Source organism: uncultured Cellulomonas sp. (assembly GCF_947494015.1).
GTDB lineage: Bacteria > Actinomycetota > Actinomycetes > Actinomycetales > Cellulomonadaceae > Pengzhenrongella.
The window spans coordinates 1-57671 of the sequence record NZ_CANLTL010000015.1 but is presented as its reverse complement, the minus strand read 5'-3'; the positions used below and the strand labels follow the sequence as shown (position 1 = coordinate 57671).

General features: G+C 76.8%; 42 protein-coding genes and 1 pseudogene (1 of these 43 running past the window's edge). 29 read left to right on the top strand and 14 right to left on the bottom strand.

The window, feature by feature from the left end; genetic code table 11:
• The 3 genes from Q0840_RS15625 to Q0840_RS15615 form a co-directional block, all read left to right on the top strand.
• Positions 1 to 36, top strand: partial view of a response regulator transcription factor gene (locus tag Q0840_RS15625; protein WP_298460992.1) — the final stretch only. 654 nt of this gene lie to the left of the window's left edge; 36 of the gene's 690 nt are visible here — the last part of the coding sequence; the start codon falls outside the window, past its left edge; the stop codon is at positions 34 to 36.
• Positions 37 to 129: 93 nt separating this feature from the next.
• Positions 130 to 465, top strand: coding sequence for an SHOCT domain-containing protein (locus tag Q0840_RS15620; RefSeq protein ID WP_298460990.1), 336 nt, complete (start codon positions 130 to 132; stop codon positions 463 to 465).
• 333 nt (positions 466 to 798) lie between these two features.
• Positions 799 to 1743, top strand: a complete 945-nt coding sequence (locus Q0840_RS15615) for a hypothetical protein (protein WP_298460988.1) — start codon at positions 799 to 801, stop codon at positions 1741 to 1743.
• Between the two features lie 39 nt (positions 1744 to 1782).
• On the opposite strand, the gene Q0840_RS15610 is transcribed toward Q0840_RS15615, so the two are convergent.
• Genes Q0840_RS15610 through Q0840_RS15600 form a run of 3 tightly spaced genes read right to left on the bottom strand, consistent with a single transcriptional unit; the run spans position 1783 to position 3738 of the window.
• Positions 1783 to 2349 carry a dihydrofolate reductase family protein gene (locus Q0840_RS15610; protein WP_298460986.1) on the bottom strand — a complete coding sequence of 189 codons (567 nt, stop codon included), beginning with the start codon at positions 2347 to 2349 and terminating at the stop codon, positions 1783 to 1785.
• A gap of 22 nt (positions 2350 to 2371) precedes the next feature.
• Positions 2372 to 3163 carry an SRPBCC domain-containing protein gene (locus Q0840_RS15605; protein ID WP_298460984.1) on the bottom strand — a complete coding sequence of 264 codons (792 nt, stop codon included), beginning with the start codon at positions 3161 to 3163 and terminating at the stop codon, positions 2372 to 2374.
• The gene (locus Q0840_RS15600; protein ID WP_298460982.1) at positions 3160 to 3738 is read right to left on the bottom strand and encodes a helix-turn-helix domain-containing protein; all 579 of its coding nucleotides are present in this window, start codon (positions 3736 to 3738) and stop codon (positions 3160 to 3162) included. The genes Q0840_RS15605 and Q0840_RS15600 overlap by 4 nt, the downstream gene beginning before the upstream one ends.
• 199 nt (positions 3739 to 3937) lie before the next feature.
• Here Q0840_RS15600 and fdhA point away from each other — a divergent pair, with 199 nt between their 5' ends.
• Positions 3938 to 5158, top strand: a complete 1221-nt coding sequence (fdhA, locus tag Q0840_RS15595) for a formaldehyde dehydrogenase, glutathione-independent (RefSeq protein WP_298460981.1) — start codon at positions 3938 to 3940, stop codon at positions 5156 to 5158.
• Between the two features lie 99 nt (positions 5159 to 5257).
• Here fdhA and dhaK read toward each other — a convergent pair whose 3' ends face one another.
• From dhaK to Q0840_RS15570, 5 genes are all read right to left on the bottom strand, one after another.
• A complete protein-coding gene (dhaK, locus tag Q0840_RS15590) occupies positions 5258 to 6253 on the bottom strand; it encodes a dihydroxyacetone kinase subunit DhaK (RefSeq protein ID WP_298460979.1) in 996 nt (331 codons plus the stop codon).
• A complete protein-coding gene (gene dhaL, locus Q0840_RS15585) occupies positions 6250 to 6903 on the bottom strand; it encodes a dihydroxyacetone kinase subunit DhaL (RefSeq protein ID WP_298460978.1) in 654 nt (217 codons plus the stop codon). The genes dhaK and dhaL overlap by 4 nt, the downstream gene beginning before the upstream one ends.
• The gene (locus Q0840_RS15580) at positions 6900 to 7694 is read right to left on the bottom strand and encodes an HAD-IA family hydrolase (protein ID WP_298460976.1); all 795 of its coding nucleotides are present in this window, start codon (positions 7692 to 7694) and stop codon (positions 6900 to 6902) included. Before Q0840_RS15580 ends, dhaL begins: the two co-directional genes overlap by 4 nt.
• Complete coding sequence (locus Q0840_RS15575) at positions 7691 to 8551, bottom strand: class II fructose-bisphosphate aldolase (protein WP_298460974.1); 861 nt, start codon at positions 8549 to 8551, stop codon at positions 7691 to 7693. The genes Q0840_RS15580 and Q0840_RS15575 overlap by 4 nt, the downstream gene beginning before the upstream one ends.
• Before the next feature lie 141 nt (positions 8552 to 8692).
• A complete protein-coding gene (locus Q0840_RS15570; protein WP_298460972.1) occupies positions 8693 to 9547 on the bottom strand; it encodes a GAF domain-containing protein in 855 nt (284 codons plus the stop codon).
• 196 nt (positions 9548 to 9743) lie between these two features.
• Here Q0840_RS15570 and Q0840_RS15565 point away from each other — a divergent pair, with 196 nt between their 5' ends.
• Together Q0840_RS15565 and Q0840_RS15560 are read left to right on the top strand one after the other, a co-directional pair.
• Positions 9744 to 10754, top strand: coding sequence for a DMT family transporter (locus Q0840_RS15565; RefSeq protein ID WP_298460970.1), 1011 nt, complete (start codon positions 9744 to 9746; stop codon positions 10752 to 10754).
• A 76-nt stretch (positions 10755 to 10830) separates the two neighbouring features.
• Entirely contained in the window at positions 10831 to 12279 is a 1449-nt protein-coding gene (locus Q0840_RS15560) for a DUF2252 domain-containing protein (protein WP_298460968.1), read from the top strand.
• An 18-nt stretch (positions 12280 to 12297) separates the two neighbouring features.
• Here Q0840_RS15560 and Q0840_RS15555 read toward each other — a convergent pair whose 3' ends face one another.
• Both Q0840_RS15555 and Q0840_RS15550 read right to left on the bottom strand, forming a co-directional pair.
• Complete coding sequence (locus Q0840_RS15555) at positions 12298 to 13413, bottom strand: Gfo/Idh/MocA family protein (protein WP_298460966.1); 1116 nt, start codon at positions 13411 to 13413, stop codon at positions 12298 to 12300.
• The gene (locus Q0840_RS15550) at positions 13398 to 14099 is read right to left on the bottom strand and encodes a ThuA domain-containing protein (protein ID WP_298460964.1); all 702 of its coding nucleotides are present in this window, start codon (positions 14097 to 14099) and stop codon (positions 13398 to 13400) included. Before Q0840_RS15550 ends, Q0840_RS15555 begins: the two co-directional genes overlap by 16 nt.
• A gap of 278 nt (positions 14100 to 14377) precedes the next feature.
• Here Q0840_RS15550 and Q0840_RS15545 point away from each other — a divergent pair, with 278 nt between their 5' ends.
• A complete protein-coding gene (locus Q0840_RS15545; protein WP_298461130.1) occupies positions 14378 to 15523 on the top strand; it encodes a Gfo/Idh/MocA family protein in 1146 nt (381 codons plus the stop codon).
• Between the two features lie 37 nt (positions 15524 to 15560).
• Here the strand turns inward: Q0840_RS15545 and Q0840_RS15540 are convergent, their stop codons facing one another.
• The 3 genes from Q0840_RS15540 to Q0840_RS15530 all read right to left on the bottom strand — a co-directional run bounded on the left by Q0840_RS15540 (position 15561) and on the right by Q0840_RS15530 (position 18083).
• On the bottom strand, positions 15561 to 16484 hold the full coding sequence (locus Q0840_RS15540; protein WP_298460962.1) for a pseudouridine synthase: 924 nt from the start codon (positions 16482 to 16484) through the stop codon (positions 15561 to 15563).
• A gap of 35 nt (positions 16485 to 16519) precedes the next feature.
• Positions 16520 to 17215 (bottom strand): GAF and ANTAR domain-containing protein, encoded by a 696-nt coding sequence (locus Q0840_RS15535; RefSeq protein ID WP_298460960.1) that lies wholly within the window; start codon positions 17213 to 17215, stop codon positions 16520 to 16522.
• A gap of 142 nt (positions 17216 to 17357) precedes the next feature.
• Entirely contained in the window at positions 17358 to 18083 is a 726-nt protein-coding gene (locus Q0840_RS15530) for a GAF domain-containing protein (RefSeq protein WP_298460958.1), read from the bottom strand.
• A 169-nt stretch (positions 18084 to 18252) separates the two neighbouring features.
• Between Q0840_RS15530 and Q0840_RS15525 the strand changes: the two genes are divergently transcribed.
• Complete coding sequence (locus Q0840_RS15525; RefSeq protein ID WP_298460956.1) at positions 18253 to 18678, top strand: ATP-binding protein; 426 nt, start codon at positions 18253 to 18255, stop codon at positions 18676 to 18678.
• Positions 18679 to 18917: 239 nt separating this feature from the next.
• On the opposite strand, the gene Q0840_RS15520 is transcribed toward Q0840_RS15525, so the two are convergent.
• Positions 18918 to 23198: a hypothetical protein gene (locus tag Q0840_RS15520; protein WP_298460954.1), complete on the bottom strand. Its 4281-nt coding sequence runs from the start codon at positions 23196 to 23198 to the stop codon at positions 18918 to 18920.
• A 403-nt stretch (positions 23199 to 23601) separates the two neighbouring features.
• Between Q0840_RS15520 and Q0840_RS15515 the strand changes: the two genes are divergently transcribed.
• The 21 genes and pseudogenes from Q0840_RS15515 to Q0840_RS15415 form a co-directional block, all read left to right on the top strand.
• On the top strand, positions 23602 to 25626 hold the full coding sequence (locus Q0840_RS15515; RefSeq protein ID WP_298460952.1) for a hypothetical protein: 2025 nt from the start codon (positions 23602 to 23604) through the stop codon (positions 25624 to 25626).
• Between the two features lie 45 nt (positions 25627 to 25671).
• Entirely contained in the window at positions 25672 to 28014 is a 2343-nt protein-coding gene (locus Q0840_RS15510; RefSeq protein WP_298460950.1) for a phage tail sheath C-terminal domain-containing protein, read from the top strand.
• Entirely contained in the window at positions 28011 to 28595 is a 585-nt protein-coding gene (locus Q0840_RS15505; RefSeq protein ID WP_298460948.1) for a phage tail protein, read from the top strand. The genes Q0840_RS15510 and Q0840_RS15505 overlap by 4 nt, the downstream gene beginning before the upstream one ends.
• A gap of 34 nt (positions 28596 to 28629) precedes the next feature.
• Complete coding sequence (locus Q0840_RS15500; RefSeq protein ID WP_298460946.1) at positions 28630 to 29142, top strand: phage tail protein; 513 nt, start codon at positions 28630 to 28632, stop codon at positions 29140 to 29142.
• Complete coding sequence (locus tag Q0840_RS15495) at positions 29139 to 30050, top strand: hypothetical protein (protein ID WP_298460944.1); 912 nt, start codon at positions 29139 to 29141, stop codon at positions 30048 to 30050. Before Q0840_RS15500 ends, Q0840_RS15495 begins: the two co-directional genes overlap by 4 nt.
• Entirely contained in the window at positions 30043 to 30243 is a 201-nt protein-coding gene (locus tag Q0840_RS15490; protein ID WP_298460941.1) for a hypothetical protein, read from the top strand. The genes Q0840_RS15495 and Q0840_RS15490 overlap by 8 nt, the downstream gene beginning before the upstream one ends.
• Positions 30243 to 31118, top strand: a complete 876-nt coding sequence (locus tag Q0840_RS15485; RefSeq protein ID WP_298460939.1) for a hypothetical protein — start codon at positions 30243 to 30245, stop codon at positions 31116 to 31118. Before Q0840_RS15490 ends, Q0840_RS15485 begins: the two co-directional genes overlap by 1 nt.
• A complete protein-coding gene (locus Q0840_RS15480; RefSeq protein WP_298460937.1) occupies positions 31115 to 31396 on the top strand; it encodes a hypothetical protein in 282 nt (93 codons plus the stop codon). The genes Q0840_RS15485 and Q0840_RS15480 overlap by 4 nt, the downstream gene beginning before the upstream one ends.
• Positions 31393 to 32691, top strand: a complete 1299-nt coding sequence (locus tag Q0840_RS15475) for a hypothetical protein (RefSeq protein WP_298460935.1) — start codon at positions 31393 to 31395, stop codon at positions 32689 to 32691. Before Q0840_RS15480 ends, Q0840_RS15475 begins: the two co-directional genes overlap by 4 nt.
• A 17-nt stretch (positions 32692 to 32708) precedes the next feature.
• The gene (locus Q0840_RS15470) at positions 32709 to 33110 is read left to right on the top strand and encodes a GPW/gp25 family protein (RefSeq protein WP_298460933.1); all 402 of its coding nucleotides are present in this window, start codon (positions 32709 to 32711) and stop codon (positions 33108 to 33110) included.
• Positions 33107 to 36790 (top strand): hypothetical protein, encoded by a 3684-nt coding sequence (locus Q0840_RS15465; RefSeq protein ID WP_298460931.1) that lies wholly within the window; start codon positions 33107 to 33109, stop codon positions 36788 to 36790. The genes Q0840_RS15470 and Q0840_RS15465 overlap by 4 nt, the downstream gene beginning before the upstream one ends.
• Positions 36787 to 39243 (top strand): baseplate J/gp47 family protein, encoded by a 2457-nt coding sequence (locus Q0840_RS15460; protein WP_298460929.1) that lies wholly within the window; start codon positions 36787 to 36789, stop codon positions 39241 to 39243. Before Q0840_RS15465 ends, Q0840_RS15460 begins: the two co-directional genes overlap by 4 nt.
• Positions 39240 to 43052 carry a phage tail protein gene (locus tag Q0840_RS15455; RefSeq protein WP_298460927.1) on the top strand — a complete coding sequence of 1271 codons (3813 nt, stop codon included), beginning with the start codon at positions 39240 to 39242 and terminating at the stop codon, positions 43050 to 43052. Before Q0840_RS15460 ends, Q0840_RS15455 begins: the two co-directional genes overlap by 4 nt.
• The gene (locus tag Q0840_RS15450) at positions 43049 to 51166 is read left to right on the top strand and encodes a hypothetical protein (protein ID WP_298460925.1); all 8118 of its coding nucleotides are present in this window, start codon (positions 43049 to 43051) and stop codon (positions 51164 to 51166) included. Before Q0840_RS15455 ends, Q0840_RS15450 begins: the two co-directional genes overlap by 4 nt.
• 59 nt (positions 51167 to 51225) lie before the next feature.
• Complete coding sequence (locus Q0840_RS15445; protein ID WP_298460923.1) at positions 51226 to 51549, top strand: hypothetical protein; 324 nt, start codon at positions 51226 to 51228, stop codon at positions 51547 to 51549.
• A complete protein-coding gene (locus tag Q0840_RS15440) occupies positions 51546 to 51752 on the top strand; it encodes a hypothetical protein (protein WP_298460921.1) in 207 nt (68 codons plus the stop codon). Before Q0840_RS15445 ends, Q0840_RS15440 begins: the two co-directional genes overlap by 4 nt.
• Positions 51749 to 52969 (top strand): phage baseplate assembly protein V, encoded by a 1221-nt coding sequence (locus tag Q0840_RS15435; protein WP_298460920.1) that lies wholly within the window; start codon positions 51749 to 51751, stop codon positions 52967 to 52969. Before Q0840_RS15440 ends, Q0840_RS15435 begins: the two co-directional genes overlap by 4 nt.
• A 5-nt stretch (positions 52970 to 52974) precedes the next feature.
• A complete protein-coding gene (locus Q0840_RS15430; RefSeq protein WP_298460919.1) occupies positions 52975 to 53268 on the top strand; it encodes a hypothetical protein in 294 nt (97 codons plus the stop codon).
• Positions 53237 to 54868: a hypothetical protein gene (locus tag Q0840_RS15425; RefSeq protein ID WP_298460918.1), complete on the top strand. Its 1632-nt coding sequence runs from the start codon at positions 53237 to 53239 to the stop codon at positions 54866 to 54868. Before Q0840_RS15430 ends, Q0840_RS15425 begins: the two co-directional genes overlap by 32 nt.
• Positions 54865 to 57339: a hypothetical protein gene (locus Q0840_RS15420; RefSeq protein WP_298460917.1), complete on the top strand. Its 2475-nt coding sequence runs from the start codon at positions 54865 to 54867 to the stop codon at positions 57337 to 57339. The genes Q0840_RS15425 and Q0840_RS15420 overlap by 4 nt, the downstream gene beginning before the upstream one ends.
• A pseudogene (locus Q0840_RS15415) lies at positions 57336 to 57671 on the top strand (hypothetical protein); the annotation flags it as partial. The gene Q0840_RS15420 and the pseudogene Q0840_RS15415, both read left to right, overlap by 4 nt.

Below are 57671 nucleotides of genomic sequence, written 5' to 3'. Positions count from 1 at the left end.
TGGTCGGAGGAGGACGGCGTGCACCCGTCGCAGTAGCCGGCCGCCTCCCCGTGGTGGACGACGGCGCGCTCGGCCGCGAGGAGCGTGGACGCCGTGGCCGAGGGTCGGCCACGACGAGGGAGGTGGACGATGTCCACGATGACAGCGGTGTCGGTGCTCGGGCCCGTGGTGGCCCTGGGCGCCCACCCGGGCGGCCCGTGGGACGGCCGGTGGGACGGCGGGGGCCCCGGGTGGTGGGTGGTGTTCCCGATCCTGTGGTTCCTGCTCGTCGCGACGGTGGTCGTCGTGGTCGCGCGCCGGTGGCGTCGCGCACCGTGGGGAGCGGGCGCCGCGGGCGCCGGGTCGGGGCGGACCGGCTCGGCACGCGCGGTCCTGTCCGAGCGGTTCGCCCGCGGCGAGATCGACGAGGCGGAGTACCGCACGCGGCTGGAGGTGCTGCTGGCCACCGAGGACCGACCGACCTGACGGTCGGCGGGCCAGACGGCGCAGACGTGGGTCCGCCACGGCGGACCCGACGCGCCACCGGCCGTGACCGATGCCCCCCCCCCCGGGACCGGCGACCTCGTCGCCGGTGGTCCCTCCTCGCCGTCGACTCCGAAGCGCGCGGCCGAGCTGTCCGCCGACGTCTGGTCCGAGCCGGGTCCGGGCGGGACCCCGCTCTCGGAGTGGATCCACGTCCGTGAGGTCGTGCGGGCGGGCGACCGGCCGCCGGGCGCTGACGGCGACGAGGCGGCTGCCGACGGCGCCGCTGCGGGCGGTGGACGACCGACGTACGGTACCGACGACCGAAGGGGTGACATGGGCAGCGTGCGGGCTGACAGGGCTCCCGGTGGCGACGCGTCCGCGGCCGCGCTGGCCGCGGACGACACCACCCGGGTGTCCTACCGGTACCTGCGGGTGTCGGTCGTCGCTCTGGCCCTCCTGCTGACGACGTCGCTCGTGCTGGAGATCGCGCGGAGCGGCGGCCGGACGCTGGACTCGATCAGCGCGTACTACTACTCCCCCGCCCGCAGCATCCTGGTCGGCTCGCTCGTCGCGATCGGGCTCGCGCTCGTCGCGATCAAGGGACGCCGCGGGTGGGAGGACGTGCTGCTGGACCTCGCCGGCATGGTGGTGCCCGTGGTGGCGCTGGTCCCGGCGTCCCTGGACCTGGGCGCCGACGTCTGCGGTCGCGCGGTCGAGCGGTGCGTCCCGGCGGACCTGGTGCCGGCGGTGCAGAGCAACGTGAGCGCCCTGCTGGTGCTCGGCGCGGCCGGCCTCGGGTTCGCCTGGTGGGCGACCCGGCACGACCGCGACGTCGCGACGTCGGTCGGCCTGCTGGCCGCCGTGGCCCTGTGGTTCGGCACGACGCTGTGGTTCTGGCTCGGACCGGTCAGCTTCCTCGCCCGGGCGCACTACGTCGCCGCGGTGGTGTTCTTCGGGCTCATCGCGGTGGTGGCGTTCCTCAACGGCCGGCTCGCGCCGCGGCGCCGCAACGTGCCGCTGCTGGCCCCACGGCGGTACGGCCAGGCCTACCGGGCGATCGGGGGCCTGATGGTGGCGACGATCCTGGTCGCGCTCGTGCTGCTCACCGGCAGCGCGCTCGGCGGGCTGAGCCTGTGGCCGTCGACGACCTTCGCCGTCGAGACCGTGCTGATGGTGCTGTTCGTCGCGTTCTGGATCGTGCAGACGGTGGAGAGCTGGGACGAGGAGGCCGACGAGGAGGCGCGGGCGCTGCTCCGACCGCCCGGACCCGTCCGGTGAGCCCGACCGGCGGCGACCGCGGACGACGCCACGGCCGGGTCAGGCGCCGCTCCGGACCGCGTGGCGGACGTAGATCACGCCGTTGCGGAAGCGCCGGTGGTCGAGCAGCTCCAGGTCGAGCCGGACGCCCCGGGGCAGCGCCGGCGTGCCGCCGCCCACCACGACGGGGCACAGCAGCAGCACGCACTCGTCGACCAGCCCGTGCAGGAACGCCTCCGCCCCGATGGTCGCGCCGCCGATGCTCAGGTCCGCAGCGGAGGTCTGCTTGAGCCGCCGGACGGCCTCGGGGTCGAACTGCCGCTCGATCCGTGTCCGCGCCGTCGAGACGGTCTCGAGCGTCGAGGAGTAGACGACCTTGTCGGTGTCACGCCAGATCCCTGCGTACTCGCGGACGACCGCCGGCTCACCCGTGAGCCAGTCGTCGTCCTCCCAGACGCGCATCGTCTCGTACATGCGGCGGCCGTACAGGGACGTGCCGATGCCCCGCTCGTGGTCGTTCCAGAACGCGTGCACCTCGTCGTCGGGGACGGACCAGTCGAACGAGCCGCTCTCGTCCTCGAGGTAGCCGTCGAGCGAGGTGTTGGCGGCGTAGATCAGCGTGCCCACGAGAGCCTCCAGGGGTGCAGCATCAGGCCGGGACGGGCAGCGAGCTCAGCCACGCCTGCCAGGCCGGCCTCTCGCGCCGCACGTAGTCGGGCGCGTCGTCCGAGAACAGGTACGCCCGCACGCCCGCCGTCGCTGCGCCGTCGCCCTCGTCGAACGTGAAGACGCTGAGCATCCCGGGGACCGGCGCCGTGAGCCGGACCAACGCCTGGTGCTCGCCGACCCGCTCCACGGTGCCGGTGGAGCCGCGCACGTCGACCGTCGCGCCCTCCTCCCCCAGCGCGAGCGCGCCGCGCAGGGTGGCCCAGAGCGGCTGCGCCTCGGCGGGGTGGGAGGCGGTGGCCTCCAGGTGGGTGGCGCGCTGGCCGGGGAAGTGCGCCAGGTACAGCCGCAGGTGGTCGAAGAACGGCATCCACCCCGGGCCCAGGTCGTCCCAGAACTCCGACTCCCAGTCGGCGCCGGTGCCGAAGCCGCTGCTCGTGACGTGCACGACGCAGGTGCCGCCGGACCGGGCCTCCACGACGAACTCCGACGTCAGCGGGCTGAGCGTGTCCGGGTCCTTGCCCATGAGGGCGGCCCAGTCCTCCTCGTAGACGAGGCGGCGCGGTGGGTCCCAGCCGGTGACCCGGCCGTCCGAGCCCATGTCCGGGCCCATGGTGAAGTGCAGGGACCCGCCCTCGCGCTCCTCCATCTCGGTCGGTGCGAACCAGGCGCTCATGCCCCGGGCGGTGGCGATGGCCTGCCAGACCTGGTCCGGGGTGCCCGGCACCTCGACGCTGAACTCCAGGCGGTACGGGACGTCCGGTGCCGTGCTCATGCGCTCTCCTCGGGAAGGGGGTGGGCCGCGACGACGAGCCGGTGCGGCCGGCCGTCGTCGTGGTGGTAGCGGGCGGCCAGGTCCAGCACCGCGGCGGTGAGGTCGTCGGCGAAGGCGGCGCGGTCGGCGGCCGAGCGGAAGCCGATCCGGGTGTCGATCGTCAGCGTCGGCAGGCGCGTGCCGGACGCGCCGGCCCGGCGCGCCAGGGTGCCGACCTCGCGCACCAGTCGCCCGGCCAGCGCGACGAGGTAGCCCGCGGACATGCGGTCGTCGTTGGCCTCCGGCTCCGCCGCGGACGCGGTGACCGCGGCCGGCGACACGACGTACGACGCCGCGGACGCCTGCAGCACGCGCTCGGTGATGCCGCCGTGGCGCCGCTCCTCGGACAGCGTCACCAGGCCGTGCGACTCGAGCGCCCGCAGGTGGTAGTTGACCTTCTGGCGCCCGATGCCGACCCGCTCGGCCAGCCCGGCCGCGGAGGCGGGGACCGCGAGCTCCCCGAGCAGCCGCGAGCGGACCGGGTCCAGCGCGGCGGCCGCCGCCGGCGCGCTCTCGATCACCTCGACGTCCCGCATGACGCCACCGTCCTCTTGACAAGAATGTCTGTCAAGGGTGCCGGCCCGGGCGGGGCCACCGCCGTCGGCCGGCTGAACCGGGGGCGGGAGTGGGGAGATTCCCCAGGCGGGGTCCATGTCCCCCCGCCGCGCCCGTCCCTACAGTGACAAGCACGAGGTCGCCCCGCCTCGGGCGGCCCGTTGATCAAGGGAGATCGACGTGTCAGGGAACAAGGCTGTGGCGTACAAGGCCCCGGGAGTCGTGGAGGTCATCGACATCGACTACCCCACCTTCGAGCTCAAGGACGGCCCGGGGGTCAACCCGGCGAACGTGGGCCGCAAGGTCAACCACGGGGCGATCCTGCGCACCGTCGCGACCAACATCTGCGGGTCGGACCAGCACATGGTCCGCGGGCGGACCACCGCACCGCCCAACCTCGTGCTCGGCCACGAGATCACCGGCGAGGTCGTGGAGGTCGGGTCGGACGTCGAGGTGATCAAGGTCGGCGACATCGTCTCGGTGCCGTTCAACATCGCCTGCGGACGGTGTCGCAACTGCAAGGAACGCAAGACCGGCATCTGCCTCAACGTCAACCCCGACCGTCCGGGCAGTGCCTACGGCTACGTGGACATGGGCGGCTGGGTGGGCGGCCAGGCCGAGTACGTCCTGGTGCCGTACGCCGACTGGAACCTGCTGCGGTTCCCGGACCGCGACCAGGCCCTGGAGAAGATCCTGGACCTGGCGATGCTCTCGGACATCTTCCCCACCGGCTTCCACGGCGCGGTCACCGCCGGGGTCGGCGTCGGCTCCACCGTCTACATCGCCGGCGCCGGACCGGTCGGGCTGGCCGCGGCGACGGGGGCGCTGCTGCTGGGCGCGGCCGTGGTGATCGTCGGGGACATGAACGCCGATCGCCTCGCCCAGGCCCGCAGCTTCGGCTGCGAGACCGTGGACCTCACCCAGGGCGGGCCGGCCGAGCAGATCGAGCAGATCCTCGGGGTGCCCGAGGTCGACTGCGGGGTCGACGCCGTCGGGTTCGAGGCCCGCGGTCACGGCAAGGACGCCTCGCACGAGGCGCCCGCGACCGTCCTGAACTCGCTCATGGACATCACGGCCGCCGGAGGCGCGCTGGGCATCCCGGGGCTGTACGTGACCGGCGACCCGGGCGGCATCGACGAGGCGGCCCAGAAGGGCGCCCTCTCGCTGAGCCTGGGGACCGGCTGGGCGAAGTCGTTGTCCTTCACCACCGGTCAGTGCCCGGTGATGCGGTACAACCGCGAGCTGATGATGGCGATCCTGCACGACCGGACCAGCATCGCGAAGAACGTCAACGCCAGGCCCATCCCGCTCGAGGACGCCCCGCGGGGCTACGCCGAGTTCGACGCCGGTGCGGCGCAGAAGTACGTGCTCAACCCCAACGGGTACATCACCGCGGCCTGAGCCCGGCCAGCACGCCGGCGCGACGGCGTGCTGGCACGCTCCACAGCGCGACGGCGGGCGGCCTCCCGGGGCCGCCCGCCGTCATGCCCTCACGCCGGGTCAGAAGACCCGGATCGCGACCTCCGCGGGTGCCTGCAGGAGCCTCTCGATCTCGTCGTCGAGCCGCACCAGGGTCAGCGACGCGCCCGCCATGTCCAGCGAGGTGCAGTACTCGCCCACGTAGCTGCGCCCGACCGTGATCCCCCGCTCCGCGAGCTGCCGGTGCGCGCGGCGGAACAGGACGTACAGCTCGCTGATCGGGGTGCCACCCAGCCCGTTGATCATCAGCGCCACCCGGTCCCCCGAGCTGTACGGCAGGTCGGTGACGACCGCCTCGAGCAGGTCGTCGACGATCTGGTCCGCGGGCACCAGCGGGCGGCGCTCGCGGCCGGGCTCCCCGTGGATGCCCACGCCGAACTCCATCTCGTCCTCGCCGAGCTCGAACAGCGGCGAGCCCTTGGCCGGCGGGGTGCACGCGGTCAGCGCGACCCCCATCGTCCGGGTCACGTCGTTGACCTTCTGGCCGAGGCGCACCAGCTCGTCCAGGTCGGCGCCCTGCTCGGATGCCGCCCCGACCGCCTTGATGACGAAGAAGTTCCCGGCGACCCCCCGCCGGCCGATCGTGTACAGCGAGTCCTTGACCGCGACGTCGTCGTTGATGGTGAGGATGCGCACGTCGATGCCGTCCGCCTCGGCCATCTCCCTGCCCATGTCGAAGGCCATCCGGTCACCGGTGTAGTTGTTGACCAGCAAGAGCACGCCCTTGGGCGACGCGACCCGCTTGGCGGTCTCGTACACGTAGTCCATCGGCGGGGCCGCGAAGACGTCGCCGGGGCAGGCGGCGTCGAGCATGCCCCGGCCGACGATCATCACGTGCGCCGGCTCGTGCCCCGAGCCGGAGCCCTGGACGATCGAGACCTTGTCCTCGCGGGGCGCGTCGCTGCGCATGATGAGGTTGTACTCGGGCACGTAGGTCAACGTGTCCGGGTTCGCCAGCGCGATGCCCTCGAGCATCTCGGGGACGAACTGCCTGGGGTCGTTCACGAACTTCTTCACGAGACTCCCTCCGTCTGCCACGCCTGCCACTGACTGCTGATCTGCTCGATGATCACGGCCAGCGCCATCGCCCCGGCGTCGACCGATCCCCTGCTCCGCTCGCCGGTGTACGACGCGCGGCCGCGCCTGGCGACGAGCCGGCTGGTCGCCTCGGCCGCCTCCCGGGCCGTGGTCGCCGCGGCCGCGAGCGCCGCGGCGGCGTCGGCCCCCGACGTCAGCTCCTGCTCGAGCCGGTCGGTGAGCGGGACCAGCGCGTCCAGCAGCGTCTTGTCCCCGACGTCGGACTGGCCGCGGGCCTTGATGCCCTCGGCCGCGCTGCGGAGCATGGCGACGACCCGCTCGCCGCTGACGCCCTGGGTCGCGCCCGCGGTCGCCCCGGCCCGCAGGAAGGCGGTGCCCCAGATCGGCCCGGAGGTGCCGCCGATCCGCGACGAGATGATCATCCCGACCCTCTTGAGGAAGGTGCCCGCGTCGGTGCGGTCGATGCCGTCCCACTCGTCGAGCACCTTCTCGAAGCCGCGCGCCAGGGAGTACCCGAAGTCCCCGTCGCCGACGACGGCGTCCAGCTCGCCGAAGTAGACCTCGTTGTCCACCGCGCACCGGGCGATCGTGCGGACCACGAGCTCGACGTTCTGCATGCTGCCGCTCATCGGGCACCTCCTGTCGACGGGGACGACATGCAGGCCCGCAGGTCGTCGAGGGTGAGGTGGTGGCCGGGCCGCGCGGCGCCGCGGTTGGCGAGCACCTCGATGGGCGGCCGGTCGGGGTCGCCCAGCTCGGAGACGACGAGGACCGCCTCGTCGAAGGCCTCCTGGCGGGTGTACCCGTTGACGGTGACCAGGCACGGCAGCCCGGCGCGGGTGGCGGCGAGCAGGCCGTTGCGCGAGTCCTCGACCACCAGGGTGTCCGCGGGGTCCAGGCCGAGCCGCTCGACCGCGAGCAGGTACACGGCCGGGTCCGGCTTCTTGGCCGGCACGACGTCGCCCGCGAACAGCGGGATCCGGTCGGCCGTCCGTGGTCCGACGGCGTGCTCGAGCACCGCACGCACCGACGGCTCGGCCGAGGTGGACGCGACCGCCACCGTCCACCCGGCGTCCAGCGCCGCGGTGATGATCCGGGCGACGCCGGGCCGCGCCGGGATCGCCCCGTCGGCGACGAGCGCCGTGAAGCGGGCGGTCTTGTCGCGGTGCCAGGTCGCGAGCAGGTCGGCGCGGGCGGCGTCGTCGTCGGGCACGCCGGCGGCACGCACGACGTCGGGATCGGCGAACAGGCTGGCCATCCGCTCCTTGCCGCCACCGATCCGCAGCTTCTCGGCGTAGTCGTCCTCGGTCCACCGGAGCGGCAGGCCGAACCGTTCGAAGGTCGCGTTGAACGCCGGCAGGTGGCCGTACCGCTCGGTGTCCCCGAGCACGCCGTCGCAGTCGAAGATCAGGGCCGTCACCAGGCACGTCCCGAGCCGCCGAAGAGCCGGATGTGCCGGCGGGCCATCTCCATGACGGCGGTGCGCTGGTGGGTGAACAGCGACGGCGGGTCCCACCGGTCGCGGGCCTCGGCGTCGCGCAGGAACTCCAGGCTCGAGCGCATGTACGTCTCCTTGAGCGCGGTGGAGATGTTGACCTTGGCGCAGCCCCGCGCGATGAGGTCGGTGAACTGCTCGTCGGACAGGCCCGTGCCGCCGTGCAGCGCCATCGGGACGCCGGTGGCCGCCACGAGGTCGCTCACCCGCTGGTGGTCCAACGTGGGTGCGGCCTTGTACCGGCCGTGCGCGTTGCCGATCGCGGGGGCGAAGCAGTCGACGCCGGTGCGCCGGATGAAGTCGACCGCGACCTCCAGGGACTGCACGACCGGGGCCGCGTCGGAGCCGAGCCCGTCCTCGACGCCCTGGATCCCCTCGATCTCCCCCTCGACGTGCGCCCCGTACCGCCGGGCCTCGGCCACGACCTCGACGGTCTGGCGCAGGTTCTCGGCCACGTCGAGCCTGTGCGCGTCGAACAGCACCGAGTTCCAGCCGCCGGCCAGGCAGTCGAAGATGACGGCCCGGTCGGGGCAGTGGTCCAGGTGGACGGCCACCGGCACCGGGACCGGCTCGGCGAGGCCCCGGATGAGGCCGATGAGCTGGTCGCGGCCGTACATCCGGACGGTCTTGACCGACGTCTGCAGGATGACCGGTGCCGCCTCCTCGACGGCGGCCGCGAGGACCGCCTCGGTGGTCAGGTCGTTGACGACGTTGATGGCCGCGACGGCGTAGCGACCGTCCAGCGCTCGGTCGAGGATCTCCTTGGTCGGCACGACGGGCACGCGGGCCTCCTGACGTCGTCGTGACGGTGACGGGGCGCACCCGGCACGCCGCGCACCGTCGCGCGGCGTGCCCAGTTGACCGCCGCCGGGCGCGGTGGCACATGGGGGAAGTCCCCCATCTCGCGGCCGGTGGGCGGGCGGTCAGATCCAGCCGTGCTCGCGCCCGCGGACCGCGGCGCCCGTCCGGCTCGCGGAGCCGGTCTTGCGGATGGCGGAGCCGACGTGCTTCTCCACCGTCTTGGGCGAGAGCACCAGACGGCGGGCGATCTCCCGGTCGCCCAGCCCGAGCGCGACCAGGGTGAGCACCTCGCTCTCGCGGCCTGTCAGCGGCGTCGGCGTCGCGGGCGGCGCGGGACGCACGGGCGGGTGCACGCGGGCTGCGGCGTGGGTGCCCGACGCGCCACCACCGGGAGCCGCGGCGGGCGCGGGCTCGCCGCGGCGGGAGGCACGCAGCAGTCGGGTCAGCGCGGGGTCACCGGCCCCGGCGGTGATGATGGCGCCGGCGGCGGTCTGGGTGAGCACCTCCAGACGGTCGACCTCCGCCGTCGTGAACCGCTCGCGGCGCCCGGCGAACGCGACGTTGACGCCGATCAGCTCGCCGCGCCACCAGATCGGGACCGCGGCCACCGCCCCCCGGTTGGCGGGGTGGTTCGCCGCCAGGTGACGGCCGGTGATGGCGGAGTAGTCCGCGATGACCACGGGGCTGCGGCGGGCGACGGCGTGGCCGGTCGCGCCCTCGTCCAGGGAGAACGTGCGCCCCAGCTGGCAGGAGATCCCGCGCTCGGCGACCTTGCTGTAGGTGCCCGCGTCCGGGTCGATCACCGAGATGCTGCCCGCGACGCCGCCCACCAGCTCGCGGGTGCGGGCGAGCAGCGTGTGCAGCATCGGGGTCAGCCGGAGGTCGGTGTACAGGCTCGCGACCGCCCGGTCCAGGCGGAAGGGCTCACCTGCGGGACCCGGCGCCCGGTCCAGGCCCCGGTCGTCGTCGACCGTCACGGGACGACGATAGCCGCGAGCCGACGGGGCGGTGCCGGGACGGCAGGCACCCGTTCGTGAGGGTGCGGGCCACGGTGCCCGGCCCGGCGCCCGTCGTGCACGCACCGGCCGGCGACCGTAGGGTCGAAACGATTCGTGATCGCCCGCGCGCCTCCTCACCGCCCGTCGCGCGGCCAGACCAGCGCCTGGGGGCGACGTGACCGACGACGACGCCGGCCCGGTCGGGCGCGCCGCGGTCCGCCGCCGCCCGGGATGGGTCGACGCCGTCGACGACCGCCCCGTCCTGCTGGTCGTGCTCGGCATGCTGCTGTTCAGCCTGGGACCCGTCCTGGTCGGGGTGTCCACCGGGTCCGGCGCGGTCCTGTCCTTCTACCGGCTGTGGATCGGGGCGGCGGTCCTCGGCGTCGCGGTGCTGTGGCGCCGGCGCTCGCACCCGCTCGTGGTCAGCCGGCGCGGCTGGCGATGGGCCGCCCTCGCCGGGGTCGCCTTCGGGACCCACCAGCTGCTGTTCATGGTCGCGATCAAGGCGACGTCCGTGGTGGACGTGACCCTCATGCAGGTGATCGCACCGGTGCTCGTGGGGGTGCTGGCCCGGGTGCTGTTCGGCGAGCGGCCCGGGGCCGCGTTCCGACTGTGGTCGGCGCTGGCGGTCGCGGGCGCCGGCGTCGTCGTCGTCGCCGGCACCGCCGGTCCCGACGGTGAGCCGGCCGGGATGGCGCTCGCCCTGGCCAACGTCGTGTTCGGCGCCTTCTACGTCGTGTGGTCCAAGCGCGCGATGAGCCACATCGGCGCACTGCCGTTCCTGTTCGGCGTCGGCGTGGTCGCCGCGTCGACGGTGTCGGTCTACGTGCTCCTCGCCGGCGAGCCGGTCGCCGCCGTCGCCGGGCGCGACGTCCTGATCGCCGCGGCGATCGCCGTCGTCCCCGGCGTGCTGGGGCACTTCCTGACCACCTACCCCTTGAGCCGGGTGCCGGCCAACATCCCCCCGGTGGTCCAGCTGGCCATGCCGTTCATCGCCGGTGGGCTCGCGTGGCTGCTGCTCGGCGAGCGCATCACGTGGCTGCACGTGCTCGGCGGGACGCTGTCGATCGCCGGCGTGGTGGGGGCGCTGCTGTCACCCGGCGGACGGCGGCTGCGGGAGGCGTCCCGGGCCGGCGCGCAGCAGCCGGTCGGGCGGTCGAGCGGGACCGGCCGCACCCGGACGTGACGCCGCGCGGTCCCGGCCGATCCCCACCCCGTGCGCTCTGGTACAACGAGACCCGGCGATGGGCGGAGGAGCACAGGTGACGACCGGATCAGGGCAGCACACGGTGCTCGCCACGGTGCCGAGCGACGCGTTCGGCTCGCTCCGCAAGCGGCCGACGTCGCGCACCGAGCGGTTCGCGATGGGCAAGGCGCTGCGCCGGCAGGTGCCCCGCAAGACGCTGGGCGAGTGGGAGCCGCCGGCCGGGCGGCCGGACCCGGTCGACCTCATCCGCCGGTCGCACGAGGGCCGGCTCGCCGAGCTCGTCCCGATCCGGGTCGCCCGCATGATGACGTCGCCGTACGGCTTCCTGCGCGGGACGGCGATCGTCATGGCGGTCGACGTCGCCGGGCTGCCGGCCACCGGGATCACGCCGGTCATCTGCGGCGACGCGCACCTGGGCAACTTCGGCTTCTACGCCTCGCCCGAGGGCGAGCTCGTGATCGACCTCAACGACTTCGACGAGGCCCACCCGGGCGCGTGGGAGTGGGACCTTCGGCGCCTGGTCGCCAGCATCTGGGTGGCCGGCCGGCAGAACTCCGCGACCGAGGAGCACTGCGCGGACGCCGTGCTGTCCTGCGTGGCGGCGTACCGGGCGGAGGTCGACTTCCTCGCCGAGCAGCCGCTGCTGATGCGGTCCTACAACCGGCTCGACGTCGAGCGGCTGCACGAGACCGCGACCGAGAAGAGCCTGCGCGCGGAGATCGAGCGGGCCGCCCGGCGGGCCCGGACCCGGACCAGCGACCGCGCGCTGCCGAAGTTCACGCACGAGCACGAGGGACGACGGCGGATCGTGGAGCAGCCGCCGCTCATCGCGCACGTGCCCGAGCAGGAGAGCGAGCACCTCGGGGCCGCGCTGGACGACTACCTGCAGACCCTCGCGCCGCACTGGCGGCGGGTGCTGGGCGGCTACACGCTGGTCGACATCGCGCACAAGGTGGTCGGCGTCGGCAGCGTGGGCCTGCGGGCGTACGTCGCGCTGCTCGAGGGCAGCGACCCCGACGACGTGCTGTTCCTCCAGCTCAAGCAGGCCCGCCGCTCGGTGCTCGCGCCGTTCGTGCACGGTGACTCGGCCTGGCACGCCCACCAGGGCCAGCGGGTCGTGGAGTATCAGCAGGCGCTGCAGACGGTCAGCGACCCGCTGCTGGGCTGGACCACCGTGGGCGACCGGCAGTACTACGTCCGGCAGTTCCGCAACATGAAGGGCACCGTCCCGCTCGACGCGATCGACGCCGTGGCGCTGGCCGACTACGCCGGCATCGTCGGGCACCTGCTGGCCAAGGGGCACGCCCGCACCAGCGGCGCGTCGATGATCGCCGGCTACGCCGGCCGCTCGGACAAGGTCGACCGGGCGATGGTCCGGTTCGCCCGGGCCTACGCCGACCAGACCGAGGCCGACCACGCCGGGCTGGTCGCCGCCGTGCGCCGCGGGGTGCTGCCGGCCACCGAGGGCGCGACGGACGCCGTCAGCAGTGCGTTCCGGCCCTGACGGCGCGGCGCGGGGACCTCAGGACCCGCTGCCTGGATCTTCCGCGAGCTCGACCCGGCCGACCACCGGGAGCGGCCGCGCGCACGACGTGGTGACCTCGACGCGGGCGCCGACGTCGGCGGCCTCCTGGACCGCCTCCATCACGTGGAGCACGTGCAGCGCCACGTCGTCGCTCGCCCGGTGCGCCACCCCCGCCTCCAGCGCGAGCGCGAGGTCGGCCACGCCGTACCCGCGCCCCGCGCCGAGGTAGCCGGCGGACACCGGGACGTCCACCCACTCGGGCCGCTCCCCGGTGAACAGGCGCACCGCGCCGTCGAAGTGGTTGGGGTCGGGGATCGACAGGGACCCGGCGGCGCCGTACACCTCGATGCGCGGCAGGGTCGCGGCCCAGGTGTCGAAGCTCATGATGAGGGTCGTCAGGGCGCCGCTCTCGTGCTCGAGGATGCCCGTGATGTGCGTGTCGATCTCGACGTCGAACTGCGTCCCCGCACGGGGTCCCTGCGCGATGGTGCGCGTCGCGTGCGCGCGGGACGAGGCGCCCACCACACGGCGGACCGGGCCGAGCAGGTGCACCAGGGACGTCAGGTAGTACGGGCCCATGTCCAGCAGGGGGCCGCCGCCGGGGCGGTAGTAGAACTCCGGGTCCCCGTGCCAGCGCTCGTGCCCGGGCGCCACCATGAACGCCGTCGCGGCGTGCGGCGCCCCGATCGCTCCGGCGTCCACCACGGCCCGGGCGGTCTGGATCCCCGTGCCGAGGACCGTGTCGGGCGCGCACGCCACCCGGACGCCGGCCTCCCCGGCGGCGCGGACGATCTCGCGCGCCTCCCCGGTGGTGGCCGCGAGCGGCTTCTCGCCGTAGACGTGCTTGCCCGCGGCGATGGCGGCCAGGGCCACCTCGGCGTGCGCCGCCGGGATGGTCAAGTTGAGCACGACGTCGACGTCGTCCGCGGCCAGGAGCGAGGCCAGGGAGGTGGCGCGGGCGCCGGCGTGCTGCGCGGCGAGCGCACCGGCGCGGGCGCCGTCCAGGTCCGCCACCGCGGTGACCTCGACCTGCGGCAGCCGCAGGAACGACTCGCTGTACTGGGCGCTGATCTTGCCGGCGCCGACGATGCCGACCCTCAGCGCGCGGCCCACAGCAGCCCCCGCTCGACGATGGTGCGGACGTTGCTGTCCTGCAGGACCTCCACGCGGTGCCCCGGCGTGCAGACGACGACGCGCCCGTGCCCCCACTGGCGGGTCCAGACGGCGGGGCAGGTGATCGGCCGGTTCCACGCACCCCAGGGGCGGACCGCTGTCGTCGTGGTCGCCAGGACGTCGACGTAGTCGTCCGTCAGCACCCAGTACTGCTCCGTGTCCAGGTCGAAGTCGGTCAGGCCCGCGGTGATCGGGTGCCCGGCGCCGGCCGGCGTCATCTCGATGCGGTGGGGGACGTAGTTGTCGGACTGCTCGCCGGTGCGGTCGGCGGGCGGCATGGCGGCCGCGTGGTGGGCGAACTGGCCGCCGACCAGCTGCAGGTAGTCGGCGCTGGCCCGGAAGGAGTCGGCGATCCCTCCGTGCCAGCCCGCCAGCCCCGTGCCCGCCTCGACCGCCGCGATGAGGCCCGCCAGCTCGTCCTTCTCGATCGTCGACATCGTCATGCACTGGACCACGAGGTCCACCCCGGCCATGTACTCGGCGTCGGCGTAGACCTTCGGGGACTCCTCCACCCGCACCGAGAAGCCGTGCTCCTCCAGGTACGGGATGAACAGCTCGGTGGCCTCGACGGGCTGGTGCCCGTCCCAGCCGCCACGGACGACCAACGCGTGTCTGGTGGGAGCCACCGGATTCCTCTCGACTGCGGCCGCCAGGCCGTCGGCTCGGCCGCCCGTGCCGGCGACCACCGCGTCAGCATGCCGCACGTCGGCTGGGACGGCTCGGCGCGCACACGCCCCGCCGGCCGCGCCGTCGCCACGTCCCGGTCGCACGTACGCTCGTCGACGACGCCGGACCGTCCCTCCCGGGACGGGTTCCGCGGCTCCCAGCAGGGAGATCACCAGCACCTGGCTTCGAGGAGGACGCCTTGACGACTGCACGAGCACCGAGACCGCTGCGGGTGGCGATGATCGGCTACGCGTTCATGGGTCGGGCGCACTCGCACGCCTGGCGCACGGCACCGCGGTTCTTCGGGCTCCCGTTGGCGCCCGAGATGTCGGTGCTCGTGGGCCGCACGCCCGACGCGACCGCCGAGGCCGCGCGGACCCTCGGCTGGGCCGAGGTGGAGACGGACTGGCGCGCGGTCCTGGAGCGCGACGACGTCGACCTGGTGGACATCTGCACCCCGGGTGACACGCACGCCGAGATGGCCGTGGCGGCCCTGGCCGCCGGCAAGCACGTGCTGGTGGAGAAGCCGATGGCCAACACCCTCGAGGAGGCGACGACGATGACGGTCGCCGCGCGGGAGGCCGCCGGGCGTGGCGTCCGGTCGATGGTCGGGTTCAGCTACCGCCGTGTTCCGGCCGTCGCCCTGGCCCGGCAGCTCGTCGCGGAGGGCCGGATCGGCGAGGTCCGCCAGGTTCGCGCGCAGTACCTGCAGGACTGGCTGGCCGACGCCGAGGCCCCGCTCTCCTGGCGGCTGGACAAGGACCGCGCCGGGTCCGGGGCGCTGGGTGACATCGGGGCCCACATCGTCGACCTCGCGCACTTCATCACCGGCCAGCCGCTGGCGGGGGTGTCGGCGATGCTGGACACCTTCGTGACCGAGCGCCCGGTGGCGCAGAGCTTCTCCGGGCTGCAGGGGACGGCCGGGACCGAGCGGGGACCGGTGACCGTGGACGACGCCGCGATCTGGTTCGGACGGCTCGCGGGTGGGGCGCCCGCGGTCTTCGAGGCGACCCGGTTCGCCTGGGGACGCAAGAACGCGATGCGCATCGAGGTCAGCGGCTCGGCCGGTGCGGTGGCGTTCGACTTCGAGGACATGAACGTCCTGCACCTGTACGACGCCGCCGACGACGCCCGCACCGCCGGCTTCCGGCGCATCGACGTGACGGAGCCGGACCACCCGTACACCGCCGCGTGGTGGCCGCCCGGTCACGGGCTCGGCTACGAGCACGCCTTCACCCACCAGGTCGTGGACCTGCTCGAGGCCATCGCCGCGGAGCGGCAGCCCGAGCCGTCCTTCGACGACGCCCTCGCCGTCCAGCGGGTGCTGGACGCCGTCGAGCGCTCGTCGGCGGCGAGCAGCGTCTACACCGAGACCGGGAACTGACCCGTCGAGGGAACCCCCCCGAGGGGCACCTCGGCGCTCAGCCCAGCGTCGTCAGGGGCAGCGACCGGACGCTCTGGAACCGCCGGGCCTGCCCGTCGACCGGGTCGGTGAACGCAAGCTCGGCCGCGAGGAGCTGCAGCGGGCGGCTGAAGTCGTCGACCGGGACGTCCCGCACGACCGGGTACAGCGGGTCGTCGACGATCGGGATGCCGAGCCCGTGCAGGTGCACCCGCAGCTGGTGGGTGCGGCCGGTGCGCGGCGTCAGCCGGTAGATGCCGTGCTCGCCGACCACGGACTCCAGCTCCACGCGGGTCTCGGCGTTGACGGGCGCCCCGGGGACGACCTCCGCGCACCACGTGCCGCGCTCCTTGCGCAGGTGGTTGCGCACGACGGCGGGCAGCTCCAGGTCGGGGCGGACCGGCGCGAGCGCGCGGTAGGTCTTGTCGACCGCGCGCCGCTCGAACGCCGTCTGGTACGGCCCGCGCCACCGGCTCTCGGTGGCGAGCAGGAGCAGGCCGGACGTGACCCGGTCCAGACGGTGCAGCGGCGACAGCTCCGGCAGGCCGAGCTCGGCGCGCAGCCGGACCACGACGCTCTGCCGCACGTGGCCACCGCGCGGGATCGTGGACAGGAACGGCGGCTTGTCGACGACGACCAGCCGCTCGTCGCGGTGCACCACGTGGACCTGCCCGGGCACCTCGGGCTCCTCGCGCAGGTCACGGTGGAACCACACGGTGCGCTGCTGGGCGTACGGGTCGGCGTCCCGCACCGGTCGGCCGTCGTCGTCCACGAAGCGGCCCTGGGCCAGCATGCCCGGGACGTCGACGCGGTCCGGCAGCCGGTGCCGCAGCCACGCCCCCATCGTCGGCCAGGGGTCCGGGACGCCGCGGCGACGGTCGGGGGTGCGCAGGCGGGCTGCCGCGAGGCCGTGGCGCGCCGGGAGCGGTGACGTGGACGGCACCGGTCGATGGTACGAGGCGCCGGTGGCGACCCTGGTCAGGGCTCGTCGAGCCCGGCCACGACCCGGTCCGCGACGTCGGCGAGATCGACGCCCTGCTCGCTGGACCGCGTCCGGAGCGCCACCAGTGCGGTGGGGGCGTCCACGTGCTCACGGGCCATCAGGACACCCACCGCCCGGTTGACCCGCGGGCCCACGTCGGCGCCGGGGACGGTCGGCTGCTGGCCGCGGGTCAGGCGCGCGACCTCCAGGCACAGCGACATCACCTCCCCGGCCTGCTGGGCGTAGGCGTCGGCGTGCACGACGGTCGTCCGGTCCCAGGGGTCCAGGTCCTCGGAGTAGAGGTTGAACGCGATGTCGGCCCCGGCGCCGACCGCGACGGGGAAGGCGGCGCCGGACCGGAACCCCGACGCCAGCACCTGGCCGCACCACGCCGGCCAGGCCTCCTCCAGGCGCACGTCGGGAACCAGGACGGTGCGCAGCTCGTCGATCGCGGTCAGGCACGGGCCGGAGCCGGCGCGGTTCTCGGCGTCGTCGCACGCGGCCGATCGCAGGCTGCTGCTGGCGACCCGTCGGTTCACGCCCTGGCGCCGCAGGATGAGGCTGCAGTGCATGCCACCGCCCAGGTGGTGCGACGCGCGGATGGCGAGCACGTCGAGGTGCGCCTCGATCGACGTCATGCCGGCCAGCTGCTCCGCCACCTGGTCGCCGTCCCGGTGCGCGTCCATGTCCATGGCCCGTCCGACGGCGTCGACCGCCCGTGCACCGCAGGTGGCCCAGGAGGTGAAGGCTCAAGACCCGACGACGCTGCCCACTGTGGCACACCCACGGCGCGGTGTCTGCGCCCGCCGGTCCCGTGCTGCGGGGCAGCGACGTCTACGACGACGCGGGTGACCCTCCCGTCGTCCACCCGGGACGTCCACCGACGTCGCCGATGATGGAGCGGACCTCGGCCGCCGCTCCGTCGCCGTGGGTGCGCACGACCCGCCGGATGCGGTCGAGCATCCCGGCCGCGGCGCCCTCGTGACCGGTGACCGCCTCGACCACCAGGCGGTTGATGGCCTCCAGCTCGCGGACCTGCCGGCGGGCGTCGGCGTACGCGGTGGTCAGCTGCGCCACCTGCAGGCACAGCCCCACGGTGACGGCGGCGTGCTGCACGTAGCGGTCCGCCTCGAGCAGCACCGAGCGGTCCAGCGACCCCGCGTCGGGGCTGTACAGGTTCAGGGCCACGTCCACCCCGTCGCTCACGTGGGCGGGTACGCCGGCCGCGCTCCGGAAGCCCGCGTCGACGGCGGCCCGCTGCCAGTCCGGCCACCGTCCGTCGCCGGCGACGTCCGGCACCATGACGACCCGCAGCGTGTCCATCGCGGTCACGCACGGACCGGCCCCGGTCCGGTACTCCACCTCGTCGCAGCGTGCCGCGCGGGCGCTGCTCGTCGCGGCCAGCCGGTCGGCGCCCGAGTGCCGCAGGCTGATGCACACCTCCACGTGCTCGCCCAGGTGGTTGCCGGCCCGCAGCACGAAGTCGTCCAGGTAGTCACGCAGCGTCGGCGCCCCGAGGAGCCGAGCCTCCACCGCCTGCTGGTCGCCAGCCTCCGTCACGCCGCACTCCTCCAATCCCACCGGTCGTCGCCGGGATCACGATAGCCAGCGCCCCGGCGCCGCACCGGTCGACGGCGACGGCCGGGCCCCGGTGTCGCCGCAAGGACCCCGGGTCTATGTTGAACGGGCACAGGCCTGCACGACCGGTGTCTGCCGAGGGACGAGGCCCATGTTGCTCCACCTTGAGCACGAGCGGCGCCACGTCACGTACGCCAGGCGTTGGGTCCTGCGACAGGCGGCCGAGGTCGGCATCCAGGGCGAAGCCCGCGCCGTGGTCGAGCTGCTCACCAGTGAGCTCGTCGCCAACGCGCTGGAGCACGGACCGGCAGGCGGCATCATCACCGTGCACACCAGCGACCACGACGGCCTGTTCCACGTCACCGTCAGCGACGCCGCGGACGCCCTGCCGGTGGTCGGGAACCCGCCGCCGACCGCCGAAGGGGGCCGCGGCATGATGCTGGTCGACATGCTCGCCGACTCGTGGGGCACGCAGGCGCTCCAGGGCGGGGGCAAGGCGGTGTGGTTCGTGACCCGCATCGGCGAGCAACGGCCCGAGCAGGTCACGCCGCGGAGCATGGCGCCGGCCAGCGGCTGATCCGCCCGCCTCGGCGCCGGCAGCCGACCACGGGTGCATGACCGAAGCCCCGCCCCTGCGCCGCCGGTGGCTGTTCGCCGACCAGCTCGGCCCGCACGTCCTCGACCACACCAGCCAGCCCGTGCTGCGGATCGAGTCGCGCGGGGTGTTCGGGGACGGAGCCGCCGTAGGGACGCGCACGCGCGTCGGTCGGGGTGGGGCGCGGGTGCTGCGGGGCGGTCGACCGCTGCCGCGGTGCCTCACAGGTTGCGCCAGTCGATGACGTCACTGAGTCGCACACCGGGCCGGCCGAGGCCGAGCGCGTCGAACCAGCTGACGACGGCGGAGCCGGCCCCCGGGACGATGCGGATGTGCGCCGCCGCGGCGTTGACGGGCACCTGGACCGCGGTGGAGCTCAGCGTGATCCGCTCGCTCGAGCTGGGCGGGGTGTAGGTCACCCCGACGTGCAGGCCCCGGGCCGACTGGAACTCGTACCCGCGCTGGGCACCGGTCTGGGCCTCCATCCCGGGGATGTCCAGCCGCACCCGGCTGGTGGACCCGTCGGTGTCCGCGAACGTCCACTGCACCCACGCGGCGCCCTGCGCCGTCCCGATCTGCTGGATCGTCCGGGGGGCGCCGCTCGCGTCCATGCGGCGCATGAGCTCGTCGAGGGTGATGCCCTCGGGCGGCCCACCGGCGGCGAGGGCGCGCAGCGCCGCGGGCGGCTGCACGTCCGTCTCCCCGAAGCCGGGCGGGACGGCGATCCGGCGTCCGACGACGGTCCCGGCGAGGCCGGCCGTGCGTCTCGCCTCGAACGTGCTGAGCAGCACGTCGTGCAGGTGCGTGTACGGGTTCGCCCCGCCGGTGCCGCGCACGTACCCCTCGGCCACCCCGCGAGGCATGCCCTCACGCACCAGCGCGTCCACGGTGAGCGCCGGCGCCCGGTACGCCGCGGCCGCCAGCTGCTCGATGCGGGTCATCGTGACCTCGGCGGGTCCGGGACGAGCCGGGCGGCCCGCCGCCGCGCGGGCCGCCGCGCCGCTGGCCCGGAACTCCGCGAGCGCCTCGGTGTAGAGGCGCACCTCGGCGAGCACCGCGGGGTCGTGGGTGGCCGCCGCCGGTACGTGGATGGCGGGACGCGCGAACACCGGCGCGTCCTCGGGGTGCCCCTGGCGCTGGACCCGCTCCCCCCAGACGTGCCGCAGGAGCGGCTCCGCCTCGGCGGCGCCCAGCGTGCTCACCAGTGCCCGCTCGACGTCGGGGTCGCGGCGGCGCGGGTTGAACCCCATCTCGACCAGCATCCGGTCCAGGCGGTCGGCCGACTCCGCGGTCCCCGAGGTCGTGAACCGCTGCCACATGCGCCCCAGGGACCGGAACGCGGAGACGTCATGGGCGGTCGCCTCGCCACCGATGACGGCCGGACGGGCCAGGTTGGCCCGCTGCTCACCCGCGATCGCGCGCGTCAGCGCGGCGCCCGTCAGCGGCCGGCTGCCCCGCACCCTCGCGTTCAGCCGCCGCACGATCTCGCCGGCCTCGTCGAGCTCCTCGCGCACGACGAGACCGGCGTCGTCGACGGAGAGCCGGGGGTCGACGTCCACGGCGACCGTCCACCGGCCGGTCGCCGGGGCGACGTCGACGCGCACGCGCCCCGGGCCGGAGCGCTCCCCGTGCACGCCGCCCGGCGCGGGCGCCTCGAACCGGACCCGCACCTCCACGGGGGTCCCGTCGACGGTCATCACCAGCGCCAGCGGCTGCGACGTGCGGTCGAGGGTCACGCCGGTGGCGCGGTGGGACGTGCGCACGTCCACGACCACGCGGTGCTGGTCGGCGAGGGGCAGATCGGCGTCCGTCCTGGCGAAGACGCCCGGACCGCGCGCGGCCCCCTGCTGCACCGACCGGAGCGCGGACACCAGGGACACGTCGGTCAGGTGCATCAGCTCGTCCGGCGTCGCGCCGCGGCGGATCAGCTCCGCCTGGATGTCCAGGCGGCTGCCCGGGTCCAGCTCGACCAGCGGACGCCCCGTCCGCGGCTCCACCGCCGGCAGGTCGTGAAGCCCGGGGCGCCGGGTGCGGACGAAGTCCGAGCGGCGCAGGCCCCCCGAGAACATGTCGCGGTTGCCGACGACGAACATGGTCGACTGCGCGAGGAACTGCCCCGCCAGCCGGCCCAGGAGCTCCGACCGCCCCTTCTCGCCGAGGTTCGGGTCGTCCAGCGACGCCAGCAGCATGTCGTAGCTCTCCACCCCGATGTACACGATCGTGCCGGCGTCGGCGGCGACCGAGGACAGCACCATCCAGCTGCCGGCGCGGTACACCAGCGTGCGGCCCGGCCCACCGGCGGACCGCATCACCGACCCGCCGACGCCCGCCACCGAGGCGAGGATGCCCACGGCCTCCAGGACGGTGCGGGAGTCAAGCAGGCCGACGCCCAGCTCGACGTTGCGCCCGATCCGGTACGCGCCGTACCCCACGCCCAGCCCGAGCAGTCCCAGTCCCAGGGCCTTGGTGACCGTCGCCTCCGGCGCGAGCAGCAGCAGGACGCCGACGACGTACCCGCCGATCGTGAGCACGTCCTCGACGAACTTCTCGGCCTCCTTCCTCCGGGTCGTGGTCGTGAAGCGGCCGCGCAGGATCGTCCCGTCGGGGAGCTCGTACCGGTACACCGCCAGCCCACCGATGGGGTACGGGTTGCGCGCCCGGTACCGGGCGAAGGCCGCCTCGGCGGCCGCCCGCGAGCCGGCGCCCTGGCCGGGGTAGGGCGTCATGTCCTTGGTCGTCGCGTCGATGAGCGTGGCGGAGAAGCCGTCCGCCGTCCGGCGCATGGTCAGGTAGAGCGTGAGCGGCTGGATGCCACCGCCCGGTGTCGCGTCGGAGTGGGCGATCACCAGCGACGCCGGCACCGCCGTCGCGTGGACGGCGTCGCCGAAGTCCTCGTCGCGGGCCGGGAAGGGCTCGACGGCCGACGCCGGCGCGCCGATGCGCTCGGTGAGCGTCGTGGCCATCGCCCGGCGCTGCTCGGCGACGTCGCGGTAGTGCGCCTCGTCGTCCTCGGTCGCGTGCGCGGCCAGCGCCTGGTTCTCGCGCGCCTCGGCGTCGAGCCGGGCGGCGAGCTCGGCGACCGTCGGGCGCGGCTGCTCCTCGGTGCGCAGCCGCTCCAGCGCCTGGGATCCCCACTCCTGCAGCGTCCCCACCTGCACGCGCACCGCCGCCGTCGGCGGAGCGTGCCCCGGGTCGACCGGGAACGCCGACCACCGGGTGCCCACGAAGGGGGCGATCCGGGCCGCGACCGCGTAGCCGCCCGGCTCGGTGAAGGTGTGCCGGACCTCGGCACCCTCCTCCTGCCAGCGGGTGATCAGCGTGCCGGGGTAGCCCTGCTGCCGGTCCAGGTCCATCCACGACCACTGCACCATGAACTGGCCGCCGGGTGGCCCCGAGGACAGCATGAACGTCAGCTCGGAGCCCACCAACGCCCGGGCAGCGGCCGGGCCGGTCATCTCGCCACCCCGCAGGCCGATGTGCACCAGGCCCACGTCCTGCAGGCTGTAGGGGGTGATGGGCAGGCGCGCCGTCAGATCGGGACCGACCAGTCGTGTCGTGCCGATCTGGACGTCCGCGGTGACGGCGAGCACGAGCCCCTCGTCGAGCACCCACGGCACCGACCGGAACCAGAAGCGGGAGTCGACCACCAGCTCGGTGTCCCGCGCACCGCCCGGGTCGGGGAAGTCGAACGGGGCGTCCCCGCCGGCCATGTCACCGCGCCACCGGACACGGACCGGCTGGTCCGGCGGGACGTAGCTGAGGTCGACGACGAACCGGAGGTCGTCCCCCTGACGGTAGGGGCCCGACGACGGCGAGACGATCAGCTGCGCGACGGTCTCGGCCAGGTCCTCGCCGGTGACCGCGCGGTCGACGATCCGCGCCGTCGTGCCGCGGACACCCTCGGCCCGCAGGTCGGCGACCGCCCCGCCGATCGCGGCGTCCAGGTCCGCGATCCCCTCCTCGACGTCCGGGCCGGAGGTGTTGACCGCCGCGAGGAAGCGTCGCTTGCTGTCCACGGCCCGTCGCAGGCGCGTGGCCAGGCGCGCGACTCTCAGCCGGGGATCGGTGGGCTCCGCGGGTCCGGCGTCCGGCTCGTGCCGGTCGGACCGGGACGTCGGGCCGGCGACCGGCTCGTCCGGGAGGCAGGTCGCCTCGACGGTGTCGAGCGGGGTGGACATCCCGGGGGCGACGCTCTGCGACGGGCCGACGCCCTCCGGCGCGCAGACGTCGTCGGGCCCGGCGGTGAGCACGTCGCGCGGCCCGGCCGCGAGGCCGGGGCTGAACGGGCGCCCGGCGAGGACGGCGTCCGCCCCCGCGCGTGCCTCCGCCTCGAGCGCGACCCGCGAGGCGGGGGGCTCACCGGCGCGGCCGCGGGCCAGCTGCCCGGCGTGGACGCCCTCGTGCGCCAGGACGGCGCGGAGCGTCCCGGGCGGTAGCGACCCGACGTCCACCGTCGTCCCGCGGGCGTCGGTGGACGCCAGGCTCCACCCGTCCCCCGTCACGCCCGGCCGCCACGTCGCGGCCGCGTGCCCGGGCGGCCGGACCGCATCGCGACCGGCGCCGCCCTCGCGGCGAGCGGCGGCGGTGACGGGCGTCGTCCCGGGGCTCCCGGCACGACCGCCGGTCACGCGGGCGGGCACGGGGTCGGCCGGCGACCGAGCCCGGGGTGTCCCCCCACGCTCGGGCTCCGGCGTCACGTCCCGCGGCCACCGGCGCGGCGGCGCGGGCCCGGCTCCACCCATGGCTGCCCCTCGCGCTCGCGGGCCCGGACCGCCAGGCTACGACGCGCCGCCCGCCGCGTCAGCCCCCGTCACGACGGCCGTGATCCGTCCCGACAGGGCTCTTGACAACGGACGTCGGCTGCTGAGGATAATCCGACTCCTCTGGCTGGTCTGGGGGACTCCGATGACCGCGGACATCATCGACGCACTGCTGTGGCGAACGCGCTCGGCCCTCCGCCTCGACGGTGCCCCCCTGTTCGCCGGGCACGGGCTCGCCGACCCGATGTACCGCCCGCCGCGCCTGCCATACGCCTCGGTGACCGGCCCGCTGTCCTACACGGTCGAGCCGGAACGCGACCTCCCCCGCGAGCGCTCCCTGACCGTCCGGGTGCCCGGCTACCTCGCCGGCACCTCGCTGCCCGCGGCGGCGCCCGTCCCGGCGCCGGGGACCCTCGACCTGCTGCTCGACGGCGAGGTGCGGCTCACCGTCGCGGTGAACCACGGGGCGGACACGGGCGCACCGCTCACCGCCCCGCGGGCGGTCGCCGCCGCGGCCCGGGTCGCGGCTGCGCTGCACCAGGCGGTCGCCGACGGCGGGGCCACCGTCGACGGCGTCCCGGTGACCGACGCGGCCCGCCTCGCCGAGCTCGGGGCGACCACCGTGCGCTGGGACGACGCGAACCGCAGGTTCGTGATGGCGTCGGGACGTCGCGGGCCGGCGACGCTGTCGGTCGAGGAGCGGTCGTCGGTCGGGCTGGCGTTACCCACCCCGCACGCCGTCGCCCTCGGGCTGGGCGACGGCGCGCTGGCACCGACCGGTCGGCTGGTGCGCCACCAGGTGCCGGCGCCGATCGCACTCGCGTTCGACGCCCGGGTCGACCTGTGGGCGGGTTCGCAGCGGCACCTGGCCGCCCTCGTGGAGTCCTGGGCGCGGGTGACCCCCACCCGCTGCCAGCTCGTGCTGCGCCCCGCGCTGCTCGCCGCGGACGTCCCGGACGGTGCGACCGAGATCCCCCTGCAGGCCGAGGGTGAGCCGGCGACCCGGTGGACGCGGGTCCAGCTGGAGCCGCACGGCGGGTTCGCCGACCGCCGGACGGGACGGGCGGTGACGACGAGCGGGGGGGCGACCGCGGACGCCGCGGGCCTCACGCTGCCGACCGGGGCGACGGCCACCCTGGCGTTCCTCGACCCTCCCGCCGTGCCCGACCCGACGCTGGCCCTCCACCCCGCTCCCGGCGGGTGGGCGCTGTCCACCCGCCTCGTGGCGCCCGCTGCCGCGGCCGGCGACCACCTCGTGGTCGCCGAGCTCGAGCACGAGGGCATGACCGCGCTGCGGCTCGAGGTGGACTGGGTCGACGTCCCGTCCGGCAACGGCGGACCGGCCACCCTGGCCGCGGACGTGCGCGCCTCGGCCACCGCCGCGGACGGCACGCCCGTGCCCGCCGCGACGGTGCGTGTCCCCGCCGCGCTGCTGGCGGACGGTGCCGCGGTGCACGCCCTGGTCGACACCGTCCCCGGGCGCGTCGCCGTGTTCGCCGACGACGCGATGTCCACCGGTGCGCCGGTGGGTCCGGTCCCCCCGCCCGGGGGCGACGGGATGCTGCTCCGGCTCGGCGGGGCGGGCGGTCCGGCGGCCACGCTGGCGCACGTCCACGTCCTGTCCCGGCCGGCCGGCCCGCTCGACCCGCTGCACCGCCGGTCCGCGGCGCCGGCGACACGGTGGCGCCCGGGGGACCCGGTGACCCTGGTGCGCAGCACGGACGGCGCGACACCTCGCGGGACCGCGTTCGTGGCGGTCGTGGTCGCCGTCACCGACGGCGTCCTCCACCTGGACCGGCCCGTCACCGGCACCTGGCCACGCCACGACACGGTCGTCGGGGCCCGCGTGGTCTTCTCCCAGCAGACCGGGGTGCGTCGGCGCGACGACCTGGCCTCCAACCTCACCCGGATCAGCCTGGAGCACACCGTCTCCGGGTTCGTGGAGCCCGAGTCGTCCTCGGTCGGCACCTGGCTGGTCGAGTCCCTGGACCTCCAGGCAGGCGACCGGACGCTGCTCGCCCCGAGCCCCGGACGCCCCGAGCCCGTACCCGCTCGAACCGCCCCGGGGGCCCCGGGGACCCGTGCCGAGCTCGTCCCTGCGCGCGCCCTGCGCAGCACCGTCACGACCGCGGACGCCGCCGGCGCCGCACCCGAGCACGACCAGGCCTGACCGGTTCGGCGCCTCCACCGGGCCGGGATGACCGCAGGAGGAACCATGGCAGAGCGACTGACCCCCGGCGTGTACGTCGAGGAGGTCCAGAGCGGCGTCAAACCCATCCAGGCCGTCCCCACCTCCACGGCCGGGTTCATCGGGGAGGCGCCCCGCGGTGTGCCGGGCACCGCGACGTTCGTCCGGGGCTTCGCCGACTTCGAGCGCGCCTTCGGGGGCCACCGGCGCGGTGCGGCGGGACACCTGGCCCAGGCCGTCGAGGCGTTCTTCGCCGCCGGGGGCTCGCGCGCCTTCGTCGTGCGGGTCCTGCCCGACGACGCCGTGGCCGGGGTCAGCGACGACGTCCTCGCCCGGTCGGACGACGTGTGGGGAGGGGACCGTCGGGTGCTGCGGGTGACGGCGCGCGGCGCGGGTGCGTGGGCGGAGAACCTCCGGGTGCACGTCGGACCGTCCACCTCCTCCCGGGACCGCGCCTTCGCCCTGAGCGTCGAGTGGGTCGAGGGGGGTCGCGGCCGCGTGGTGGAGCGCTTCGACGACGTCGTGCTCGACCCGGAGTCCCCCGAGTACGTCGTCGAGGTCGTCGACGACCTCTCCCGCTACATCCGGGTCACCGACCTGCACCGCACCGAGTTCCTCGACGCCGAGCCGCGCCTGGACCCGCCGCTGCCGGACCGCGCCCCGCGCCTGGTGACGCACGAGGGCGACGTCGAGGTCCCGCTGGGCGGGCGCCTGGCGCTGCGCTGGACCGGGCCCGAGGGGGTCGGCGGCGACGGCGAGGTGGTGTTCGACGACGCCGCGGTGACGACCGCCGGCGGCACGGTCGGCGACGACGGGCGGTTCGCGCTGCTGGACCGGGCCCAGCTCCTCGCGCTGCTCCAGGCCCAGCTCGGTGCGGACTTCACGGTCGTCGACGAGGACCCGGTGGTGACCGTGGGCGCCCCCGTCGCCACCGACGCCTACCTGGTCGCCCCGGTCGCGGGCGGGACCGACACGGTCGAGCTCGGCGGCACGGCGACCCTCACGCTCACCGCGACCGACGCGGAGGGCAACGGCCCGCTCACCGTGGTGCTCGACACCGACCCCCTGGGCGCCACGCCGCTGCCCGACCTGGTCGAGGCGCTGCGGGAGCAGGTGGCGACCGCCGACCTGGACGACCTGCTGGAGATCGGCACGGCCGGGCCGCGGCTGGTGGTCTCCACCCGCACCCCGCGTGCCGAGGGCACCCGGCTCGCGCTCGCGGTGGACGCGGGCACGCCGTTCGACGCCGCCGCCGACCGGCCGGGCGCGGCCGGGGTCGTGGTGGAGGACCTGGGGGCGGTGACCGTCGTGGCCACGGAGACCCTCGAGCCCGGCCGCCTGCGTGCCCTGCCCACGGTGTTCACCGCGGCCCGGGACACCGGACTGCGCGAGTCCTCGGCGCTCAACCCGGACCTGCGCCCGGCGCAGACGGGTGACACGCCGCTGCGGCTGCGCGGGGGCACGGACGGCGCCGAGGTGGTCAGCCCGGCCGACTTCGCCGGACGAGAGGACGCGACCGGGCGCACCGGCCTGCGGGCCTTCGACGACGTCGACATCCAGCTGCTCCTCCTGCCGGGCCGCAACGAGCCGGACTTCCTGGCGACCGGGATGGCGTACGCCGACCGGCGCGGCGTCTTCTACGTCGCCGACGGCGTGGGCAGCGACGACCGCAGATTCGCGGTCGACACCGGCGACGTGGTGCGGTTCGTCGAGGGCCTGCCGACCCGCTCCGACAACGTCGCGATGTTCTACCCGTGGATCGAGGTGACCGACCCGGTCGGCGTGGGGCGCGCGCCGCGACGGATGGTCCCGCCCTCGGGGCACGTGGCCGGCGTCTTCGCCCGGACGGACCGCACCCGCGGGGTGTGGAAGGCCCCGGCCGGTCTCGAGGCCACCATCCCGGGGGCGCTGGACCTCCAGCACCGGCTGCTGGACGCCGACCAGGACCTGCTCAACCCGATCGGCCTGTGCTGCCTGCGCCAGCGCCCGGGCGCGGGGATCGTGAGCTGGGGGGCGCGGACGCTGTCGTCCGACCCGGAGTGGCGGTACACCAACGTCCGGCGCACCGGCCTGTTCCTCATGGAGTCGCTGCGGCGCGGCCTGCAGTGGGTCGTGTTCGAGCCGAACGACGTCACCCTGTGGGGCCGGGTCCGCGGCACCGTCGAGGCGTTCATGCTCGGGCTGCACCGGCAGGGCGCCTTCCAGGGCGCCACGCCCGGTGAGGCGTTCGCGGTCAAGTGCGACGCCGAGACCAACCCGCAGGAGCTCATCGACCAGGGCATCGTGACCGTCCAGGTGGCCTTCGCCCCGCTCAAGCCGGCCGAGTTCGTCGTCGTGCAGATCAGCCAGAAGACGCTGCTCGCCGCATGACCGTCGACGCCAGCCCCCGCAACCCGCTGCGGACCTACACCTTCCGCCTCCGGCTGGACGGAGCCGCCACGGCGGTCGCCGGGGTGCGCCGGGTCTCCGGCCTGTCCACGACGGTCCAGGCGCACGAGATCTGGAGCGGCGGGAACAGCCTGCACCGCCACGCCAACCCCGACCGGGCGACCTGGGAGCCCATCACCCTCGAGCAGGGCCTGGCGCTGGACGACTCCCTGGAGACCTGGGCCGCCGCCTGCGTGGAGTACCTGCGGACCGGCCGCCCGGCCGCGTCGGGCCCGGTCAAGCGCAACGTCGTCATCGAGGTCTGGGACCCGCACGTCCCGCGCGGGGCGGCCGGCGCGGGCACGACGGCGGGCGCGGCGGGCGCGCCGGGCGCGGCGGGCACGGCGACCGGCGCCCCGTCCCCCACGGGCAGGCGGCGGGACTACGAGGTGGTCAACGCCTGGATCAGCCGCTTCCAGGCGCTGCCCGCGCTGGACGCGATGACCAACGAGGTCGGCCTGCTCACGGTCGAGCTCACCCACGAGGGCTGGCGGGCCCGCCCCCCCGACCCCGCTGCGGCCTAGGCCCGGGCCGAACGCACCGACACGAGGAGCACCGATGACCACGATCGCCCGACGGTTCGAGGGCACCCGCCGCGACCCGTTCCGCAACTTCAACTTCCGCATCGTCATGGGCGGGGTCGAGGTCGCCGCCTGCCGCAAGATGTCCGCCCTGGACGCGACGGTCAACGTCGTGAAGTTCCGGGCCGGCAACTCCCCGTCGAGCGTCGACGAGTCGATGCCCGGCCGCACCGAGTACCCGCCGGTGACCTTCGAGTCCGGGGTGACCAACGACCCGACGTTCGAGGAGTGGGCCTACCAGCTGATCGACCACGCCCACCAGAGCGAGCGGCAGACCCGGCTCACCGAGCCCGAGTTCCGCCGGGACATCGAGGTGCGGGTGCTGGACGTGGACGGCACGGAGGTGCGCGCCTACAAGCTCTTCCACTGCTTCGTGTCCAAGTACACCCACATCTCCGACCTCGCGGCCGACGGCAACGACGTCCTCATCGAGACCCTCGAGGTCACGCACGAGGGGTACACCCGCATCGCGGTGGAGACCGGAGGATGAGCGGCCCCGGGCTGACGCTGGGCCGCGGGCTGATCGACACCGACGGCGGCCGGCACCGCGACGCGGTGCTCGCCGCACCCGACGGCCGGCTCGAGCTCGCCCTGGCCGAGGCGGTGCGGGTCACCCCGGGGCCGGTGCGGGTCCCGCCCGCCGTCCGGCACCGGGTCCTGGCCGCGTGCCTGGAGCGGGTGGGCGACTACGAGGAGCCGGACGCCGCGCTGGTCGCGGCGCTCTCGCGCGGCGACGCCGACCTGGTCGCCCTCGCGGTGCGCGAGGCGCTGCTCGGGCCGACGCTCGCCCTGGTCGTGCGGTGCGCCAACCCGGTGTGCGCCGAGCTCTGCGACGTCGACCTGGAGCTGGCCGACCTGCTGCCGGACACCCGGGAGCCCGAGCCGGAGTGGTTCGTCGCGGAGGCCGAGGGCGTGGGCCGGGTGGTGCTGCGCCCGGTGACCGGCGCGGACGACGAGGCGCTGGAGGGCGTCCCGGGATCCCCGGCCACCCGCACCGGGGCGCTCATGGCCGCGGTCGTCCGCGCGGTCGACGTCGGCGGCGACGCGGTCCCCCTGCCCGACCCGGACGCGTGGTGGGCGCTGCCCGCGCCGCTGCGGACCGCGGCCCTGGTCGCGCTGGGCCGGCGTCCGCTCGCCCCCACGACGGCGCTCCAGGTGGGCTGCCCGGCGTGCCGCGCGGTCAACGAGGTGCGCTTCGACCCGATCGTCCTGCTCGGTCGCGAGCTGCAGGCCGGTGCCGGACGGCTGCTGCTGGAGACGCACTGCCTCGCCTTCCACTACGGGTGGTCCGAGGACGCCGTCCTGGACCTCCCGCGGGACCGGCGCTGGACCTACCTGGCCCTGCTGCGCGCGCAGCTGACCGGCCAGCCGCTGGAGACGGCGGTGGGTCATGGCTGAGCCACGGATCGGGCTGACCCGCACCGAGCTGGAGCGGCACGTGCGCTGGCTGCTGCGGCGACCTCCGGACGACCCGGCGAAGCTCGCCGGGTTCCTCACCGACCTGGTCGTGGACGTCGTCGACGCGAACAACGCGGCGATCGCGGCCCGGCTGGCGGCCGACGGGGACACCCGCGACGGGGAGGCGTTCTGATGATCGACCGTGGCCCCACCCACGCGTTCCACACCGGGCCGCTCGAGCACGGCTCGCTCGTGAGGCTGGACCCCGGCGACGACGCCGAGAACGCCACGCTCGTGTTCCCGTTCAACCCCGAGACGGTGACCCGCTCCCGCACCGGCCGGTGGGAGCCGCGCCGCCGACGGCGCGCCGCCGACGCGGTGCCGACGCCGCAGCAGGTCCGGGGCGGGCTGGGCGGGCACGGTGCGTCGGCGCTGCTCGCCGAGGCGGAGACCATCTCGTTCCGCCTCGTGCTGGACGCGACCGAGACGATTCTCCGCAGCACCGCACGCAGCGCCGTGGCGGAGGCCGGCGCCACGGTCGGCGCGCAGGTCGGCGCGGTCGCCGGGTCGTTCGGCGGTCCTGGCGGGGCGGCGGCGGGCGCGGCCCAGGGCGCGGCCCTCGGTGCCGCCGCGGCGGGCGGCAGCCCGACCGACGACGCGTGGAGGCTCGGCGTCCTGCCCGAGCTGGCCTTCCTCGAGCAGGTCTCGCTCGGCCGCGAGGCCGAGGAGCAGGTGCGTGGCGGCCAGCGCCCCGCGCCGGGCACCCCGATCCGCCCGATCAAGCCCGACGAGCTGCTGCTCACGCTGGGCACCGTCCGGTGGTTCCCCTGCGTGCTGACCGAGCTGAGCATCACCGAGCAGCGGTTCACCCCCGAGCTGGTGCCCGTCCGGGCGGAGGTCGACCTCAAGCTCACCGTGCTCGAGCCGGTCGAGAACACCTACAACCCGCTCGTGCGGCAGACCTTCGACCAGCTCCTCGCCCAGCGCACGGAGCGGCTCGCCGGCCTCGGGACGACGTCGTCCGCGGCGCTGCGCAGCCAGCTCGGCGGGGAGGCGATGACGCCGTGACCGATCCCGCCGGACGCTACGACGCCCTGCCGACCTGGTCCCGCGGGGTCCCGGACGGACCACCGGTCCAGCTGCGGCAGCCCCGGATCGTCCCGACCCCGGCCACCGGGGGCCGCGTCGAGGTCCGGGCCGGCGAGCGGCTGGACCACCTCGCGGCCCGCGTCCTGGCCGACCCGTACGCCTGGTGGCAGCTCGCCGACGCCAACCCCGGCGTCGGCGTCGACGACCTGGACCGGGCGGGCCGGCTGCTGCGCCTGCCCCGGCCGGGGTCCCGATGACCACCGCGACCGACCAGGGCCACCGCGTCCCCCGGCTGCTGCTGTGGGTCGACGGCGAGGAGGCGCCCGGCCAGGTGGTCGCGTCGCTGTCCGTCGAGGAGCGCGTCGACCGGCCCTCCACGTTCTCCCTGGTCGTCGCGTCCAGCCCGGTCTCCGGCCCGCCGGACGCTGACGGCTCCGCCGAGGGCGGCGACTGGGACACGATGCTCCGGGGCGAGCAGGCGCGGGCGATGGGGATGCCCGGCCTGCGGCTGCTGTCCCGCGTGACGATCGGGTTCAGCCTGACGGTGCCGGACGGGACGGGCCCGGTGGACAGCCAGGTCGTCTTCGACGGGTACGTCACCGGGCTCGAGCACCGGTACGCGCAGGCCCGCGTCCCCGACTCCGAGCTCCTGGTCACCGGCGTCGACGCGTCCTGCCTGCTGCACGTGGAGACGGTGACCCGCCGCTGGCAGGACCTCAGCGACGCGGAGATCGCCGCCGCGATCTACCGCCGGTACGGCTTCACGCCCGCCGTCGACACGACCCCGCGCCGCACCGCCGCGGTCACGTCCCTGCTCCAGCGCGCCACCGACGCGGAGTTCCTGCGGCTGCTGGCCCGGCGCCACGGCTTCGAGGTGTTCGTCGCGCCGGCGGCCACCGACGTCGTCCCGGGGCGCAGCCCGGCCGTGGTCGGGCACTTCCGCAGCGCCCCGGTGGGCCGGGACCGGCTGCCGACCGCCTGGCTGTTCCCGGCGCAGGCGCCCGCGCTGGTCGACATGACCGCCCGCTACGACGCCCACCAGCCCGCGACCGTCCGGTCGTGGCACATCGACGGCCGACGGCGGCTGGTGCGTAGCGTCGAGGTGGACGACCCCGGGTACGCCCGCACCGGGACCGTCACCCGCGGGGCCGTGGTCGGTGCCCGCCTGGCGGAGATCCTCGGCGGCAGCGGGACGACGGTCGTCCCCGCGGACCTGCGCACCCTGGACGTCCCCGACGACGACGAGGAGCTCGCGGCCCTGGCGCGCGCCGACCTGCGCGCCGCCGACTGGTTCGCGACCGCCGAGGCGACGGTGGCCGCGACGCGGTACCCGGCGATCGTGCGGGCCGGGCGCACCCTGCCGGTCACCGGCACCGGACCGGTGTTCGCCGGGGACTGGTACGTGCGCGCCGCGACGCACCGGTGGGGCGCGGCCCGGGCGCTGCCCGGTGACCCGCCGGTCGCCGAGACGGGCGTGGCCGCGGAGGAGGTCGACTTCGCCTACGAGGTCGACGTCGAGCTGGTCCGCAACGCCCTCGGGGGCGAGCCGTGAGCGGAGGTGGAGGGGCCGTGAGCGGGTGGAGCGGTGTCCTGGACCTGCCGTTCCGGATCGGCGACCGCGGCACCGCGCGCGCGAGCCGCGACCCCGCCACGCTCGCGCGCGCGCAGCTGCGCCAGCTGCTGTTCACCGCACCGGGCGAGCGGGTCGACCGGCCGACGTTCGGCTGCGGCCTGCACCTGCTGGTCTTCTCCGCCGCCGACCGCACCCGGGCCGCCACCACCGAGTACCTCGTGCGGACGGCGATCACCCGCTACCTGGACCGGCTGCTGGTCCTGGACGCGGTGCGGCTGACGGTGGACGACACCACGCTGGTCGTGGACGTGCTGTACACCCTGCGCGAGACCGGCGCGGAGCACGCCGACACGTTCACGCACTCCCTGCCCGGACCCCCCGCGGCGGTCGGGCGATGACGACCGTGCTGCTGGACGCCGCCGACCTCCCCGCCGCCCTGGCCGCGGCGCAGGCCGGCCTGGCCGCAGCCGCAGCCGGCAGCGCGCACGTCTGGCGGCTGCCGCCCACCGCTCCCGGCGTCGTGCTGGAGACCGGGCCGCTCGAGCTGGGCCTCGCCGGCCGGTCCCTCACCCTGGCCGCCGATCCCGCGCCGGCGGCGCCGGTGCTGCGGGTGGTGGCCGGCGGCGCGGCCGCGGGCCTGGTGCTGGTCGGGACCGACGTGACCCTGCGCGGCGTGGAGGTGCGGGTCGAGGGCGACGACGTCGTGGGCGTGGCGCTGCGCGCCTCGGGGCGCGCGACCCTGTCCGCGTCCCGGGTCGTGGTGACCGGGCGGACCGTCACCGCGGTCGAGGTGACGGCGGCCGCGGCGGCGGAGGTCGTCGACGTCCAGACGCCGGGCGTGCGGGCCACAGCCGGGGACGCCACCGGCGTGGCGGTGACCGCGCCGGTCGGGCGGCTGCACCGGGTGACGGTCACCGGCCTCACCGCGAGCGGCGCGGCCGTCGGGGTCCGGGCCGAGGCGCCGTCGCCGGGTGGGGCGGCGTCGGGCGGCGCGGGCGGCGCGGGCGGCGCCGTCACCGTGACCCGGCTGCGGGTCGACGCCGTGGTGGGCGCCGTCGCGACCGGCGTCGACGTCCGCGCCGGGTCGATCTCGACCCCCGACCCGGAGGCCGCGGGGACCGCGACCGACGCCGCCACCGTGCTCGACGTCGACGTCCGCGACGTCCGGGCGCGGGCCGCGGACGGCGTCGCCGTCGGTCTGGCGGCCGCGGTCGCCGGTCCTCTGGACGTGCGCGGCGTGTCGGCGACCCGGGTGAGCGGCGCCACGGCCGCCGGCCTGGACCTGCTCGTCGGGGGCCCGCTCGTGCTCAGCGGCGCCACGGTCCGGTCGGTGACCGGCGCGGCGGGCGGCGCCACCGGCGCCCGGGTCCGCGCGGCGGCCGCGCCGGGGGCGCTCGAGGTCGACGACGTGCACGTCGAGGCGGTCGTCGCGCCGGACCACGCGGACCTGGTCCGCGGCCTGGAGGTCACCGCGCCGGTCAGCGAGCTGGCCCCGTGGGTCGACGCGGACACCGACCCCGGGCCGGTCCGGCTCACCGGGTGCGTGCTGCACCGGGTCAGCGGGACCGCCCTGGCCATGGACGCCGACCTGCGCGACGTCGAGGTCCGGGGGGTCGAGACCTTCGCCGCCGCCCGCGCGGCGACCGTGCGGGGCGAGCGGGTCACGGTCTCGGAGTCGACGTGGCACCGGCTGCAGCACGGGATCACCGTCGGCCCGTGCTCGCTGACCGTGGTGAACACGCTGCTCACCCGGGTCGTGGACGGACCCGTGCTGACCCTGGACGCCGAGACCGAGGTGGTCGCGGTCACCGCCGCCTTCGGCGCCCCGGCGGACCCGGCGCCGCTGGTGACCGGCCTGCCGGGCGGCGACCTGCCCTACCTCGACGCCGGCCCGGCCGGCGTCCCCGCGTCGCTCGCGCTGGGCCGCCCGGTGCCGGAGGTGGCCGTCGACCTGAGGCTCACCCCGGGCAGCGGGCTGCACGACCTGGCCGTGCGCACCCCGGGTGACCCGCCCGACCGGCCCCGGCACGTCGGGGCGCGCCCGCCGGGGGCCGAGGCCACCTGCGACCTGCGCGACCCGCTCGCCGTCCCCGAGCCCGGGCCCGCGCCGGTCCCGCCGCCCGGGCCGGTGATCGACCGGTCGGCCAAGGACGGCCGGGGGCTGCTCGGCGTCATGCGCGCCCGCGCCGCCGCCGTCCTGCCCGGCTGGGTGCCCGACGACGCCGCGGACCTCACCACGACCCTGCTCGAGCTGGTGGCGCACCGGCTGGACCGGATCTCCTACCGCCAGGACGCCGCCCTCACCGAGGCCTACCTGCCCACCGCGCGCCTGCGCCGCTCGGTCGAGGAGCACGCCCGGCTGGTCGACCACCGGCCGGACCCCGGGCTGTCCGCGACCACGATGCTCGAGGTCCGGATCGACGACCCCGCCGCGCTCGGGCTGACCACGCCGGCCGGGCCCGGCGTGCTGCCGTTCGTCGTGGCGGCCGGGACGGTCGTGGTGAACCCCGACGCGGGCGAGGACCCGGTGGTGGTGTCCACCGAGGAGGACCTGGTGTGGCACCCGTCGCTGGCGTCCCTGACGCTCGCCGACGACGTCCCGGCCGGCGCCGTGCACGCCGTCGTCCGGGGTGACCTGCTCGAGCTGCACCGGGACCGGTGGCTCGTGCTGGCACCGGACGACCCCCGCGCCCTGCCGCACGTGGTGCGCGCCACCGTGGTCGAGCTCGGGACGGACCAGACGCTCGTGCGGTGGGACCCGCGCCGGCCGTCGCCGCGTCGCTACGCCGCCGACGCCACCCGGCTGCTGGCCGACGTCGTGCCGGCGCACCACGGCCTGCACGTCTCCCCCGGCTGGGCGCCCGCCGTGGCCGACCCGGACCTCGCCGCGCAGGTCGAGGCCCTCGCCCCCGAGCTGGACCTCGTGCTCGACGGCACCCGGCCCACGGCCGAGGTGCCGCTGCCGCTCGCCGCGGCGAGCCGGGTCGCCGCCGGCTGGCCGTTCCCCGGCGACCCCCCGCGCCTCGGCGTGCCGGACGTCACCGTCGACGTCGACGGCGAGCCGTGGCGGCTGGTCGACGACGTCGCCACCGAGCCCGGGGAGGTGTTCGCGCTGGCGGCGGACGCCGAGGGCGGCACCACCGTCGTCCTCGGTCAGCCCGGGGCGCTGCCGGCCCGGCCGGTCCAGGTGCGGATCGGTGCACGACTGGGTCGCGGCACGGCCGGCAACGTCGGCGCCCACACGCTGACCTCCCTCGTCGCGCTCGGCGCCGGGTCCGGGCCGCTGCCCGAGGACCTCGACCTCGAGCGGCTGCGGGCGGCGCTGGTCGTGGACAACCCGGTCGCGGGCGTCGGCGGCCGGGACCCCGAGCCGCTCGACCGCATCCGGCGACGCGCCCCGTGGGTGGCCCGCACCCCGGTGACGGCCGTCACCGCCGACGACCACGCCCGGCTGCTCGAGGAGCTGCCCGAGGTCGCGGCCGCCCGGGCCCGGGTCGTCGAGCTCGGTGAGCGGCGGCTGGTCCGCACGACGCTGCTGCTGCGGGACGAGGACACGCTGGTGACCCCCGGCACGCCCCGCGACGGGTCCGGCGGCCCGGCGGGCCAGCTCGTCGACCTCGACCTCGTCCGCGACGCCGAGCGGATCCGGCGGTGGGCCGTGGCCCGGCAGCGGCTCGAGGAGGTGCGCCTGCTCGGGGTGGACGTGCAACTCGTGCCGCCGGTCTTCGTCCCGCTGGACCTCGACGTCGTCGTCGACGTCGAGCCGTGGGCGCCGGCCGAGCGGGTGCACCGGGAGGTGCGCGCCGCGCTGGAGTCCGACGGCGGGCTGTTCGACCCCGACACCGTGGGCCTGGGCGGGGACGTGCACGTCGACGCGGTGCTGCGCCGCGCCCTGGGCGTCGACGGGGTCACGGCCGCCCAGGTGCGGCGGCTGCGGCGGGCGGTCGCCGGCGCGGGCGAGCACGCCGTCGACGGCACGCTGCCGGTCGGCGACGAGGAGGTCGCCGTCCTGCGCCGCCCCTACGGCGACGGGCCGGACGGGCTCCTCACCGTCGAGGTCTGCGGGGGGCTGCGATGAGCCGGACGCCGCAGCAGCACCGCGCGCGCCACCACACCGAGGTGCTCGCGGGCATGGAGGCCGACGCACGCGACCGGTTCGCCGACGCCGCCCGCCGGTGGGTGCCCCGTCCGACGGCGGCCGGCGAGGACCCCGGCCAGGGCCTGCTCGACTGCGTCGCGGCCGCGGTCGACGTGCTGTGGTCCTACGAGCACGCGTGGGCCGACGAGTGCTTCCTGCCGACCGCGCAGCTGCCGCAGTCCCAGGCCCGGCTGCTGGACCTGGTCGGTCACCGCCCGCGGCCGCCGCTGTCCGCGACCGGGTTGCAGCAGCTTCGGCTGGCGGCCGGCACCGCGGCCACCATCCCGGCCGGGTTCGCGGTCGGCGCACCGGCGTCGGCGGGCGCCGGGCCGGCCGTGTTCGAGACCGCCGTCGCGCTGCGCGCCGACGCCCGCCTGAACGAGCTGCAACCGTTCGCCACGCTGGTCGCGCCGGCCCGCGAGCTGCCGCCGGCGGTCGCGGCCGTCGCACCACCGCCGCTGCACCTGCCGGGCGCCTCCCTGGCCGAGCAGCTGGCCTCCCGGGTCGACGCCGCGCAGCGCGGCGCCGCCGCCGCACGGGACGCCGCCCGGGCGCGGTCCGACGCGCTCGCCCTGGCGGACCTGGCCACGACCCTGCGCGGGGCCGGCGACCCGTCGTGCCCGGAGGCGTTCGCTGCGCTGTGCGACACCCTGTGCGAGCGCGCGCACGCCCTGGTGGACGCCGAGGCGGCCGCCGCCGCCCGGCCCCTGGAGCCGCTCACCGAGGCGCAGCGCCTGGTGATGGGCTCCCTCGCCCGGGTCGACGCCGCACTGCCGACGGCCCTGGCCAGCCTGGACACCGCGCTCGGCCGGCACAACGGGGAGGACGACGCCGCCTACGCCGGCCGGCTGGACGCGATGGCGCAGTTCCTGGACGCCCTGGTCGAAGGCATCCTCGCCCAGGCCCGCGACGACATCGTCCGGCTGCGGGGCCCCCGCGCGCTGACCGTGCTCGACCGCACGCTGGCCCGTGGCGCCCGCCCGGGCGAGCTCGGCGTCGCCACACCTGGGACGGACCGCTTCTACCTCCTGCCGGCCCCCGCGGCACCGCCCCCGGCCGGGCCGGTGTCGCACGCGGGGCTGCTGCGACCGGGCGACTGGCTCGTGCTCGCCGACGTCGTGGAGGTGCCCACCGGCGACGGCGGGACGACCCGCCGGTCCGAGCCGCGCGAGGCCGTCCGGGTCGTGCGCGCGGACGACCTGGTGGCACCCCTGCTCGGCGAGCGTGCGACGCAGGTGGTGGTCAGCCCGCCGCTGCGCCGGTGGTACGACCTGGCCCGCACGGTGGTGCTCGGCAACGTCGTCCCGGTGTCGCACGGCCGGACGGTGCGCCGGACGGTGACGGGGCCCGGGCCATGGCCGGTCGAGGGCGAGCCGCTGGCGTTCCTGCCCGACCCGGCCGCGCCGGAGGGCCGACGCCCGGCGGTGGAGCTCGCCGTCGGCGGGCAGGCGTGGGAGCTGACCGGCGAGGTCGTCGACACCGCGACCGGGACCCGGGCGTTCACGGTCGACGTCCTGGCCGACGGCGGCACGGTGGTGCGCACGGGGGACGCGGCGTCGGGTGCGGCGGTCCCGCCCGGACTGGCGGCCCTGCTCACCACCCGCGTGGGCACGGGCGCGGCCGGCAACCGCCCCGCGGGCGCCGTCGACGGGGTCCTGGCGCCGGTGCCGCAGGTGGTCGCGACTCGCAACGTCCTGCCGACGTCGGGCGGCGCCGACGCGGAGGACCCGGCGGTCGCCCGGCGCCGGGCCACGGCGAGCGTGCAGACCCTCGACCGTGCCGTCACCGCACGCGACGTCGGGGCCCTGCTCGAGGGGCACGGCCTGGTCTCCCGCGTACACGTCGGGCACGACGACGTCGACCGCCCGCGCCACCTGCGCATCGTGGTCAGCGGGCCGGGCGGACGGACGCTGACCCCGGACGAGCACGGGGTGGTCACCGGCTTCCTCGCCGCGCGGGTGCCGCCCGGGCTGGTGGTCCGCACCGTCGACCGGCGGCTGGTGCGGCTGCGGGCGGTGGTCACCGTGGCCGTCGACCCGGCCGCCGACCCCTTGCTGGTGACCGCGCAGGTGCGGGCCCGACTCGGCGCGGAGGCACCGGACGTCGCCGACGCACCGGCCGGTGCGCCACCGCCCACGTCGCCGGTGCCCGGCCTGCTCGACCCCGGGGCCGTCGACCTCGGCCAGAGCGTCAACGTCTCGGACCTGCACCGGGCGCTGGCCGGCACCCCGGGGGTGCGGTGGGTCGTGGTCGACGCCCTGCACCGGGCCGACGAGCCCGTCCGGCGCGCCGAGCGCGTCGTCGTCCCCAGCGACGCCGAGCCGCGGTGGGCGCCGGACGAGGACGGCGCCGAGGGCCTGACGGTGCGGTGGGAGGAGGCGCGCGACCGATGACCGAGCTCACCGACCTCTCCGCGCAGGCACGCCAGCTGGCCGACCTGCTGCCCGACATGCTGCTCGCGATCGACGCGGAGAGCCCCGACCGGCCGCTGCTGCGGCTCCTGGAGGTCCTCGCCGCCCCGCTCGCCGAGCTGTCCGCCGCCGTGGACCAGCTCGGCCGGGACCCGTTCGTGTCCCGCAGCTCGGCGCAGGCCCTGCCGCTCATCGCCGAGCTCGTCGGCGCCCAGCTGCTGGGCGAGGACGCGCCGACCAACCGGCGGGTGGTGGCCGGGACCGTGGCGTGGCGGCGGCGCAAGGGCACCCTGGCGACCCTCGAGGACGTCCTGACCCGCACCACCGGGTGGCCGGCCGAGGTCGACGAGGGGTTCCGGTCCCTGCTCGTCACCCAGGACGTGACCGAGCCGCTGCCGTCCCGCGGCTGGACGGCCCTGCTGTGGGACCCGGTGGCGCTCGCCGACCCGCTGACCCGGCGCGCGCGGCAGCACGTCCGGCACCCCAGCGCCGCGCTCGACGCCCCCCGGACCGGGGACGACGTCACCGAGACGCTGCGCCGCCTCGGCGCGCCGGACGCACTGCTGCTCGCCGCGTCGCCGCGCACCGTCGACCTGGACGGCTGGGCGCGTCCCGACGGGGTCGCGATCCGGACCAGCCGCGTCGTCGTGCGCGAGCGGGACGACGTCGTGCTGCCCGTGCCGGTCGTGCTCGCCACCACCGGTGGTCCCCCGCTGCTCGGCCTGCGCCTGGACCCCGCGGACCGGGACGGGCCGGTCGCCGCCCGCGTGGTCGCCGGCGACGTCCCGGCACTCACCGGGTACACCGAGGTCCACGAGACCCCGCCCCCCGCCCCCGTGCCACGCCGGCCCGAGCTGCTCACGGCGACCGACCTCGCCGCCGATCCGGACGCGGTCGCCGGCGGCGACGCGGTGCGGCTCGCCGTGGACGGTGTCCCCCTGCTCGGTGCCGCCGGGCACCCGGGCGGCCGGGGACCGCTGCCGCACGCGGCCCCCGGACCCGACGCGGTGCTCCGGTTCGCCGACGCGGGGCGGCCCGGACCCGGCGAGACGTGGACGCTGGCCGCCGCCGCCGTCCGGAGCGGCGCGACCCTGGCGGCCACGCTCGCCGGGCCCGCGCCGTCCGGGGAGGTCGACGCCACCGACCCGGTGACGCTGCGGGCGACGACCGACCGCGACTCCGCGACCCTGGAGGTCACCCCGGCCGGCGCGGCGCTCCTGCGCGGCGCCGACGTCGCCCTCCGGCTCGACCGGACGGCCGGCGGCGAGGTCGTGTGGCGGCGGCTCGCCGACGGGCGCTGGCAGGGGTCCGCCCTGGTGCCGCACGAGGGCGAGCCCGTCAGCGGCGCCGTGGTGGTCCCGGTGGGCGGGCTGGACGCCGTGGTCCGCCTGGTCCGGCTCGCGCGGCCGGCCGCGGCGGGCGGGGACGCGCTCGCCGTCGCCCGGTTCGTCCCACCCGACGTCGACTGGACCACGGTGCCGCTCGACCTGGACCCGCTCGACGCCGACGACCGCCCCGGGACCGCCTGGCTCGATTCGGGACCCGCCGCGCTGCTGGTGCCGGCCGCCGGCGGCGTCGTCCTGGTGGCGCCCGCGAGCGACGGTGCCGCGGTGCGGGCCTGGCGCCTGGCCGACCTCGACGCGGCGGCGGTCACGGTCACCCAGCTGGACGTCGGCAGTCCCGCGTTCCCCCCTGCCCGCGAGGCCGCGGCCGGGTGCCTCGCCGGTGACGTCCTGTCCGTGCACGGCGGCCAGCAGGGCACCGTCGCCCTGGACGACCTGTGGCAGCTGGCGCTCGCCGGGCCGCTCGGCGGGCGCTGGGTCCAGCGCCGCGTCCGGGACCGGGTGGTGCGCAGCGGTGGCCAGCTGCTGGCCACCGCCGACGGTCTGGTCCGGGTCGGCGGCGCCGACGAGCGGGCCCGGCTCTGCCCGCTGGTCCACCGCATGCGGGACGACGCCCCCCGGCCCCGCTGGGAGCCGCTGCCCCCGCTGCCGGTGCCCGACGACGCCCCGGGGACGCTGTGGGCGTGGGACGACGCCGGCGTGCTGCGCGCGGTGGTGTGGGGCGACCGGGTGCGGCCCCGCGCCGTCGAGCTGGCCGCCGGGGCGGGCGCGTGGCACGCCGGCGATCCCGAACCCGAGGGTCCGAACCCGCCCGCCGAGGGTGAGACGGTGGTCCGGGACGGCGAGCTGCTCGTCGTCGGCGCGCCGCCGCTCCCGCCGAGCGAGGTCGTCGTGACCGTCGGCGGCGCCGGGCACCTGGTGTTCCTGCCCGCGCTCGACCCGCGGCCGGGCACCGGCCACGTCGCGCTCATCGACGGCGACGGCAGCACCCGGACGTGGTTCGCGCCCGGGACGCCGGCGCGGTTCCGCCTGCGCCTGGGCCGGAACCGCGAGGCCGTGGCGTCGCGCGGACGGGACGCGCCCGCGGTGCCGCGCGTCGGCGTGCCGGGGCGGATCGGGTGGTCCGCCCTCACCGTCCGGCAGGCGTCGCTGGGACCGTGGGACCGGCCGGTGGCCCTGGACCTCGACGACGCCGTCGCGCTCGACCCGCGGCTGGGCCGGGTCGCGCTGCCCGCCGCGCTGGCCGGCGTCCGGCCCGCGGGCACCGCGCCGCGGTTCACCGCCTCGACCCACGTGGCGCGCGGTGCCGCGCTGGGCGCCGGGTTCGTCCCGCCGGGCGCGGTCCTGCCGGGCCGGTGGGTCGAGCCCCCCGATCCCGCCGACCCGTCGCGGTTCGCCCTGCCCGACCCGCCCGGGACCGCCCGCAGCCGGCCACCGGACGTGGTGCTCGGGCCGCCCGGCCGCCTGGACCCGGCCGGCCGGCCGGTGGTGACCCGGCTCGACACCGCCCTGGGCCTGGCGGCGACCGCCACCGGTCCCGCGGTGATCGCCGTGCTGGGCAGTCCCCGGCTGGCCCCCGCCACGGGCGTCGTCCGGGAGGGCGCGGTGACGTCGGTGCACGCCGCCGACCCCGGCGGCGTGCCGTTCCTGGCCGCGGACGACGACGGCGTGAGCCTGACCCTGCTGGAGCGCGCCGAGGGCGGTGGACGCGCCGCCGTCGGACCGCACGTGGTGCTCACCGGACTGGCCGCCGAGGGCACCGTCGAGCTGGCCGTGACCAGCGGCGCGGCGGACCTGCGCTGGTCCGACCTGGGGCAGCCGGGCGGCGTCGGCCTGCGGGTCGCCGGCGCCGGCCACCACACCGCGCTGCTGCGCGCCACCCCGGCCGAACCGGCCCTGGTGCTGCGGCTGCACGGCTGCGTGGTCGGGCGCCTCGACGTGCCGCCGTGGGTGCTCGTGATCGCCGCCGGGTGCACGTTCGACGCGGGCGACCGGGTCACCCCGGCGATCTCCGCCGCCGGCGCGACCCTGCGGCTGCGGGAGTGCACGGTGCACGGCGCGGTGCTGGCCGGCGTGCTCGAGGCGAGCCTGAGCGTGTTCGCCGGGCCGCTCACGTGCGACCGCCCGGACCTGGGGTGGCTGCGCCGGTGCGTCGCGCCGCGGGACGCCGACCGCCGCCCCCGGTCCTGGCGCGGGCTGGAGGCCGAGGTGTCGTTCGCCGACGTCCGGCCGACCTGGCCGGGCTACCTCGTCCTGGACGACAACAACACCGCGGCGGTCCGCACCGCCGGGGAGGGCGGCCACCCGCCGGGCGCCCACGCGGACCGCGGACGCTCCCTGACGGAGCTCACCCGGCGGACCGACGACTTCCTGCCGCTGGGACTGACGGCGCACCACAGCGACCGCGCCGCGGACGACGTGCACCGGATGGGACGGAGCCTGTCATGAAGGGCTACACCTCGCGCGAACGCTTCGACGAGGCGCGGCGGTTCGTCGCCGTGCAGGAGGAGATGGGCCGGGCCCGCCTCGACGCCGACGGCAACGAGCACGCGCGCCTGCGGCTGACCGACTCCCGGCGCCGGTCCGCCGACCTGGCCGAGGGCTCCCCCGACGACGGCTTCCGGGTCACCGACACGTTCGTGCTGGACGCGATCACGTCGACCGCCGGCTGGCGCGGGTCGGGCCTCGCGCCGGGCGACGAGCGGGTGATCCCGCCGGAGCTGCGGCTCGAGCGGCGCGACCCCGAGACCCTCCCGCACGTGGTGCGGGTCCGCGGGCACGTCACCGTCCGGCGCGTGCTGCCCGACCCGGTCGACCTGCTCGCCGTTCCCCCGCCCGGCCCCGGCCCCGCCGGGCTCGCCTCGTCCGGGCGGCCGCCGGCGGCGCCGTGGTCGGCGGCCGAGCTGCGCGTCCGGCTGCGGATCGCGCGGGTCGCCGCGGACGACGAGGTGGCGCTGACCCGGCTCGAGGTGCGCGACGCGGACGGCACCTGGCACCCGGTCCTCGACGTCCCCGCGGAGCACCGTGACGGCGTTCTCAGGGTGCCCGCCTCGTCCCTGGCGCCGCTGGAGCGCGGCGCCGGCCCGGACCGCACCCTGGTCCTCACCGGGTGGGGCGTGACCGGCCTGCCCCCGCGCGCCGAGACCGACCTGGACGCCCTCGAGGCCACGGACGCCGCGCTCGGCGGCGACGTCGTCCTCCGCGGCGGCGGCGGCACCCCGGCCACGGCCGGGCGCCTGTACGTCGACGGCCGCCGCGCCTTCATCGAGTCGGACTGGCGGTACTCCACCCAGCCCTTCCTGCCGTCGCCGCCCCCGCTCGCCGAGCCGGACGTCGGGGCCAGCGTGACCCACGTCCTGGAGGCCGACATCTGGGACCGCGAGGTCCACTCGTGGCAGGACCCGTTCCTGCGCGAGCCCGCCCTCGACGGCGACCCGACCACGTTCCGGCGGCAGCAGGTGGTCCAGGTCCGGGCGCGCGAGGTCGACCCGGCCGCCCCGCCCACCCCGGCGACGCCGGTGAGCGAGGGCCGGCTCAGCAGCGACGTGCCGGACGGCGTCCTGCCGGACCGCACGCCCCCGGAGGAGCCCGACCGGTGCCGCGAGCGCTGCCTGTCCACCGCGAGCGCCACCACCGGGACCGGCTACACCGGCAGCACCAACGCCCACCTGCGGTTCGAGGTGCTCGGGATCGCCGGGACCGACGCGCGCGCGGTCCTGTGGTCGCGGGACAACGCAGCGCTCGCGGCCCCGCTCACGGCGGACGTGCCGGCGAACGGGCTGACGCTCAGCGTCGGCTCCTTCCACGCGGCCCGGTTCCGCGCCGGCGACGTCGTGACCCTCGAGGAGGAGGCCGCGCGGCTCGACCCCGGCGACCCGCGTCACCACCCGGTGCTGCGCCGGCTGCGCTCGGTCGACACCGCCACCGGGCGGCTCGAGCTCGAGCCGGAGGGCCACGTGCTCAGCACCGACCCGGCGCCGCTGGACGCCGGTGGCGGGCCCGGGCGGGTCCTGCGGACCGCCGACGTGGCCGCCGTCCGGCGCTGGGACGGCGCGGACTGGCTGGTCACCGGGGTCCGCTACCGCCTGGTCGACAACATCACGTTCGCGTTCTCCGGCACCGGCCACCGGCCCGGTGAGCACTGGCAGCTCACCGCCCGCGTGGTCGCCCCCGACGGCGACGCGCAGGGCGTGCTCGAGCGCCGGACCGACGCCCCGCCGGACGGCCCCTGGCACAGCCGGGTGCCGGTCGGCCTGGTGCGGGCGACCCGCGAGTCCGCGGCCGAGCCCGTCCGGCGCACCTTCACCGACCTGCGGGTCCGGTTCCTGCCACTCACCGAGGTGCGCGACCGGCTGGTCGAGCTCGGGGCTCGGCACCTGGCACCCGGGGCGTTCACGGTCGTCGTCGGCGACGGGACGCGGACCTTCGGGCACATCGACCAGGACCTGGCGGAAGGGGTCACCGGGGACGAGGCGGTGCACGCGGCGCTCGCCGAGCTCGCCGGCCGACCGGGCACGATCTACCTGCGTGCCGGCACCTACGTGCTCGAGCACCCCGTGGTGCTCCAGGGCGTGTCCGGCGTCCGGATCCTCGGCGACGGGGCCGCGACCCGGCTCGAGGTCCGCGGCGCGGGCGGCGCGTTCGTGCTGGACCGCTGCGGCACCACCGCCCCGGTCGTCCTGGAGCTGCTGGACCTGGTGGAGGTCCCCGGTGCCGAGGTTCCCATCGGGGGCGAGCCGGTCGACGGCGGCGGCCTCGTCGGGGACCTGGTGCCGCTGGACGACGGCGGCGGTGCCCTCACCCCCGCGGACGTCGTCGCCCCCGCCGGTGGTCTCGCCGCCCTGCTCGACACGCTGCGGGACCGGGTGCGCTCCCTGCGGCCCGGGGAGGGCCGCGCCTTCGCCTCCCTGGTCGCGACCGTCCTGGAGCTGCGCCGCCTGCAGCGCACCCATCCCGGCCGCCCGCTCGAGGACGTGGCCCCCGACCAGCTCCGGACCCTGCGCCGGCTGCCGCACGGGGTGGTCAGCGTCGGCGACAGTCGCGACGTGCGCCTGCGCGACCTGCGGATCACCTCCACCGACCGGGCCGGCGGCGGCTCGGGCGTGCTGCTCACCGGCACCCTGACCGAGGTCGAGGTGGCCGGATGCGCGGTGCGTGCCCCGTCCGGCGTGGTCGCCACCGCCCTGGCCCCGGCGCTCGCCCCGGGTGCGCTGGTGCTGCGGCCGCGGGCCGGTCTGTTCCTGCACGGCCTGCGGGTGACCGGCAACGACCTGCGGGCCCGCGACGCGGGAGCCGGGACCGGCGTCCTGGTCACCGAGGGCAGCCTGGACGGCGTCGTCCTGCGGGACAACGACGTCGCCGGGTTCGCCACCGGCGTGCGCGTGCTGGACGAGGCGGTGGCCCGGCACGGGGAGCGCCTGGACCGCACCACCGTGGCGGACAACCGCGTCGTGGACGTCACCGCAGTCGGGATCGACGTGGTGGCGGACGTCGTGGACGTCGAGCGGAACCAGGTGCGGCTCGCCCCGGCGGCGGCGCCCGTCCGGGTCGGGATCCGGGTCGCCGGGTCCCGTGCCCGGGTCGACGGCTGCGTGGTGGACCTGCCCCCGACCGCGCCCGACCAGTCCCCGCTGGGGCTGGAGGCGGGCGTCGTCGTCGGCACCGGCGCGGACGTCGACGACGTGCTGGACCGGCCGGTCAGCGACGTCACGGTCGCCGGCACCCGGGTCACCGGCGCCGGTGCGGCGACCGCCGCCCACGGCATCGTGATCGGCGGCTCGGCGCCCGTCCTGGACGTGACGGTCACCGGGTGCGAGGTGCGCCACGTCGGCGGCAGCGGCGTGCGCGGTCTGGGGCACGCGGGCGCGGTGGGCCGGCTCCGGGTGCTCGGCTGCACCGTCGAGGACGTCGCGACGGCCGCCCTGGACTGGTCCCCGGCGCTCCAGCGCGCCGCCCAGGAGCACGTCCCCGCGGCGACCGGGCGCACCCCGCGGACGCTGCTGGAGTCCGTGCTCGCGGCCCAGGGGCGGGGGGTCCCGCCGGCGCTGGACGGGCTGCTCCGGTGGCTGGAGGCGGCCACCCTGCGCGCCGGGATCGGGCTGAGCCTGGTCGACGACGTGCTGGTCGCGGACAACCGCGTCCGGGGCGTCGGACGCCCGGACCTGCCGGCCGACGTCCCCGGCGCCGACGTGCACGTGGCCGGGATCGCGGCGCTGGGCGGCGAGGACCACCGCATCCGGGACAACGACGTGCGCGACGTGCACGGCGCGGTGCGCCGCCTGGTCCCGGTCCCGCTGCCGGTCCCGGTCCGCCCCGGCCTGCTGGACGTCCTGGACGCCCTGCCGTCGTCCGCCGCCCGCCCCGCCGGTGACCTCTACGAGGCCCTCGTCGGGCTGCGCTCCCTGGCGCACACCTACGCCGTCTCCCGCGGCCGGGCGCGCGAGCAGGTGGGGCGGCGGGTCTACACCGCCATGGAGGCGGTCAGCACCGAGCTGGCCGAGCGCGGCGGGCAGAGCGCACGCCTCGGCCACCAGCTCGACGGGGCCGTGGAGGAGATGCGCGAGGCGCAGGGGGACGCCGACCACACGGCCGCGGCGAACCTCGTCCGGGTCGCGGTCTCCCGCGCCGCCGAGCTCACCGCCCCCGACGACGACACCGCCGCGGTGTGGGGGCTCGCCGCCCAGCTCGACGGGGCGATGACCCGCGACCGGGCGGCGCTGGTGGCCGCCGCGGGCGACGTGTCCGGGGCGGCCGCCCGGCTGCTCGACGGGCTGGCCCTGGACGTCGACCTGGCCGGCGACGCGCGTGCGGTCATCGCCGCCGACGCCGGCAGCGCCGCCGAGGAGCGAGCGGCCCTGACCCTCGCCGGTGACCTGGGGACCGTGGCGAGCGCCCGCCGGCTGACCCGCTCCACGGGCGCGACCGTGCTGACCCCCACCCAGCAGAAGCTGATGTCCAGCGTCCTCGGGGCGGTCCGGGCGGAGGTCGAGCGGCCGGCGTCCGGTGCCGTCACCCCGGACGTCGTCGCGGGCCTGGCCGACGGCGTCGACTCCCTGGTCCGCGTCCTCGACCAGGCCAACGCCCCGCTCGCGACCACGGTCCGCCAGCGCTACGAGCGGCTGCGCCGCACCCGCACCGCGCCGGACGCGTCCGACGTCGACGCGCTGCGCGAGTCCCTCGGCCGCGTGCAGGCGTTCGTCGCGGACCCCGCGCAGGGGGCGAGCGTCGGGGCGGCGGAGGTGGCGGCCGACCAGGAGCAGGCGCACGGGCAGCTGGTCATGCTCACCGCCGGCTGGGTCGACCGCACCCTGGCCGGCCTGGCCGACCGCGACGAGGCCGCCGAGACGCGCAGCCTGCGCCTGCTCACCGGCAACCTCACCCAGCTGTCCCGGCTCGTCGGCGACCACCCGGACCTGGTCGGGCACGTGCAGCGCGTGCGCGACGCGGTCCGCGCCGCCGCCGATCAGCCCCGGGACCGTGAGCGCCACAAGGCCGACGCCGCGCAGGGCCTGGCGACGCTGCGCGCCGAGCAGGCCCGCGCCGTGAACGCCGCGACACCGGTGGCGACCGAGGTCGGCGCCAGCCAGGTCACCGACCGCCTCGCCGCGCTGACCCAGCTCGCCGTCGGGCTCCGGACGACGGCACCCGGGGACGACCGGGACGCCGCCGTCGGTGCCCTGGGCACGCACCTGCGCTCGGTCCTGGCCACCGAGATCGACCTGCCCGAGGGCGACCGCCGACGGCTCCTGGAGGCGGCGACGTCGGGCGTCACCGAGCTCACCGGCCGGTCGGGGACCACGCGCGCGGTCGGCCTGCACCGGGTCGGGTCGGTCCTCGCCGAGGTCGCGGCGCACGCGGCGGACCAGGCCGGCTCGGTGGCCGCCGACGCCGTCGCGACCCTCGCCGGCGCGCTCCCGCTCGCGCTGCAGCCCGACCGGACCGAACAGGAGCGCCTGGACGCGGCGGTGTCCCGGATCCGCGCGGCGCAGGCCTCGCTGAGCCCGTCGTCCGCGCGCGCGCTGGCCGGATCGACCGACCTGCGCACGCTGCTGGACCGCGTCGAGCTCGACCTGTCCGTGCTCACCCGCGTGCCGCGGCCGTGGCCGCGGCCGCAGCCCCCGGACCGGGTGGTCGCGCCGCTCCCGGCGGACGGCGTGGTCGCGGCCGGGGTGGACGGGTCGGTCACGGTGGGCGCCAACGCCGTGGCCGCCGGGCGGCGCGGGATCGTGGTGGGCGGCGCCGCCCTGCACCCGCTCGCCCCGCTCGCGCCGCTGGACCCGGACGGCGCCGGGGCGCCCGACGTCGTCGTCGTCGACAACACGGTGCGCGGCGCGGTCGTCGCCGGGATCTCGGTGGACGCCGGCACGGTCGCCGCGCGGGTGCGGGTCGACGGCAACGACCTGCAGGGGTGCGCCGGCGCGGCGACCGAGCCCACCGACGCCCCGCCCCCCGGGCGCGCCGTCCTGGAGGTGCGCGGCCGGGGACGCCTCGCGCTGCGCGGCAACCGCCTCGACGGGAACGGCTCGGGCGCCCACCCCGGGGTGCTGCACGCGATCGCCGTCCGGTTCGACGGGGACGTCACCGCGGACGGCAACCGGGTCCGGCACTCCGGCGGCCAGCTCGGCGGGGCGGGCCTGGTCACGGTGCAGGCGGCCGTCCCGGACGGCGGCGGGCCGTCCGACGGGAGGTCGTGGGACTTCACCGACCTGACCACCCGCCCGTTCCTCGAGGTCGACCCGCCGCCCCGACGGCCGCGCCCGACGCTGCCGCCGGTGCTGTGGCCGCTGCGCCCGGAGATCACCGCGCTGATCGGGCCGGTCCGCACGCAGGACGTCGTCGCGTCCGGGGCGCCGCAGGGCCTGGCCGGGGCGCCCGGGGCCAGCCTGGAGCCGGGCGTCGCCGCCGCGACGTTCGCGGCGGTCCGCCCGCCGGCGCTGTCGGTGCTCACCGCACCGGCTCCCACGCTCGCCCACCCGCTGGTCGCCGACGCGCTCGCGGCACGCTGGCTCGAGCCCCCGCCGGCCGCCGTGGTCGGCCACCACCCGGACCTGCGACCCGTCCTGGACTTCCTGGTCCGGCCCCGGCCCTGGCTGGTGCCGCTGCCGCCCCGGCCGGTGCGGGTCACGCTCCAGCTGTGCGACAACGACGTCGTCGCGCGGGGGCCGGCGGTGCTCGCGCTCGGCTCCGCACGGGTGCTGCTCGGCACGACCGTCACGGGCAACACGCTGGTCTCGACCGGCACGACCGGGGCCGCCTACCTGCGGGACGTGGACAGCTGCGTCGTGGGGTCCAACCGGCTCGAGTGCGCCGCCGCGGTGACGGTGCTGCTGGTCCGGGCGCTGGACTCGCTGGTCGCCGTGACCGGCAACGTCCTGGCCGGGCGCGAGCCGCCGACCACGACCACCGTGCCGCCACGGCCCATGCCGCTGCCGGTGCCCATGCCCACCCGGCCACCGGTGCGTCTCGACCTCGACCTCGGCCAGGAGCTCGGCGGGAGCGTCTCGATCGCCCTGGACCCGGCGCGGGTGCTGGCGGCCCTGCGGGACCGGACGGACACCGTGGCCACCGGTGCAGCGCAGGCGGCCGCGGCCGACTTCGACGTGTTCGCCCGCCGCAACCAGATCGTCACCGACCCGGCGGCCGCGTTCGTGCTGGAGACCGCCAGCCGGCACCAGCTGCTCGACGTCGACCTGTCCAAGGCCGTGGTCCGCACGCAGCTGGACAAGCTCGGCGGGATCGCGGTGACGCTGCCCGGCCTGACCCGCGGCGGCCGCCTCGCCGGCGGCGCGCTCGGCCGACCGCTCCGGGCGGCCGCGCGTGCCGCCACGGCGGAGGGTGCGGCGGCGGGCACGGCGGCGGATGCGGCGGCGGGTGCGGCGGCGGGTGCGGCGGCGGCCGAGCGCGCCGCGACGGCCGGGCGGGCCACCACGGCGGAGGGGCGGGCCACCACGGCGGAGGGTGCGCAGGCCCAGGGCGCGGACGGGGCGGGTGAGGAGCCCGCACCGGACCTGACGGTCAGCCTCACCCGGCTGACCGAGGACTTCGGCCGGATCCTGGACGAGGGCGGCCTGTCACCCACCGCCAAGCTGTTCGGCATCGCGAAGTCCAGCGGCCTGCCGGAGACGGCCGCCCGGGCGATGGTCTCCGAGCACCTCGTGCGCAACAACGGGGACGCGGACGCGGCGCTGCGCTCCGGGCTCGGTGTGCTCACCGGGGTCTCCGCGCCACCGGCGGCGCCTGCCCCCGGTCGGGCCTCGGCGGTCCCGCTGCTGGAGTCCGTGCTCGGCTCGGTGCTCGAGCAGGCGGCCGTCGAGGTGTCGCCGGGCCGGCTCGGCGTCCCGCACCCGTTCCCCACGTCCCCGACCTTCCCCGGCAGGCCGACCCTGCCGACGGGACCGGTCGGCCCCACGCTGCCCGGCACGTTCCCGCCGGTCCGGCCGCCGGTCCCGCCGCGCCCGCCGACGCAGCACACGCTCGTCGTCATCGGCGGCGCCCAGGTGGCCGTCACCGGCAACGCGACCACGGCCGGCGCCGACGTCCGCCCCGCCGAGCCGGCCGGCTGACCGACCACCCGCGACCCGGCCCGGCCGGCGACCGCAGACCCCCCAGGAGAGAGACCGCCATGGCACTTCCCGAGCACCTGAGCACCGCCCACCTGCGCGCCGGTGTCCTGCCGTCCGTCGACGTCGAGGACGCCGCCGCCCACCGCACCGAGCTCGCCGCCGCCCTGGACACCGCCCTGCTGCGGCTGGACCTGCGCGGCGACCTGCTCGACGGCTGGCGCCTGCGGCTGCCGGTGCTGCCGCTGCCGCCACGGCGGCAGACCCTGCAGGAGGTCGTCCAGACCGCCCGCGTGCGGCTGCGCGAGGACCGCGTGGCCGCCGACCGCACCGAGCTGGTCAACCGGCGGTTCGTCGTGGAGCACCTACGGGAGGGGTTGCGATGAGCCTGCGCGACCAGCTCGAGGCGATGGGGCCCGAGCGCGTCGTCCTGGTCCTGACGACGCTCGGCCAGGTCCACGTCGGGCGGCTCACCGACATCGAGGGCGACGCGCTCGTGGTGGAGCGCCCGGACCGGGGCAGCCAGACCGTGCTCAGCCTGGACGACGTGTCCGGCGTCCGGCTGTACGACGAGGAGGCCGAGTCGTGACCCTGGAGGACCTGCTCTCGGACCTGCTGGAGCGGATGGACCAGCGCCTGTACGGCAAGTACCGGGGCTACGTGCACCGCGTGGACGACCCGGAGAACCGCGGGCGGGTGCAGGCCCTCGTCCCCCGCCTGCTCGGTCCGGACGAGCCGACCGGCTGGGCGATGCCGTCCGCGCCGTACGCCGGACCCGACCAGGGGCTGTTCATGGTGCCCGACGTCGGCGCGGGCGTGTGGGTGGAGTTCGAGGAGGGCGACCTGTCCCGGCCGATCTGGAGCGGCATGTGGTGGGGGTCGCCGCAGCCGGAGGACGTCGGCACGCCCGACTCGATCGCGCCGGGCACGGCGCGCTCGGCCCACCAGCCGCCGCTGCCGGACGGCAGCACCCCCGAGCGGGTGCCGGAGGTCCCCCGCCACGGCCGTCCGTCCACGACGGCGAGCCCGAAGGTGCGGATCCTGAAGTCGGCCTCGGGCCACCGCATCGTGCTGGACGACGAGCGCCGCGTCCTGGAGATCCACGACGCCCAGGGCAACCGCATCGTCCTCGGCCCGGACGGCATCGACGTCGTCGCGAACACCGAGCGCACCGTGAACAAGGGCGACCGGGGCGTGACGGTCGACGGCGCCCTGCACGAGCGCGTCGGCCAGGGGGTCGACCGCACCGTCGGCGGAGGCCTGACCGAGACGGTGGCCGGGGACGTCTCCCGCACGGCGGGCGCGTCGCTCACCGAGGCCGTCGGCAGGGTCTTCAGCCGCACCGTCGGCGCCGCGGGCGAGGCGGTCACGGTGAGCGGCCCGGTCACCCGCAGCGTGCACGGAGGTGTCACCGAGCAGGTGGACGGCGCGTACGGCGTGACCGCCGGCTCGGGGATCGGGCTGAGCACCGGCGGCGGCGTCAACGTCGTCTCCGGCGGGCCGACCACGATCGCCGCGGCCAGCCCCGGCCTGGGCATCAACGCGGTGGCGATCGACGCCGGCATCGGCAACGTCTCGGTCAACACCCGGCTGGGGATGCTGCAGCTCGGCGGCCTGAGCGCCGTCTCCCCGCTGGTGCTCGGCGACGGGCTCGCCCTGCACCTGACGATGCTCAGCCAGATCGCGAAGGCGATCAACCCGCTCACGGTCGCGGCCTACGGCCCCGCGCTCGACGCGTGGGCGGCCCTGACCCCGGTGATGGACCTGTCCTACTTCGGGTTCGTCAAGCGGTTCCCGGTCGGGTGAGGGCGATGGTGCGGCGGGAGGTGCCGAACGACGACCCGGGCGGGGCCACCGGCCGGGGCGCCGGCGGGGACCGGCCCGGACCGGCCCCCGCGGCCGCCGGGACCGTCAGCTCCGGGTGGCGGGCGGCGGACCCCGACGACCTCGTCGGCCGGCTCGAGGCGGCCCGTGACCTGCTGCGCCGCGCCGCCGCCCTGGAGGCCGCCGCACAGGCGAGGACCGTCGCGGCCATGACCGAGCAGGAACGTCGTCGGGCGGAGGAGGTGCGTGGTGGTCGCGTACGGCGGCGACGCTACCGCTGACCTGCGGGCCCTCCTGCAGGAGCACTGCCCGGACATCGTCGACGAGGTGATGGCCGCCTACGCGGTCGCCCAGGCGGCCGCGCACGCGGGCAGGACCGGCGACGGCGGGGCAGGCGGCGGGGCCGGGACCGGACCGCGGTGGTCCCGGCTGACGCTCGGCCAGGTCCCGGGCGTGCAGCAGGTGGTCGACGCCACCGCGACGCCCCTGGAGGCGGTGGCCTCGGCGCTGAAGGTCGTCGCCGGGCTGCTCGACGTCCTGAGCGCGTTCCTGCTGGAGATCCCCGACCCGATCCGCGCGCTCGTCCTGGCCGCCTACGAGATCCTCAAGGAGGTCGTCGACGACCTGCTCTCCTCCGGTGCCTACCTGTACTCCGACCTGCCCGGCGTCACCTCGTGGGCGGCGACCACGGCCGACCTGGGCACCGCCGCCCGGGAGCCGTCGTCGTGGAAGGCCGGGGACCACCAGGCCCCGCCGCCCAGGGTCGGGGCCTTCGAGGGCTGGGCGAGCACGTTCCGCCGGTCCTTCGACGACCCCGGCGACGGCGACCGGCCGATCTTCTCCGAGGGGGCGACCGTCGAGGCCGTCTTCGTGATGGCCACCGCCCCCGGCATGGCAGACCTCGTGCCGCTGCTGCACGGCCTGGGCGCGCTGGTCGACGACCGCGCCCTGCTCCAGGCCATCGAGGCCCTCGGGGACGTCGAGATGCCGGGCTTCGAGGACTGGCTGCACCCGGACCCGGACGACTGGCGGGTCCGCGGCACGCCCACCGGGCCGAGCTGGCGGTCGTGGAAGCTGCGGGACATCGCTCCGCCCGACTACCCCCTGCGCGAGCTGGAGCGGGTCCCGGAGCTGCTGCTCGCGATCCTCAGCAACATCGACAGCATCGTGGGTCTGCTCAAGGACCTGATCCGGGCGATCCGCTCCAAGATCGAGGTCCTGCTGGAGATCGCCGAGACGATCCAGCGGGTCGTCGAGATGATCCGCTCGCTGACCGCCTCGGGCCTGCACGTCCTGGTCGTGGTCACCCACGACGGCGTCGACGGCCTGGTCCAGGCCTTCCTCGACGCCGCCGACCGGCCCGGCCGCGACGCCGAGGGCCACGACGTGCCGGGGCTCGTCGTCGGCGGCGCGTGCCTGCTCGCGGGGACCTCCACCGCCCTGTGGGCCGCCGGTCCGGCGCTGGTGTGGAAGCTGCTCGGCGTCGACGGCCCGATGGACGACGCACGGGCGGCCCTCGCCGACGACCTCCAGCGCCACCGGTCGGCCCTCGAGGCGGCCGGCGCCCCGGCCGTCGACGCCTGGGACCGGATGAAGGAGGGCGTCGTCGAGCACACCGGGGTCTACGCCGCGCAGTCGCAGGAGCAGTGGGAGCGGCTCGAGGCAGCGGTCACCGGGATGGGTCCCGCCCTGGGTCGGGCGCCCGAGGAGCTGCTCGCCGGGCTGGCCGGTTTCCGCGGGGACGTCATGGGCCAGGTCGAGCAGGCGTACGGCGGCGGCGCACCGCTCGACCCGCTGGTCATCGCCGAGATCGAGGCCACCCGGGCGGCGCGCGGTCGCGGACGCCGTTCGCTCGCCGCGCGGCAGCAGGACGACGCATGAAGCACGCGCGTCGGCTCCGCCAGCAGCTCGACGACTGGCAGCAGGTGTGGCGGCAGGTCGAGGCGATGCTCGACCGGCTGGAGACGGCGCGCGACGAGGACGACGTCCCCCGGCGCAAGACCGAGGCGCTGCTCGCGGCCGCGGCGGTCGTGGAGCGTCGACGGCTCGCCGCCGGGGTCACCGCCGTCGCGCTCGGTGACCCGGTCGTCGGCCGGCTGCCCACCCGGGGCTGGGACCCCGCCACGGGCGTCGAGGTGCCGGTCCTGGACGCGTGGGCGGCGACCGTCCGGCCGGGACGTCTGCCGGGGACCGACGAGCTCGAGCTGGCCGTGGCGGACCTGGAGACCGTGAGCCTGCCGCCGCCGTTCGAGGAGGTCTCGGGGCCGCTGGTGCTCGAGCAGGTCCGGCTGCCGGCGTCCCGGGAGACGCTCGAGGTCGCCACCGACGGCGCGCCCGAGATGCTGCGCGTGCCGTCCTACCCGGGCGGGCGCACGCCGATCGCACCCGCCGGGTCGGTGGTCCTGGCCGGCGTCGCGACCCTGTTCCCCGCCGCGGACCGGCACGCCGCCACCACGCACGTCGACACCGGCGAGGGGCCCCCGCCGCGGTTCGTCGGACGCTGGTCGGCGCTCGCGACCACGCGGCGCGCGACGCTGCCGGCCCTCGACGAGCCGCCGCCGTACACCACCGACGCGCCGACGACCGGCGCACCGCCGCTCACCTCGGCGCTCCTGGCCGAGGCGCGGTCCCTGGTCGCGGACGTCCTGGACGGGGTCGCGTCACGCCTGCCGCCCGGCCGGCACGACGACGTCGCGGCGACGCTCGCCGCGGCGGCGGGCTCGCCCGGGTCGGCGGCCACGGACGCCGCCGACCTGCGGGCCGCGGCGCAGGTGCTGGACGAGGAGGGGCTGGACGAGGAGGAGCTGGACGCCGACGACGGGGGGCTGGTCGGCGCGCTGGAGCGCGCGGCGGACGCGATCCAGGGGTCACCCGCCGCCCTGGCCGCCGTCGCGACCGCCGCCTCCGCGCTGGCCGCCGGGCTCGCGGGCGCGCCGCTGGGGCTGCCCGTCCCGGCTCCGGTCACGGCGGCCCGCCGGGCCGCGGCGGTGTCCCTCGACGGCGCCCTGGACGCCCTGCCCGGGGCCGGGTCGCTCACCGGCGCGCTCGCCGTGCCGGTGGAGTCCGGCGCCCTCGCCCGGGAGATCGACGCCGTCGTCGCCGGCCGGGTGGCGTACCCGGACGGGAGCCTGCGCATCCTGCGCACCCTGGAGGTCGCGTTCGCGCGCTGGTGGCCGTCGCTGGTGCGGTGGATGGCGCTGCGCTGCCTGCCCGGCGGGACGCTCGACCGGGCGGTGACCCGGTTCCTCCAGCCGTTCGTCGACGGGCTCGCCGCGCTCGTGGCGGGCACCGACGGCGGCTTCGCCGTCGACGGCCTCGCCGTGGCCGGCCCGGTCAGCCTCGGCGGCACCCTGGTCCCCACGGACTCCCCCGCCTCGCTCGTCCCGACGCTCGGCCGGGTCGTCGAGGCCGGGCAGGTGGCCGTCCTCACCGGCGCGCGTCCCGCCGCGGTCGTGGTGCTGGGCGTCGGGCGCGACGGGGACCGGCTCGCGCTGCTCTGCGCGCCGCTGCGGCTCTCGCTGGCCGGGCCCGACGTCGCCCCCGGCGTCCCGGGTCTGGTCGCCGACGGCGCCGCGGTGGCCGGTCCGTCGGTGCGGCTGGCGGCCGCCGAGCTGCGCCGGGGTCGCGCGGACGACCCGGCACGCGACGGTCTGGTCGAGCAGGCCGTCGCGCTGCACTCGGAGCTGGCGCTGCTGCTGGGTCGCGACCGGGTCGCGACGTCGCTCGGCGGCGCCGGTGTGCCCGACCCGTCCGGTCCGGCCCTGCAGACCGTCACCTGGCACGGGACGGCGCCGGCGAGCACCGCGGCGTTCGTCCTGCACGGCGTCCCGGAGGCGTGGTGGGACCGCAGCGGCGAGCGGCCTGAGCCACGGCTGGTCCGCCCGGGCGAGCTCGTCCTGCTGCGCGGCGCCGTCCCGCCCGGCCCCGACGGCGACCCCGGTGACCCCGGTGGCGGCACGGTGCAGACGGTGGTCGAGGTGGATCGCGCGGTCTGGCTGCCCGGATCGATGCTCGGGCGCGTCGATCTCTCCCGGGCGGCGGTGCTCGCCGTCGACCCGGCGGCCCTGGGGGACCTCGACGGGCCGGCGCTGCTGTGCGGGCCGCGGGACGACCTCGTCCTGGTCACGGTCCGGCGCACCTGGCAGGCCACCGCGCTCGCCGGGCCGCTCACCCTCCGGCGGGACTTCGCCGGGTTCGACCTGCCGAGCCTCGCGGTCGGCTCACCCCTGGGGGACGCGCTGGTCCTGGCGGTGACCGGAGCAGCGCCGCGGGGGCCGTCCGGGGTGGACCGCGAGCTCGAGCTGGCCGCCGCGACCGGCCTGCTGGACGACTGGACGAGGTACACCCGATGACCGCCCGCGACGACGTCTACGGCGTGCTCGTCCTGCTCGGCGAGCTCGAGCGGCTGCTCCGGCCGGCCGGCCGCCGCGACGACCCGGGCGGGTACGGCGTCGAGGCCGGCGTCCCGCCGCCGCTGCCGCCGACGGGCCCCGGGCCCGGTGACGGCACCCGGTCGGTGGCCGTGACCTACGACGAGTGGTCGAGCAGGGGTGCGGGGGCTGGCCCCGTGCGTCCCGCGGCGGGCGGGGGCGCGCTGCCACCGGCCCGCGCCGCCGCGACCCCGGCCCCGGACGCCGCGCCGGCCCCGCGACCCCACCCGCCGGCGATGGCCGGTCCCGCACCA

Coding starts and splice junctions, on each gene's coding strand:
- Q0840_RS15620 (WP_298460990.1), top strand. CDS start 130: ATGTCCACGATGACAGCGGTGTCGGTGCTCGGGCCCGTGGTGGCCCTG.
- Q0840_RS15615 (WP_298460988.1), top strand. CDS start 799: ATGGGCAGCGTGCGGGCTGACAGGGCTCCCGGTGGCGACGCGTCCGCG.
- Q0840_RS15605 (WP_298460984.1), bottom strand. CDS start 3,163: ATGAGCACGGCACCGGACGTCCCGTACCGCCTGGAGTTCAGCGTCGAG.
- Q0840_RS15600 (WP_298460982.1), bottom strand. CDS start 3,738: ATGCGGGACGTCGAGGTGATCGAGAGCGCGCCGGCGGCGGCCGCCGCG.
- dhaL (WP_298460978.1), bottom strand. CDS start 6,903: ATGAGCGGCAGCATGCAGAACGTCGAGCTCGTGGTCCGCACGATCGCC.
- Q0840_RS15545 (WP_298461130.1), top strand. CDS start 14,378: ATGATCGGCTACGCGTTCATGGGTCGGGCGCACTCGCACGCCTGGCGC.
- Q0840_RS15535 (WP_298460960.1), bottom strand. CDS start 17,215: ATGGACATGGACGCGCACCGGGACGGCGACCAGGTGGCGGAGCAGCTG.
- Q0840_RS15525 (WP_298460956.1), top strand. CDS start 18,253: ATGTTGCTCCACCTTGAGCACGAGCGGCGCCACGTCACGTACGCCAGG.
- Q0840_RS15515 (WP_298460952.1), top strand. CDS start 23,602: ATGACCGCGGACATCATCGACGCACTGCTGTGGCGAACGCGCTCGGCC.
- Q0840_RS15510 (WP_298460950.1), top strand. CDS start 25,672: ATGGCAGAGCGACTGACCCCCGGCGTGTACGTCGAGGAGGTCCAGAGC.
- Q0840_RS15505 (WP_298460948.1), top strand. CDS start 28,011: ATGACCGTCGACGCCAGCCCCCGCAACCCGCTGCGGACCTACACCTTC.
- Q0840_RS15500 (WP_298460946.1), top strand. CDS start 28,630: ATGACCACGATCGCCCGACGGTTCGAGGGCACCCGCCGCGACCCGTTC.
- Q0840_RS15495 (WP_298460944.1), top strand. CDS start 29,139: ATGAGCGGCCCCGGGCTGACGCTGGGCCGCGGGCTGATCGACACCGAC.
- Q0840_RS15490 (WP_298460941.1), top strand. CDS start 30,043: ATGGCTGAGCCACGGATCGGGCTGACCCGCACCGAGCTGGAGCGGCAC.
- Q0840_RS15485 (WP_298460939.1), top strand. CDS start 30,243: ATGATCGACCGTGGCCCCACCCACGCGTTCCACACCGGGCCGCTCGAG.
- Q0840_RS15475 (WP_298460935.1), top strand. CDS start 31,393: ATGACCACCGCGACCGACCAGGGCCACCGCGTCCCCCGGCTGCTGCTG.
- Q0840_RS15465 (WP_298460931.1), top strand. CDS start 33,107: ATGACGACCGTGCTGCTGGACGCCGCCGACCTCCCCGCCGCCCTGGCC.
- Q0840_RS15460 (WP_298460929.1), top strand. CDS start 36,787: ATGAGCCGGACGCCGCAGCAGCACCGCGCGCGCCACCACACCGAGGTG.
- Q0840_RS15455 (WP_298460927.1), top strand. CDS start 39,240: ATGACCGAGCTCACCGACCTCTCCGCGCAGGCACGCCAGCTGGCCGAC.
- Q0840_RS15450 (WP_298460925.1), top strand. CDS start 43,049: ATGAAGGGCTACACCTCGCGCGAACGCTTCGACGAGGCGCGGCGGTTC.
- Q0840_RS15445 (WP_298460923.1), top strand. CDS start 51,226: ATGGCACTTCCCGAGCACCTGAGCACCGCCCACCTGCGCGCCGGTGTC.
- Q0840_RS15440 (WP_298460921.1), top strand. CDS start 51,546: ATGAGCCTGCGCGACCAGCTCGAGGCGATGGGGCCCGAGCGCGTCGTC.
- Q0840_RS15430 (WP_298460919.1), top strand. CDS start 52,975: ATGGTGCGGCGGGAGGTGCCGAACGACGACCCGGGCGGGGCCACCGGC.
- Q0840_RS15420 (WP_298460917.1), top strand. CDS start 54,865: ATGAAGCACGCGCGTCGGCTCCGCCAGCAGCTCGACGACTGGCAGCAG.